The organism is Herpetosiphonaceae bacterium, assembly GCA_036374795.1.
GTDB lineage: Bacteria > Chloroflexota > Chloroflexia > Chloroflexales > Kallotenuaceae > LB3-1.
Window position 1 is genome coordinate 1 of the sequence record DASUTC010000070.1, and the last position, 47,866, is coordinate 47,866.

Annotated in this window: 41 protein-coding genes and 1 riboswitch; of the genes, 13 read left to right on the forward strand and 28 right to left on the reverse strand. The window is 63.7% G+C overall.

Annotation, left to right across the window (positions count from 1 at the left end; translation table 11 throughout):
* The coding region (locus VFZ66_04795; GenBank protein ID HEX6288484.1) for a hypothetical protein at positions 1-729 on the reverse strand (729 nt) is incomplete at its 3' end.
* Positions 730-972: 243 nt separating this feature from the next.
* Between VFZ66_04795 and VFZ66_04800 the strand changes: the two genes are divergently transcribed.
* The 4 genes from VFZ66_04800 (at position 973) to VFZ66_04815 (ending at position 5,846) form a co-directional block, all read left to right on the forward strand.
* On the forward strand, positions 973-2,730 hold the full coding sequence (locus VFZ66_04800; protein ID HEX6288485.1) for a S1C family serine protease: 1,758 nt from the start codon (positions 973-975) through the stop codon (positions 2,728-2,730).
* Positions 2,731-3,004: 274 nt separating this feature from the next.
* Complete coding sequence (locus tag VFZ66_04805) at positions 3,005-3,481, forward strand: hypothetical protein (GenBank protein ID HEX6288486.1); 477 nt, start codon at positions 3,005-3,007, stop codon at positions 3,479-3,481.
* 173 nt (positions 3,482-3,654) lie between these two features.
* The gene (locus VFZ66_04810) at positions 3,655-5,034 is read left to right on the forward strand and encodes an MATE family efflux transporter (protein ID HEX6288487.1); all 1,380 of its coding nucleotides are present in this window, start codon (positions 3,655-3,657) and stop codon (positions 5,032-5,034) included.
* Entirely contained in the window at positions 5,031-5,846 is an 816-nt protein-coding gene (locus VFZ66_04815) for a hypothetical protein (GenBank protein ID HEX6288488.1), read from the forward strand. The genes VFZ66_04810 and VFZ66_04815 overlap by 4 nt, the downstream gene beginning before the upstream one ends.
* On the opposite strand, the gene VFZ66_04820 is transcribed toward VFZ66_04815, so the two are convergent.
* The 10 genes from VFZ66_04820 to VFZ66_04865 all read right to left on the reverse strand — a co-directional run bounded on the left by VFZ66_04820 (position 5,810) and on the right by VFZ66_04865 (position 16,684).
* The gene (locus VFZ66_04820) at positions 5,810-8,020 is read right to left on the reverse strand and encodes a hypothetical protein (protein ID HEX6288489.1); all 2,211 of its coding nucleotides are present in this window, start codon (positions 8,018-8,020) and stop codon (positions 5,810-5,812) included. The genes VFZ66_04815 and VFZ66_04820 overlap by 37 nt on opposite strands.
* A gap of 85 nt (positions 8,021-8,105) precedes the next feature.
* On the reverse strand, positions 8,106-8,522 hold the full coding sequence (locus VFZ66_04825; GenBank protein HEX6288490.1) for a phage holin family protein: 417 nt from the start codon (positions 8,520-8,522) through the stop codon (positions 8,106-8,108).
* Between the two features lie 361 nt (positions 8,523-8,883).
* On the reverse strand, positions 8,884-9,219 hold the full coding sequence (locus VFZ66_04830) for a glutaredoxin family protein (GenBank protein HEX6288491.1): 336 nt from the start codon (positions 9,217-9,219) through the stop codon (positions 8,884-8,886).
* Between the two features lie 79 nt (positions 9,220-9,298).
* Positions 9,299-10,321, reverse strand: a complete 1,023-nt coding sequence (gene trpD, locus VFZ66_04835) for an anthranilate phosphoribosyltransferase (GenBank protein ID HEX6288492.1) — start codon at positions 10,319-10,321, stop codon at positions 9,299-9,301.
* A 57-nt stretch (positions 10,322-10,378) separates the two neighbouring features.
* Positions 10,379-10,984 carry an aminodeoxychorismate/anthranilate synthase component II gene (locus VFZ66_04840; GenBank protein HEX6288493.1) on the reverse strand — a complete coding sequence of 202 codons (606 nt, stop codon included), beginning with the start codon at positions 10,982-10,984 and terminating at the stop codon, positions 10,379-10,381.
* A gap of 25 nt (positions 10,985-11,009) precedes the next feature.
* Positions 11,010-12,467 carry an anthranilate synthase component I gene (gene trpE, locus VFZ66_04845; protein ID HEX6288494.1) on the reverse strand — a complete coding sequence of 486 codons (1,458 nt, stop codon included), beginning with the start codon at positions 12,465-12,467 and terminating at the stop codon, positions 11,010-11,012.
* Between the two features lie 81 nt (positions 12,468-12,548).
* Entirely contained in the window at positions 12,549-13,562 is a 1,014-nt protein-coding gene (gene trpS / locus VFZ66_04850) for a tryptophan--tRNA ligase (GenBank protein HEX6288495.1), read from the reverse strand.
* A 21-nt stretch (positions 13,563-13,583) separates the two neighbouring features.
* Positions 13,584-14,363, reverse strand: a complete 780-nt coding sequence (locus tag VFZ66_04855) for an SDR family NAD(P)-dependent oxidoreductase (protein HEX6288496.1) — start codon at positions 14,361-14,363, stop codon at positions 13,584-13,586.
* A complete protein-coding gene (locus VFZ66_04860) occupies positions 14,360-15,139 on the reverse strand; it encodes a sugar phosphate isomerase/epimerase family protein (protein ID HEX6288497.1) in 780 nt (259 codons plus the stop codon). The genes VFZ66_04855 and VFZ66_04860 overlap by 4 nt, the downstream gene beginning before the upstream one ends.
* 1,041 nt (positions 15,140-16,180) lie before the next feature.
* Positions 16,181-16,684 carry an acyl-CoA thioesterase gene (locus tag VFZ66_04865; GenBank protein ID HEX6288498.1) on the reverse strand — a complete coding sequence of 168 codons (504 nt, stop codon included), beginning with the start codon at positions 16,682-16,684 and terminating at the stop codon, positions 16,181-16,183.
* A gap of 475 nt (positions 16,685-17,159) precedes the next feature.
* On the opposite strand from VFZ66_04865, the gene VFZ66_04870 reads away from it, so the two are divergent.
* The gene (locus VFZ66_04870) at positions 17,160-20,573 is read left to right on the forward strand and encodes a PAS domain S-box protein (GenBank protein ID HEX6288499.1); all 3,414 of its coding nucleotides are present in this window, start codon (positions 17,160-17,162) and stop codon (positions 20,571-20,573) included.
* A 73-nt stretch (positions 20,574-20,646) separates the two neighbouring features.
* Here VFZ66_04870 and VFZ66_04875 read toward each other — a convergent pair whose 3' ends face one another.
* From VFZ66_04875 to VFZ66_04900, 6 genes are all read right to left on the reverse strand, one after another.
* Entirely contained in the window at positions 20,647-22,389 is a 1,743-nt protein-coding gene (locus VFZ66_04875) for an ATP-binding cassette domain-containing protein (GenBank protein HEX6288500.1), read from the reverse strand.
* Positions 22,386-22,955: an NUDIX hydrolase gene (locus tag VFZ66_04880; GenBank protein ID HEX6288501.1), complete on the reverse strand. Its 570-nt coding sequence runs from the start codon at positions 22,953-22,955 to the stop codon at positions 22,386-22,388. Before VFZ66_04880 ends, VFZ66_04875 begins: the two co-directional genes overlap by 4 nt.
* 69 nt (positions 22,956-23,024) lie before the next feature.
* Positions 23,025-24,119 carry an energy-coupling factor transporter transmembrane component T gene (locus VFZ66_04885; GenBank protein HEX6288502.1) on the reverse strand — a complete coding sequence of 365 codons (1,095 nt, stop codon included), beginning with the start codon at positions 24,117-24,119 and terminating at the stop codon, positions 23,025-23,027.
* Between the two features lie 107 nt (positions 24,120-24,226).
* The gene (locus tag VFZ66_04890; protein ID HEX6288503.1) at positions 24,227-24,865 is read right to left on the reverse strand and encodes a histidine phosphatase family protein; all 639 of its coding nucleotides are present in this window, start codon (positions 24,863-24,865) and stop codon (positions 24,227-24,229) included.
* Positions 24,862-25,767 (reverse strand): PT domain-containing protein, encoded by a 906-nt coding sequence (locus VFZ66_04895; protein ID HEX6288504.1) that lies wholly within the window; start codon positions 25,765-25,767, stop codon positions 24,862-24,864. The genes VFZ66_04890 and VFZ66_04895 overlap by 4 nt, the downstream gene beginning before the upstream one ends.
* A 114-nt stretch (positions 25,768-25,881) precedes the next feature.
* The gene (locus VFZ66_04900; GenBank protein ID HEX6288505.1) at positions 25,882-27,096 is read right to left on the reverse strand and encodes a prenyltransferase/squalene oxidase repeat-containing protein; all 1,215 of its coding nucleotides are present in this window, start codon (positions 27,094-27,096) and stop codon (positions 25,882-25,884) included.
* Positions 27,097-27,195: 99 nt separating this feature from the next.
* Positions 27,196-27,362, reverse strand: a riboswitch (cobalamin riboswitch).
* Positions 27,363-27,493: 131 nt separating this feature from the next.
* Here VFZ66_04900 and VFZ66_04905 point away from each other — a divergent pair.
* Entirely contained in the window at positions 27,494-27,781 is a 288-nt protein-coding gene (locus VFZ66_04905; protein HEX6288506.1) for a hypothetical protein, read from the forward strand.
* A 70-nt stretch (positions 27,782-27,851) separates the two neighbouring features.
* Here VFZ66_04905 and VFZ66_04910 read toward each other — a convergent pair whose 3' ends face one another.
* From VFZ66_04910 to VFZ66_04925, 4 genes are all read right to left on the reverse strand, one after another.
* Positions 27,852-30,170 carry a TPM domain-containing protein gene (locus VFZ66_04910; GenBank protein HEX6288507.1) on the reverse strand — a complete coding sequence of 773 codons (2,319 nt, stop codon included), beginning with the start codon at positions 30,168-30,170 and terminating at the stop codon, positions 27,852-27,854.
* A gap of 184 nt (positions 30,171-30,354) precedes the next feature.
* Positions 30,355-31,413, reverse strand: coding sequence for an endonuclease/exonuclease/phosphatase family protein (locus VFZ66_04915; protein HEX6288508.1), 1,059 nt, complete (start codon positions 31,411-31,413; stop codon positions 30,355-30,357).
* Positions 31,414-31,437: 24 nt separating this feature from the next.
* The gene (locus VFZ66_04920; GenBank protein ID HEX6288509.1) at positions 31,438-32,697 is read right to left on the reverse strand and encodes a DUF58 domain-containing protein; all 1,260 of its coding nucleotides are present in this window, start codon (positions 32,695-32,697) and stop codon (positions 31,438-31,440) included.
* Between the two features lie 45 nt (positions 32,698-32,742).
* Positions 32,743-33,723: a MoxR family ATPase gene (locus VFZ66_04925; protein ID HEX6288510.1), complete on the reverse strand. Its 981-nt coding sequence runs from the start codon at positions 33,721-33,723 to the stop codon at positions 32,743-32,745.
* 1,125 nt (positions 33,724-34,848) lie between these two features.
* Here VFZ66_04925 and VFZ66_04930 point away from each other — a divergent pair.
* From VFZ66_04930 to scpB, 4 genes are all read left to right on the forward strand, one after another.
* Positions 34,849-36,441, forward strand: a complete 1,593-nt coding sequence (locus VFZ66_04930) for a DUF512 domain-containing protein (GenBank protein HEX6288511.1) — start codon at positions 34,849-34,851, stop codon at positions 36,439-36,441.
* Positions 36,442-36,521: 80 nt separating this feature from the next.
* Positions 36,522-37,862 (forward strand): ribosome biogenesis GTPase Der, encoded by a 1,341-nt coding sequence (gene der / locus VFZ66_04935; GenBank protein HEX6288512.1) that lies wholly within the window; start codon positions 36,522-36,524, stop codon positions 37,860-37,862.
* Positions 37,863-37,963: 101 nt separating this feature from the next.
* On the forward strand, positions 37,964-38,584 hold the full coding sequence (locus VFZ66_04940) for a DUF3105 domain-containing protein (protein ID HEX6288513.1): 621 nt from the start codon (positions 37,964-37,966) through the stop codon (positions 38,582-38,584).
* 3 nt (positions 38,585-38,587) lie between these two features.
* Positions 38,588-39,205 (forward strand): SMC-Scp complex subunit ScpB, encoded by a 618-nt coding sequence (gene scpB, locus VFZ66_04945; GenBank protein ID HEX6288514.1) that lies wholly within the window; start codon positions 38,588-38,590, stop codon positions 39,203-39,205.
* A gap of 108 nt (positions 39,206-39,313) precedes the next feature.
* On the opposite strand, the gene VFZ66_04950 is transcribed toward scpB, so the two are convergent.
* The gene (locus VFZ66_04950) at positions 39,314-40,363 is read right to left on the reverse strand and encodes an ABC transporter ATP-binding protein (protein ID HEX6288515.1); all 1,050 of its coding nucleotides are present in this window, start codon (positions 40,361-40,363) and stop codon (positions 39,314-39,316) included.
* A 69-nt stretch (positions 40,364-40,432) separates the two neighbouring features.
* On the opposite strand from VFZ66_04950, the gene VFZ66_04955 reads away from it, so the two are divergent.
* Positions 40,433-41,341 (forward strand): GNAT family N-acetyltransferase, encoded by a 909-nt coding sequence (locus VFZ66_04955; protein HEX6288516.1) that lies wholly within the window; start codon positions 40,433-40,435, stop codon positions 41,339-41,341.
* Between the two features lie 52 nt (positions 41,342-41,393).
* On the opposite strand, the gene VFZ66_04960 is transcribed toward VFZ66_04955, so the two are convergent.
* Positions 41,394-41,774: a hypothetical protein gene (locus tag VFZ66_04960; protein HEX6288517.1), complete on the reverse strand. Its 381-nt coding sequence runs from the start codon at positions 41,772-41,774 to the stop codon at positions 41,394-41,396.
* Positions 41,775-42,377: 603 nt separating this feature from the next.
* A complete protein-coding gene (locus VFZ66_04965; protein ID HEX6288518.1) occupies positions 42,378-42,632 on the reverse strand; it encodes a hypothetical protein in 255 nt (84 codons plus the stop codon).
* A 314-nt stretch (positions 42,633-42,946) separates the two neighbouring features.
* On the opposite strand from VFZ66_04965, the gene VFZ66_04970 reads away from it, so the two are divergent.
* Both VFZ66_04970 and VFZ66_04975 read left to right on the forward strand, forming a co-directional pair.
* A complete protein-coding gene (locus VFZ66_04970; GenBank protein HEX6288519.1) occupies positions 42,947-43,636 on the forward strand; it encodes a hypothetical protein in 690 nt (229 codons plus the stop codon).
* Between the two features lie 143 nt (positions 43,637-43,779).
* A complete protein-coding gene (locus tag VFZ66_04975) occupies positions 43,780-44,532 on the forward strand; it encodes a hypothetical protein (GenBank protein ID HEX6288520.1) in 753 nt (250 codons plus the stop codon).
* Positions 44,533-44,559: 27 nt separating this feature from the next.
* Here the strand turns inward: VFZ66_04975 and VFZ66_04980 are convergent, their stop codons facing one another.
* From VFZ66_04980 to proS, 4 genes are all read right to left on the reverse strand, one after another.
* Positions 44,560-44,913 carry a hypothetical protein gene (locus VFZ66_04980; protein ID HEX6288521.1) on the reverse strand — a complete coding sequence of 118 codons (354 nt, stop codon included), beginning with the start codon at positions 44,911-44,913 and terminating at the stop codon, positions 44,560-44,562.
* Entirely contained in the window at positions 44,897-45,280 is a 384-nt protein-coding gene (locus VFZ66_04985; protein ID HEX6288522.1) for an OsmC family protein, read from the reverse strand. Before VFZ66_04985 ends, VFZ66_04980 begins: the two co-directional genes overlap by 17 nt.
* Positions 45,280-46,521, reverse strand: coding sequence for an AI-2E family transporter (locus VFZ66_04990; protein HEX6288523.1), 1,242 nt, complete (start codon positions 46,519-46,521; stop codon positions 45,280-45,282). Before VFZ66_04990 ends, VFZ66_04985 begins: the two co-directional genes overlap by 1 nt.
* A gap of 160 nt (positions 46,522-46,681) precedes the next feature.
* A partial coding sequence (gene proS, locus VFZ66_04995) for a proline--tRNA ligase (GenBank protein ID HEX6288524.1) occupies positions 46,682-47,866 on the reverse strand: 1,185 nt, incomplete at its 5' end.

The window sequence follows — 47,866 nt, forward strand, 5'->3', positions numbered from 1 at the left end:
GCCGACGCCCGTGAAATAGGCGTTGCCTTCGTTGCCCTGGCTGCTGGCGTCGATCACATAGACCTCGTCGATCGAAACACCCACGCGCTCGCCGAGCCGGAAGATCTGGTCGCGTAATGCCTGGTCTTCGAGCGGGCGCTGCGTGAAGAAGAGCGGCGTGATCACATACGGCGTCAGGTAGGTCAGCAGCAGCGAGAGCACGACGAAGCCACCCGACGCCAGCAGCCACCAGCGCTCCGGCGCGACGCGCAGCAGCCAGTACAAGCCCTCGGTTGTCACCAGCGCCATGAACAGCGCGATCAGCAGCTCTTTCGCCTGTCGCCACAGCCAGGCCAGCGTCGGCTCCTGAGACAGCCCATAGGCGCGGCGGAGGATGAGGCTGGCGTATCCCAGCGGCAGGCTCAGCACTACGGCTACGACAACGCCGACAATGGTAAAACCGGCGACAAGCAGCCACGGCTGCCGCAGGCCGTGAGTCTCAAGCCAGGAGCGGAGCGCCGCGCTCCAGCCCATGCGTACGGCGATCCATAGTCCCAGCGCGGGCAAGAGCAGGTTCGCGACGGCCAGCACGCGCCGGTAAGCGCTAAGCTGCTCGGCCTGCGCCAGCCAGGCGGGATCTGAGCCGAGTAGTTCACGCGGCAGGTCGGGCGCTGGCGCTTTTGGGCTGAGCAGCCAGCTCAATCCGATCGTCGCTACGATGATCCCACAGGCAAGCAAAAGCGGACGCATATGATTCCTTTCTTATCTTAAATTTTACATTAACGATCCGGTTGCGGTACAGGTGCAGTAGATAAGCGTCGGAAAGGCTACTCATTATTAGGACCCTTGTGGCCTTATCTTAAACAAATACGTGCTTATACTATTCGCGTATTCCTGCCAATGCTATTCCTGCTCGATCCTCTATCGCAACCATAGGGCTGTATTGTCAGCAGTTGATCTGAGGTCAGGTTGCGCCTCAAGAAGGAGTTTACCGTGCGGCTCTCCCCCCTGTTTCTGATCGTCGCGCTGCTGCTCAGCGCATGTGGCGGCGCGCCAAACACCCAACCGGCAGCCACTTCAGCCGCCGAGGCCTCTCCCTCAGCAGCACCCGCAGCCACACCCGAACCCAAAGAACCGACCACCGTGCCTACTGCGGCGACGATGAACAACGAAGAGATTGCCGAGAAACTGCGGCCTTCGACGGTGCGCGTCGTGGCGGAGTTCGGCGAAACCGCGATCGATCCCGAAGGCCTGGGCGCTGGTACCGGCATTGTCTATGATCTCGACAACGGCTACATTATTACAAATGCTCATGTCGTCGAAGGCGCGTCGGTGGTGAAGATCGCCGTCGCCGACAGCACCAAAACTCGCTCGGCGCGCGTCGTGGGGCGCTCGCAGTGCGACGATCTGGCGGTGCTCAAGGTTGAGAACAAGGAAGGCTTAGAGGCGGCCACGCTGGGCGAGAGCACCAGCATGAAGCCGGGCGCTGAGGTGGTAGCGCTGGGCTATCCGCTGTCGTTCGAGCTGGGCACCGATATTTCGGTCAATCCGGGCAGTATCTCGCAGCTCAAGGCGCAACTGGATAAGTTCGAGGATCTGATCAAGATCGATGCGGCGATCAATCCGGGCAACTCCGGCGGCCCGCTGGTCAATCGCAAGGGCGAGGTGATCGGGGTTAACTCGCTGGGCATCGACGGCGCACAAAATACCAACTATGCGATTGCGATGTCACAGGCCAGGCCGATCGTCGAGCAGCTTCAAGAGGGCAAGAACCGGCACTACATCGGCCTGAACCTCGTGCCGAACGAGTACGAAGACTACTTCGGCACGACTGAAGGCATGGCGATCATCGGCGTGGCGAGCGGCAGCCCGGCCTCGCAGGTCGGCATTCAGGCGGCGGATCTGCTGGTCAAGATGGAAGGCAAGTCGATCAGCGACGAGGCGGCGGTCTGTGACATTCTGCGCTCCCATGCCGACGGCGATCAGCTCAAGGTGACGGTCTTCCGTGCCAGCACGGGCGAGCTGCTCGAAGGCGAGCTGACGATGGGCAAGGTCGGCGCGGCTGACGATAAGACCGTCAAGCTGGCGGTGGTCGGTAATCTCAACAGCGAGCCAGCCGGCGACAACGGTCAGTCGGGCGACAGCGGCCAGAGCGGCGACAATGGTCAGAGCGGCGACAGCGGGCAGAGCGATGACGATGGCCTGCTCGTCGTCAATAACTCGTTCGACGACGGCGATGCCGGAACGTGGCCCACCGGGCAGGAGGACGGCTACTCGGCGCAGGTCGCCGACGGCGCGTACACGGTCAATCTCACCGTCGATAACATGTACCTCTTCCTGCATCCCGACGAGGCCGCCGATATTGCGAACGGCGCTGTCGCCGCGCAGATTCGGCCTGAGGGAACGGGTCTGGCCGGTGTGATGGCACGCTACAGCGAGGCCGACGGCAAGCGCAGCATGTACGTGTGCTGGATCAGCAATGAGCGTAAGTTCGCCTGCTCCAAAGATGTCAACAACGACTGGACCGTGATGGTCAAGCCGCAGACGCACGACGCGATCCAGCCCGATACCAACAACAAGGTCGTGCTGGCGGTCGTCGGCAACGAGTTTAGCTTCCAGATCAACGACCAGGAAGTTGCCAGCTTCACCGACGACTCGCTCACCACCGGCGGGTGGGGCGTGTACGCCGAGACGACGCCCGGCAACTTCAAGGCGCACTACGATCATATCGCGATCGGCAAGGTCGAGTAATTCTCGCATCGCTCCCAGGATAGATCGAAGACCGGCGGCTCCTGCAAAGGGGCCGCCAGGTGTTTAATGTGCAGCGCGGCCCAGGTGTAGGGGATGGCAGAATAAGGGAACAAGGGAACAAACGGAGAACCGAGAGCTACGATCTGCGGCGGGTATACCTGGGCGCGGTGCACTTGTTGCTGAAGTCCTCTGACGATGATACCTATCTTGGTGTTATACTTTTGACCATATGGCGATATAGTGAAGTCGTGTACACTACATCCTGTGGGAGAAGATGGAACAGCGCGCGCAAGAATACCGTTATCGACAGCCTACTCGCCAGCGGGCGGCTTTATGGCTGGTGCTCAGCACCGTGCTGGCCGTGGGCCTCCTGGCCGTTCTGATCGCGCAGTGGGCAGCCTTCGATCTGGCTACAAGGGGAGTAGCTGCTATCCTGCTGATCATCCTGCTGTACACCATACGCGCCCAGCTTGCGCGGCTGACGTACCGCTGCCGCATCCTGCCGGATCGGATCGAAGTGATCGCGGCGCTCAACAACCGTACGATCCCGTGGACCAACATCGTCGAAGTTCGTCGGCTGAACTTACCGCAGTTCGGGAGGAAGCCAGCCTGGGCATGCACCATCTTTACCCGCAGCAGACACGGCAATCCCGCTCCCACCTATCTCTTCGACCACCAGCTCGATCAAGCTGAAAGCGCGCTGCGGGAGATCGTAAGCGCTACGCCGCACGCCCAACACACAAACATATGATCGGTAAAAAAAGCTGATCGAAAGAGCAGCCTTGCTCGACCGAAATCGTGGACGATAACCCACAATAACCCACATTTTGCCACATATCCCACATAGATGGGGGATAACGAGGGATAATGTGGGATAAACGTGGGATAAACGTGGGATTTAGTTTAGAAAAGATGTTCTAAAATATGGCGACACGAACACTTCCGCTGCCTCAGACCGGCTCGCTACGCTCGCATGTGTTCAAGCTTGCTATGCCAGCCGTCGGCGAGCAGTTCCTCAACATGCTCGTCGGCCTGGCCGATACCTATCTGGTGGGGCATATTTCGGTGAGCGCGGCAGCGCAGCTTGGCTACGGGCCTGCCGAGGGCCTGGCCGGTGTTGGCCTTGCAAACTATGTGGTCTGGCTGGTGACGACACTGTTCATGGCCGGAGCGGTCGGGAGCACGGCGCTGATCGCGCGGGCAGTGGGTGCCGACGATCGTACCGAGGCGAACGCCGTGGCGCGTCAGTCGGTGCTGCTCGGCATCGTGATGGGCCTCGTGGGCATGGCGATGATGCTGCTGCTGGCCGAGCCTACACTGCGGCTGTTTGGCGCGCCGGAAGAGATCGTGCCGCTTGGGACGCGATTTTTGCACATTACCTCGATCTCGATGCCGCTGGCGGGCCTGATGTTTATGTTGAACGCGGCACTACGCGGCGCGGGCGATACCAAAACGCCGCTGCTGGTGATGCTGCTGGTCAACGGCCTGAACATCGGTATCTCCTGGCTGCTGGTCAACGGGGAGCTTGGCTTTCCGGCGCTTGGCGTCGAAGGCGCGGCCTGGGGCATGGGCATCGGTCGCGCGGTTGGCGGCATCGTGATCGTCGGGCTGCTGCTACGAGGCTGCGGCGTGCTCAAGCTGGATCGGCTGCCGTATCCCGATCGGGAGATCCTGCGCCGGGTGACACGGGTTGGGCTGCCGACGGCTGGCGAGATGCTGGCGTTTCAGAGCGCGCTGGTGCTCTTCGCGCGCTTCATCACCCATCTCGGCACGGTGCCCTACGCCGCGCACAACACCGTGGTCACGGTTGAAAGCATCTCGTTCTTGCCGGGCATGGGCTTTGCCGTCGCCGCGACGACGCTGGTGGGGCAAAGCCTGGGCGCGAAACATCCGCAGCGCGCGCGGGAGAGCGGCCACGAAGCCTACTTCCAGTCGGCGATCTTCATGGGCATCATGGGCGCGCTCTTTATCTTCGTGCCCGAATGGTTTTTAGCGCTGCTGGTGGACGATCCGGCGGTGGTGGCGGCGGGCGTGCTGCCGCTGCGGATGGTTGGGATTATTCAGCCGATCCTCGCGGCCAACTTCGTCTATGCGGGCGCGCTGCGTGGCGCGGGCGATACGCGCTGGCCGCTGCTGATCAAGCTGATCTCGCCCTGGCTGATTCGGCTGCCGCTAGCGTTCTGGCTGATTCCGATGTGGGGCCTGGAGGGAGCCTGGATCGCGATGTGCGTCGATCTCTCGCTGCAAGGCGTGCTGGCCTGGTGGCGGTTTCGCGGCAACGCCTGGGAGCGTATCCGCGTATGACGATCGATCTCGCCCCCCACAACCCCTACGGCCTCACGCTGCGCGCGCCGGTGATTGTCGCGCCGAACTGCGCCGCGGTGCTGCGTCAGCCCGATCCTGAGCTGATCGGCGCGATTACGACCAGCACCGCTACACTCCGTCCGTCGTATAGCGGCCAGACGCGCTGGGGCGCTGTGCCTGCCGGTGTCGTCTTCGAGCGCCTGCCGACGATCAGCTTTCGCGCGCTGGTTCAGGCCGAGGCGAAGCGCTGGGCGCGCTCAACGATCCCCATGCTGCTGAGCGTGTACGGCATGGCGGATGAGCTGGCCCATCTGGCGGCGCAGCTCGAAACGTTGGAGGGGATCGCCGGGGTGCTGGTTCAGACCGACGAGCCCGATCCGGGCCTGGCTGTCGCCGCCATGCGAGCACAGACCCAACTGCCGCTGCTGGCGGTCGTGCCGCACGAGGTTGGCGCGCAGGCGGATCTTGGATCAAGCACAGCCGCACTGGTGGCGGCGGGCGCGGACGCGCTGGTAGCGTGCGCGTATCCGCGAGGCAGCGCCGTCAGCGATGACGCTGTAGTCGATGGGGTGATTGTCGGGCCGACGCTGATCCCCTGGACCCTCCGGGCGCTCTCGGAGATCTCCCGCAGCACCCACGTGCCGCTGATCGCGCTTGGCGGCGTGGCCGATGCCCGGCTAGCGCGGCTCTGCCTTGGGGCAGGCGCGGCGGCGGTGATGATCGACGGCGCGCTGTATGGCGATCCGGCAGCGCCGCAGAGCATCGCGACAGGTCTTCAGCGCAGCATTGCCAGCGATGCGGCCAGCGCCTGAAGCGTTTTCTGAACGATGTTGCGCGGCCTGGGACGCCGTCCGACGGGCAGGTGGTAAGTGTTGACAAGGCGCTGGCCCTCACAGTCGAGCCGAATCCGCACCTCGTACTGGCCGCGCCGCTCGGCGACGAACTCCAGCCGCCCAAGCTCCTGAGCGGGGCAATCGGCCTCGAACTCTTCGACGATCGTCTGCTCGGCGACGCGCCGCAGCTCTGGGTCGGTGACGATCGCCTGGAGCCGGTAGCGCACCGCGCGCTGCGCGTCGTTGACGCCGTAGATCGGCAGCGACAGCCGATCGCCGAGCATGTAGCGCGACCGATCCAGCAGCGTGAAAGCATACTGCGGCCTGAACGCATCGCGCATCGCCCAGTACGATGCCTTGGGCACGCGCCAGTAATCGACGATCGACCACTGCACCGCCGGATTGCTATCCACGAACATAAACGGCACGATCCCGCCGGTCGGACGGTACTTGCGCAGCCGCAGCCGGTCGATATAAAACCGGTTCAGCTCGCTCTGGTAGCGCTGCGTCTGCTCGATCAGCGCGTCCAGCGTGCGGTTATCGCGCCAGTCGAACCAGTGGCGCATGACGTTGCCCTGGAACGAGTGCCGCCGCTGAAGATGCCGCCAGTCGATCCAGACCGTATTCTCCGGCATAAACTTCAGGCAGCTCTCTTTGTTCGGGAAGCTCTGCGCACCAAACTCAGTGACAAAGCGCAGGTTGCGCGGGAAGCGCTGCGGCAGCGTATCGAAGCCGTGTAGCCGCCCGTAGATGATGTACCAGCCGAAATAAAAATGCGTGTCGTTGCCGCGATGCCAGAGCGGGATCGCGTACTCGCCGGAGTTGCTGATCACGGGCCGCGTCCTGTCCAGCCTGCGCGCGATACGTGCCAGCCGCCGGTCGAGCACATCGCGGTTCCAGCTCCAGACAAACGTCGAGAAGTAGATCCGCAGGCCGGTGATAATCCGCTCGTCCGATGTGTCGGTGATGAAGATCGGCTCGTTGTGCATGCACCACACGGCGACCGATGGATGATGGCCCAGCAGCCGCAGCATCTCCGCCACCTGCCGCCGGGCGTGCGGCACCACCGCGCGGCGATAGGTCCACTGCATCGGGAAATCCTGCCACAGCAACAAGCCTAGCTCGTCCGCCGCGTCGTAGAGCGCGGGATGCCCGACGTGGGCGTGAACGCGCAGCAGGTTCATGTGGCAATCGCGCGCCATCTGTAGATCCTGTCGCGTCCGCTCGATCGTCGTCGCCGCGATGCGCGTATCGGTCGGCGGGTAGTTGTTGCCTTTAATCAAGAAGCGCGTGCCGTTGAGATAGGCGATAAAATCGCGGAACTCAAAGGTACGCACGCCGAAGCGGAACGAATACACATCGGAGCGCTCGCCCAGGCAGTGGATCTCAAGCGTCACCTCGTAGAGATTGGGATCGCCCAGGTCGTGCGTCCACCACAGGCGCGGATCGGGCAGGCTGAGCGCGCCGCTAAGCTGCTGCGCGCCGCCGATCAGCCGACGATTCTCGCTCACGGTGTGTGTCGTGCCAGTAAAGTTAGCGGGCGCGAAGCTCCAGCGCAGCTCGGCATCCAGCACCGCCAGCGAATCCAGATCGACGCGCCAATCGAGCGCTGCGGCGCTCTGTGCTATGCTCGTAGTCTGAAGCTGGACCTGCTGAATCCGAACCGGGCCGCTCTCCTCCAGCACCACGGGCAGCCAGATGCCGCCGGGGTTGGTCATCGGGTCGAGGGCGTCCCAGTGCGAGAAGACGCCGGTAAGCATGCGCTTGCCGCTTTTACGCCGCTCTTCGGGAGAATCGACCTCGACGATCAGCGTGTTTTCGTCTGACAGGATCGTCGTGACCTCGTGCTCCTGGGGCACGAAGTAGCCCTCGTGGCGGCCAAAATCGCGGCCATTCAGATAGATCTGCGACCAGTAGAAGATGCCCTCGGCACGTAGCCAGTAGCGCCGTCGTCCTGCCTGCTCGCCGGTGGGCCGTGGAAAGTGATGGCGGTAGACGACTTTGCCGGTGTGGAAGCGCAGCGCTTGCGCCTGCTGCCAGTGCGCAGGAAGCTGCTGCTCGGTCCAGCCGTCGTCGAGCGGGTACAATCCTTGGTTGAAGCGCTCAACAAGGCGCAGATGCCAGGTCGTCGCGGTCAGGGCAATCGGATTCATAGGCTGCTACTTCGCTAAACGGCTGTGATGCCTTTAGCAAGCGACGAGCCAGGATTGTACGGATGTGATGATCCACGAGGCGGGCTTAGTCGTCGTCGGGGCCGCGCACCACCTGGAACTGCACGCGGCTCTCGCCGCTGAGCACGCTGAGCACGGTGCTGACGATGCTGATCACCAGCGCGCCGAGCAGCGCGGAGAGGAAGCTGTCGATCTGAAGTCCGATGCCGAAGATCTCGGCCATGCCGCTGGTGAGATAGAGCATGCCCGCGTTGATCAGCAGCATAAAGATGCCCAGCGTCAGCACCACGAACGGCAGCGCCAGGAAGAGCAGCAGTGGACGGATCGCGGTGTTGACCAGCCCGAAGATCAGCGCGACGACGGCTAGGCCCCACCAGGGGCCGGTCAGGTTCAGCCCCGGCACGATCGAGACGGCGACCAGGATCGCGATGATGTTGATGGCAAGGCGTAGGATGAAGCGTTTGAGATTGAATTGATTATTCATCGGCTCACGTTACCGATTTCCAAAGGCGCTTGAGCGCCGAAATATTCCGTTTGTATATGATACCACCGCTAGGCCCTCACCCCGGAGGCCCTCACCCCGCTTCGCTGCGCTCAGCACCCCTCTCCCGTTGCGACAGGAGAGGGGAAGGATTGTAGCCCCGCGTGCGGTTGCTCCCCCGCTCCTATGCCGCAGGCCGCGCGGGAAAGGGAACCCGCGCGGGTGGGGAAGGCGGGTGCCCTCTGGGCGTGGGGGTGCGAGCTTACGTCTATTGCGCAACGATAGTCCCGGCTTGTATTCGAGCGCACACAAACAGGAGCACTGACACCAGTGCTCCTTATTGATTCAAACTGTTGCGAGGATGTTATGCTCGGTTCAGCAGGCCATGACGCTGCAAGAACGTGCTCAGCGCCTCGTCGCTCGGCTCGGTGATCAGCGTGCCACGATCGAACGAGCGGGCGGAGCGGCCCTGCGGCAGCGGCGCTGGCTCCTCGATCGGCAGGACCTCGCCTTTGCGGGCGACGACGATCGTTGGGACGCTGCGATGCCCGACCCACTGCTCGACCAGCGTGCCGGCCTCTTCGTCCTGATCGATATGGATCATGCGATAGGCGACTTGCTTGCTCCGCAAAAATCGCTCCGAACGCATCAGATCGGGGCAGGGAAAGGTGCGCCCGTAAACGATAAGCTCTTTGTCCACCGAAGTCCTCCTGGTATTGAGTTGCGTTATGTATAATACCAGGATGCCGCACCCTTCGCATGAGCCGAATCGCGCATGCCTAGGCAGTGGTTCGGCTGGCGCGTACCATCTGCTCCATGCTGCTGTGCGCGGCTCCCTCGTCCAGCGACCTGCGCGCCAGCGCGATGCCCTCGGCGAAATCGCCCGCGCGCTCGGCGGCAACCAGCGCCGCCGCCGCGTTCAGCAGCACGATGTCGCGCTGCGGGCCGTGCAGCGAGCCGTCCAGAATGCCCCGGATGATCTGCACGTTTTCTTCGACGGTGCCGCCCAGGATTGCGCCGCGCGGCGCGCGCGGAATGCCCAGCGTCTCCGGCGCGATCTCCTGCTGACGCGGCTCCTGGCCCGCGCGCACCTCCCAGACCAGACTCGGCGCGCTGAGGCTCATCTCGTCCACGCCGTCGGTGCCGTGGACCACCAGCGCGTGCAGCGTGCCCATGCGGCTGAGCGCCCGCGCGAGCTTCTCTGCCAGCGGCGCGGAGGCCACGCCGAGCACCTGATACTCGGCGTGCGCCGGATTGGTCAGCGGGCCGAGCACATTGAACGCGGTGCGAATGCCGATCTCGCGGCGGATCGGGCCGACGTAGCGCATCGCCGGGTGGAACTTCTGCGCGAACATGAATCCGATTCCGGCCAGATCGAGGCAGCGCGTCACGCCCACGGCATCCAGCTCGATGTCGACGCCCAGACCTTCAAGCACATCCGCTGAGCCGCATCTGCTGCTCATAGCCCGATTGCCATGCTTGGCGACAGTCGCGCCCGCGCCCGCCGCGACAAACGCCGCCGTGGTCGAGATATTGAACGTATTGGCGGAGTCGCCGCCGGTGCCGCAGGTATCGAGCACCGGCTCTTCGTGATAGACGCGCACCGATTTTTCGCGCATCACCTCGGCCATGCCCGCGATCTCGGCGTCGGTTTCGCCCTTGAGATGCAGCGCGGTCAGAAACGCGGCCACCTGCGCGGGCGTTGCCTCGCCGGTCATGATCTGCTGCATGACCGCCGCCGCGTCATCTTGCGCCAGATCGCGGCCCTGCACCACCGTCTTAATTGCATCTTGAATCTGCATGATCCCTCCACGCGAGATGTGTTCAACATTCGATCCCCTGCCGTCGCCGTGGCGGCGCTACACCTCGACGCTCTGCGCGTCCGTAGGCTGCCGCTGCTCGCTGGACAGGAAGTTGCGCAATAGCTCCTTGCCGTACTGCGTCGTGTACGACTCCGGGTGAAACTGGATGCCCTCGATCGGCAGGTCGCGATGGCGCAGGCCCATGATCAGCCCGTCGGCTGTCTCGGCGGTCACTTCCAAGGTCGACGGCAGGCTCGCGCGCTCGACGATCAGCGAGTGGTAGCGCGTGGCCTCGAATGGCGACGGCAGGCTTTGGAACACGCCCTGGCTGCGGTGGTGGATCGCCGAGAGCTTGCCGTGAACCGGCTCCGGCGCGCGAATGACACGCCCGCCAAAAGCCGCGCCGATCGCCTGATGGCCCAGGCAGACGCCCAGGATCGGGATCTCGACGCCCAGCTCGCGGATCAGCGGAATCGAGATGCCGGCCTCGGCGGGCGTACACGGCCCCGGCGAGATCACGATCTTGTCGGGCGCGCGCTGGCGGATCTCGTCGACTTCGATCTCGTCGTTGCGCACGACCTCGACGGTCGCGCCCAGCTCGCTCAGGTATTGGAACAGGTTGTAGGTGAACGAGTCGTAATTGTCGAGCAGTAGAATGTTCATAGATAGCTCCCAGTCTGGCGGCACACTACATCGCCTCGGCCAGCTCGATCGCCCGCAGCAGCGCGCGCGCTTTGTTTTGCGTCTCCTGCCATTCGAGCGCGGCCACACTATCGGCGACCACGCCGCCACCGGCCTGGACATGCGCGACGCCGTCTTTGAGATAGATCGTGCGGATCGTGATCGCGGTGTCGAGCGATCCGTCGAAGCCCAGATAGCCGACGCAGCCGGAGTACGGCCCGCGCTGGTCCGGCTCCAGCTCGGTGATGATCTCCATCGCGCGAATCTTGGGCGCGCCGCTGACCGTTCCCGCCGGGAAGCAGGCCCGCAGCGCGTCGAGCGGCGACAGATCCTCGCGCAGCTCGCCCGTCACCCGCGACACCAGATGCATCACGTGCGAGTAGCGCTCAAGCTGCATGAACTGCGGCACTTTGACCGTTCCGGGCTTTGCCACGCGCCCGACATCGTTGCGGCCAAGATCGACCAGCATCAGGTGCTCGGCGCGCTCCTTGGGATCGGCCAGCAATTCCTCGGTCAGGCGCTGATCGTCGGCTTCATCGCGGCCACGGCGGCGCGTCCCGGCGATCGGATGAGTCTCGACGATGCCATCCTCAACGCGCAGCAGCATCTCCGGCGACGCGCCGATCAGATCGAGGCCGAAGCCGCGCAGCAGATACATGTAGGGCGACGGATTGACCGCGCGCAGTGCCCGGTAGATCGTCAGCGCGTCGGCTTTGGTGGAGCGGGCGAAGCGCTGCGAGGGCACGACCTGGAAGATGTCTCCGGCGCGGGTATACTCCTTGGCGCGCTCGACGGCGGCCTCGTACGCATCTCTGCTAAAGTTCGACGCCTCAAAGATCGGCAGCGTCGCCGACTCGGCGGGCCGTGGCTGGACGCGGCTGGTGCCCATCGGCGCTTGCAGCCGCTCCTGAAGCTCGTTCAGCCGGGCCAGCGCGCGATCGTAGGCGTGGGCGAGATTCGCGCCATCCAGCCGCACATGCGTGATCAGCGTGAGCGTGTGCCGCAGGTGGTCGAAGGCCGCCAGCGTATCGAAGCGGGCAAAGACGCCATCCGGCAGACCGCCGTACGGTCGGCCTCTGGCGCGCGGCAGCCGCTCGAAGGCGGTGACAGCCTCGAAGCCCAGCCAGCCAACCGCCCCGCCGCTGAAGCGCGGCAGGCCCGGAAACGAGTGATACGGCCCGTTCGTCGCGGCCAGCCGCTCGATCGCGAGCAGCGGATCGCCCTCGTCGGCGTGGAGCGCCACGACCTCGCGGGGCTGCATCCCGATGAACGAGTAGCGGCCCATGTGCTCGCCGCCCTCGACCGACTCGAGCAGACAGGTCGGGCCGTCCTCGCCTGAGGTGAGCAGCACGTATGCGGAGACAGGCGTGAGCGTGTCGGCCAGCAGTTCGACGCTGATCGGCATCAGCCCGCGTCGATGCTCGTCTGCCAGCGCCCTGAGTGTTTCAAATGTTGGTGTAATCATAGTCGTGAGAGAACAAAGAACCGGCAAACAAAGAACAAAGGTTTTAAGCTTCGGTTCTTTGTTCTTTGTTCTTTGTTCTCGCTAGTCCCGATAATACGTCAGGCCCATCGCCTCTTCGACCATCTCGATCGTCTCGCTGGCAACGGCGCGCATCCGCGCATTGCCCGCGTGCAGCACCTCCTCGACGATGCCGGGCCGGGCCGCAAACTCGGCGCGTCGCTCGCGGATCGGGTCGAGAAAGTTATTGATCGCGGCGGCCAGCTTGCGCTTGACCTCGACATCGCCGACCTTGCCCTGGCGGTAGCGATCTTTCAGATCGTCGACCTCGGCGGTGTTGGGATTGAACGCATCGTGGTAGATGAAGACCGGGTTGCCCTCGACGCGACCGGGAATATCGGCGCGAACACGGTTCGGATCGGTGTACATGCCGCGCACCTTCTGCTCGACGGTCTTGGCATCATCGGAGAGCAGGATCGAGTTGTTGAGGCTCTTGCTCATCTTGGCCTGGCCGTCTGTGCCCACGAGCGTGCCGACCTCGCTCTCGACATACTCCGGCTCCGGGAAGACCTCGCCATAGACGTTGTTGAAGCGCCGCGCGATCTCGCGGGTCAGCTCGATATGCGCCGCCTGATCGCGGCCCACGGGCACGGCCTCGGCGCGCGGCAGCAGAATATCGCCGGACTGAAGCACGGGGTAGCCCAGCAGGCCGAACGGCAGTTGATCTTCTTCGATATGGGCATTGCGCGCCATGTCCTTGATCGACGGAATACGGCTCAGACGCGGCACCGTCACCAGCATCTCAAAGATCAGATTGAGCTGATAGATCTCTTTGACCGCCGACTGGACATAGATCGTGCTGCGCTGCGGATCGATGCCCAGCGCCAGCTCGTCCAGCACCATCTCGTGGATGTTGCCGCGAATCTCGGCGACATCGGCCTTGGACGATTTGGTCGTCAGCACGTGCAGATCGGCGATCAGGAAGAAGCATTCGTACTGATCTTGCAGGCGCAGACGGTTGGCGTAGGTGCCGACATAGTGCCCGATATGCAATTTGCCGGTCGGGCGCGTGCCCGTCAGGAGTCTTCGTTTCGTCATGGGTGCTACTCCTTTAGTCTTTCACGATGTAGATTTTCTGTCTCGGCGGTCGGGCTGTGGAACAGCCTGCCGCGCGACGATCCGGTCGAGCAGCCAGGGCGTAAGCTTGGCGATGTAGGCGAGCGGCGCGTAGTACCACGGAACGAAGATCTTGCGGCGTGGCCGACGGATCGCGGCGACGATCGCCCGCGCGACTACTTCCGGTCCCGGCATCGGCACGTTGATGCCCTCGGTCAGCGGCGTGCGGATATAGCCGGGCGCGATCAGCACCACCGCGATGTTGTACCGGCGCAGCTCACGCGCCAGCGAGTCGTTGAGGCCGCGCAGGCCGAACTTGGTGCCGGAGTAGAGGCCGCTCACGCCGATCTCGCCCGCGACCGAGCCAATGTTGATGATCGCGCCGCCGCCCTGCCGCCGCATATGCGGCACGACCGCCTGGATGCAGCGCGCGGGTGCCAGCAGGTTGATCGTGACGATCTTGACCAGATCCGCGTCGTCGCTGGCGACAACATCGGTGCCATCGCCGATGCCCGCGTTGTTGATCAGCACATCGACGCGGCCATAGGTGTCGATCGTCGTCTGGACCAGCCGGTCGATCTCGTCGCGGCGCGCCACGTCGGTTGGAACCGCCAACGCCCGACCACCAGCGCGCTCGATCTCGTCCGCGAGCGCTCGAAGCTGATCGGCGCGACGCGCAGCCAGCACAACGGTCGCGCCGTGCCGCGCGAGCTCGTGGGCGGTCACAGCGCCGATGCCGCTGGACGCGCCGGTGATGAGCACGATCCGATCGCGGATATTCATGGCTGCTCCTTCACGACCTGCCACAGACGGCGCAGCCGCGTCGCATTCTCCAAAATGTAGGATCGGTCGGGCGTGAAGATCTCCAGTGTGATCGTGCCGTCGTAGCCGTGGCGCTGCAATAGCTCGATCTGCTCCCGCCAGTCGATGTCGCCGACGCCGAGCGGCAGGTGATCGTCGTGGGTTCGTCGATTGTCTGAGATGTGGACATGCACCAGTTTGTCGGCGTGCGCCTTGAGAAAATCCTCGGTTTTCTCGCCCTTGACATTCGCGTGGGCAACGTCCAGATGAAAGCGCAGATCGGGATGCGCATCCAGCAGGACGCGAAACGCCTTAGGATGATTCATCGTGTTGACCACGTTTTCGATCATCACGGTGAGGCCATACTGCCGCGCTTCCTCCGCCAGCCGCGCAAACGACTCGGCGTTCCAGCGGAGCGTGTCGTCGTAGGTAAAGCCGTTGAGGCCGCGATCGACATGGACGTTGACGTAGTGCGCTCCCAGCCGCGCGAACGGCTCGAAGGTTACGCGCACCGCCTCGATCGCCCCGGCTCGCACCTGCGGTACCGGCGAGCCAAACGGCAGATACCACGCGGTGTGCCCGACGATGCCGAGTCCCGTATGTTCGAGCACGGCCTTGAGCGCGGCGACATCCACCTGCTCGGCGGCGGCGGCGGGGCCTTCCATCGTCAGATCGATAAATTCAAAGCCGTTCTTTGCGGCCCAGCGCGTCTCTGTCACTGGATCGACCGCCGGATCGTTCATCATCCCGACCTGCATTACAACTCCTTAGTCGAACAAAGGACCGAAGGAACCAAGAACAGGTGCCCTCTGGGGACACAGAGAGCTAAGAACAAGCGAACAAGGGACGAGAGAACAACATTGAACTCGGCACTTTGAGCTTTGAACTCGAAACTCAGATAATTTTGATTTCACGAGCCTCACCGGCGATCAAAAAAGCCTCCCGCCCCCGAAGGGACGAGAGGCGATGATCTCTCGCGGTACCACCCTTGTTCGTCGCGGCTTGCGCCGCCGACGCGCTCTACAGGTACGGCAGACAGATGTTGTCTGCGATACCTAGCGCCCTGATAACGGTGGCGTTTCCGGTGGCTGCTACTGACGATACCACAGCCAAGAACAACAAATTGCTCGCCGTTCTTTGGTTTGCTGTATCGCGTTCGTTCCACGACTCATGGGACCATTCACCGCGCTCGTACGTACTGGCCTCGCACCATCTGCCAGCTCGCTGCACGCCGTGGCACGGCTACTCTTCCCAATCGACGTCGTTTGCTCGTTGGATTGAGCCAAAGTATAGCATGCGCGATCTGCCGAGTCAACGAGTGCTCGCCGGTCGGATTGACACCGAGCGAAGAACCAAGAACCAAGAACAGCGGACGGGTTTGCTGCGGTCGGCGCATCGATCGAGCAGCAGCTTGATTTTGTGCGCGCGGCGCTGCCGTTGCTGGTCAAGGCGCTCTTCTCGCATACCACCGCCGTGCCCGCACCCGCGCCGCACCGACCGCTGCGAAAGTCGTCGCTTCAGTCCGCCTGACGATCGACGACCCGCGATGCCGATGGGCGAGGCACTCCGCCATCGCCCCATGAGTTGCCTCTTGATTGAAAAGCCAATTGCTATCGCTTGACAGATAACGGATAATAGAAACGGAACAGGCACGCCACTTGTCCCGATTTGCATCGGTGTGCTGCGCGTCTTGCGAAGGGCACATGATCACGGAACGGGGTCGGCTGCCGGGCGCATGAGCCGCTATCAGCCGAGAACATGCGTGGAGACTACCCCAACTACCACAGCCGGACGCCCGCCTAGCCTTCTCGATCGCGTTCTGCGGCTCGTCGTTGCTGAATATGCTGACGAATCTCCGCGCCACGCTCCCAGTCGCGGCGCTCTTCATCGGTGATGATCAAGAGCGGCGGCACAGGCTGCGGCCTGCCCTGCTCGTCGATCGAAACGAACGAGTAGTATCCGGTGGTGCAGCGCTCGCGCTCACCTGTCAGCGGACGCTCGGCATAGATGTCGATCCGCACGATCAGCGAGGTCCGGCCCGTATGGATCACGCGCGCGAACGCCTCGATAATGTCGCCAAGCCGAATCGGCGTGCGAAAATCGATCCGCTCGGTACTGGCGGTGACAACCGGCTGGCGGCTAAAACGGATCGCCGCGATCGCTGCCGTTTTGTCCATCATCGCCAGCACATCGCCGCCGAACATAGTACCGTGGGTATTCGTATTGCTCGGTAGAACAATCTCCGCCGTCGAAACACGCACCGTAGGACGCGGCTCGAAGGTAACTTTAGCGCTAGTACTCATTGAAGGTTCCTTCTAGGAGGATTGGCTTCCTACCCTGCATAGAACGCCAACCAGTTTTCTGTACAATGGCATTATCCACTATTGTACGCGCTAACCAAAGTCCTACACAGTAAAGCGAGCCCTGAAATTGATGCTGGTGAGTAATCACATCGATAATCCGCTCGGCGTAGTTGAGTCGTTACTCGCGAGCCTGCAGTGGGCAACACTCCTGGTCGACACAACAGGCCGAATCTGGGCAGCTAATTCTTCCGCGCATACCCTCCTATCAGAGCCGCCCGGTACCCTTATCCAAGAGCCGCTCTTCGACTACGTTACAGCGGAGTCGTCCGGCAAGCTGCGTGAGCTGCTGGACACCCCTTACGTTGGCGCGTACACATCGGTACCGCTATCGCTCAAGGACCGCTCACGGCAGACACTTGCATGCACGGCGTATAAGATAGCGCTACCGCTCACGAATCAGGCGTTATGTGCCGTCGTGCTGACCACACAGGACCAGCAGCCGCAGGAGCTTATTCAAGCGCTCACCATCGCATCGTCGGCGGGCCTTGAGGCACAGGATACGACCGACTTTTTTTCCTGCCTTCAGCAATCGTTCGCGCCGCTGCATCTCGATGTGCATATTGTGCTGCTGGATCCGCAACAGTACAATGTCAACTGGATCTATACCAGCATCGAGGCGGTCGTGCTGCAAAGCATCGAGCGTCATCTGGGGCTGCAACTCCGTGATCTCTTTGGGTCGTCGCTGCCGCCGCTCGATACGCTGACCGAGCCGGTCGTCGTCGCGGCGAATGTGCCAGGCTGGGGCGATGCCAACGAGCATGCCGCGCTGTGCCATACGGTCGCCAGCCTGCTGTGGTGTCATCGCTATGTCGCGATCCCGCTCTCAGCGCACAAGCACGTCTTTGGCGCGCTGATCATATCCGGGATCAGTCTTGAGATTAGCGATAGCACGCTGCTCAAGCCGTTTGGGCAGCTCTTTGGGCTGGCCCTGGACCGGCTGTGGCAGCAGGCGTATTTTGTTTCCGAGCGCGCCTCCACCAGCTTGCTGCTCAAGGCCGGTCGGGCGATCACCGAGGTGACGGCGCTGGATGAGGTGCTGCGGGTCATCTGCGATCAAGCGCTGATCCTGACGGGCGGTATAACCGCCGCGCTCTGGCAGCCCGATGTCGATGGCACGTCGATGCGCTGCATCATGGCGGTCGGCGCGTTTGCCGATCGACTCTTGGAGTATCGTACCGCGATGGATGCCGGGCTGGTTGGGCGCGTCTTTCGGGAGCAGCAATCGCTGATCGTCGATGATATGCTGCAAGAGCCGGTGGTCGATCCGATCATCAAAAGCATCAGCAAGGCGCATAGCGCGATCTTCCAGGCGCTTCAGATCCAGGGCCGCTCGGTGGGCGTGCTCGCGGTGGGCCATCGAGTGCCCGGCTACTTCGGGCGCGCGCAGCTTGAGGTGCTTGAGCAGTACAGCGTCAACGCGGCGGTAGCGATCGAAAACGCGCGGCTGCACGAATCGATTCGACGCTCGGAAGAGCGGTACCGCTCGCTGTTCCAGAATGCGCTGGATCTGGTGATCACGCTCGATCTTCAAGGCCGCATCATTTCCTGGAATCGCGCGGCGCTCTCGTTCCTGGGCCTGTCGCTTGCGGATGTGCATGAGGGCACCGTCAATTTCTATGATCTGCTGCTGCCGGGCACGGCGGACTGGCTGCGGTTCATGCAGGAGCGCACGCTGCAAGGCTACCAGCCGAATCCCACCGAGTTTGAAATTCGGCGCTCCGATGGCTCGCTGGCGGTGGTCGAAGTGACCATGCAGCTCTTCGTCGAGCGCGGACAACCGTCGGGCGTGTACATCATCGGGCGCGACATGACCGAGCGCCAGCGCCAGCAGCGCGCGCTGACCGATCAGGTCGCTCAGCTTACGGCGCTGCATAAGCTCAGCATCGCGCTCAGCTCCTCGCTCGATCGCAGCGTGATCCTGCAAGAGGCCGCCGAGGCCATCGCGCACGCGCGGCAGTTCGACTGTGTGATCATCCATCTGATCCATGCCAATAACCAGTTTCTCGATCTGGTCGCTGCGGTGGGGCTGGATGCCGCGAAGAGCGCCGCCATTCAGCGTGCCGAGGCCGGATCTGCGCTGTGGAACGTCTGGCAGAGCGGGCAGCCGCGAGTGGTGACGACGCAGGATCTCTCGCCTGAGGTTCGTCCGATCTTCGAGCAGATGGGCATCGTCTCGCATACCTACGTGCCGCTGATCAGCACCAGCGGCACCTATGGGGTGCTGGAGATCGGGCGGAGCGGCAGCACGCCGTTCGGCGAGGGCGAGTTTCAGGTGTTGCAGACGATGGCAACGCAGATCGCGCGCGCGCTCGAAAATATCGCCCTATACGCGGCGGTCGAGTCCAGCGCGGCGCGCTACCGCGATCTCTTCGAGAACGCCAACGATCTGGTCGGCACGATGACGATCCACGGCCAGATGCTCACGCTGAATCGAGCCGCGCTCCGTTTCTTCGGCTACGCTCCCGGCGATCTGGCGCATCTCTCGCTGCGCGATCTGCTGCCGTCCGCCTCCGTTCAATCCGTCGAGGAGGTGCTTGAGCTGATCTTGCAGAGCGCGAAGCCGTCGGACACGCATGAGCTGGAGGTGGTGCGGCGCGACGGCTCGTGCGCGATCCTCGAAATGCGCTCACGGCTGGTGTTCGAGGGCGAGACGCCGACGACGATCCATTTCATCGCGCGGGATATTACCGAGCGGCAGCAGCTTGAATCGCAGGTGCGGCAGGGCGAGAAACTGGCGGCGCTCGGCCAGCTGGTGGCGGGCGCGGCTCACGAGCTGAACAACCCGCTCGCGGTGGTGCTGGGCATGTCGCAGTTGCTGCTGCGCAATCCGCTGGCCGCCGATCTGATCGAGGATATTCGCGACATCGAGGCCGCCGCACAGCGCGCGAAGCATATCGTCAACCAGATGTTGACGTTCGCGCGGGCACAGCAAGATGTGCGCGGGCCGATCGATGTGGCGCTGCTGATCGATCGGGTGGTGCTGAATCTGCGCCGCAATCTCCAGATCAACGATATTCGTGTCGATGTGCATGTCCAGCCGCAGCTTCCGCCGATCTGGGCCGATGCCTACCAGATCGAGCAGGTGCTGGATAACCTGCTCAACAACGCGATCCATGCCCTGGCTGTGCATCCGCACCACCCGCGCTGCATTACGATCACCGCCACGGCGCGCGAGCCGCTGATCCGCCTGACTGTCGCCGATAACGGCCCCGGCATTCCCGTGAATAATCTTCCGCGCATCTTCGACCCGTTTTTTACGACCAAAGAGCTGGGCCACGGTACGGGCCTGGGCCTGTCGCTGGTCTACGGCATCATCAACAAGCATGGCGGTACGATCAAGGCAGAGAGCGTAGCCGGGCAGGGCGCGACCTTCCTGATCGATCTGCCGATGAGCCAGGCCAAGGCGCAGCAGCCTGTGGCGCCGGTGAAGAATACGCCCAAGCATAGCTCGATCCTGGTTGTGGAAGACGAGGTAGACGTGCGCATGATTCTGGAGCGCGCGCTGACCCAGCACGGCTATGATGTCGATGCCGTCGATAGCGCTGAGGCCGCTCTGAGCAGCACCGCCACCAAGCGCTACGATCTGGTGATCTCCGATCTACGCATGCCGGGCATGAACGGCAATGAGCTGTTCGAGCGCGTTCATGCCGCGCAGCCGCAGCTCAACTGGGTCTTCATCACCGGCGATACGATGACCGCCAGCAGCGAGGCGTTTCTGAAGCAGAGCGGCATGCCGTTTCTCGCCAAGCCGTTTACGCTTGAAGAGCTGTGGGATGCCGTGGCGTCGAGTATTTTGAACGAGCGTCAGCAGCCCTCGCAGGCGGCCTAGCGGGGGCGGAAGAACAGGCGAACAAACCAAGAACAGAGAGCAGAGAACAGAAAGCTCGAAGCCCGAAGCCAAACTAGCTCCCAGGATCCGATCTGGCGCGCGGTGCTGGCTGGCGTATCCCGCGCAGGGCCTCGTCGACGGTCAGCCAGGGCCGGTGGCGAAACAGCTTGCCGATCTGCGACGAAAAAATCAGCGAGTCGTTGAGCAAGACCTGCGGTGCTCCCGCCACGATCACCTCACCCTCTCCCAGCAGCACCACCCGATCCGCGCAGGCCGCGACCAGCTCCACGTCGTGTGTCACCAGCGCGATGCCGCGACCGTCCCGGCTCAGTTGTTCCAGCAGCGCGATCAGCAGCGCCTTGTTGCGATAGTCCAGGCCGCGCGTCGGCTCGTCCAGCAGCAGGATCGTCGGCTCGGCTACCAGGATCGTCGCCAGGGCAGCCCGCTGCTGCTCGCCGCCGCTGATCTCGCGCGGGTGCGCCGTCGCCAGGTGTTGCAGGTCGAGCAGCGCCAGCGTCCGCTCGATGCGCTCGGCGATAGCGCGATCGTCCAGACTCTTGCCGTGGCTGCGGCGCTGCCAGAGCGTCCAGCGCAGCTCGTCGCCGACCGTCTCCTGAAAGAGCAGCGCGCGCGGGTCTTGCGGCACGTAGCCGATCAGCTTTGCACGCTCCTCGGTGGGCAGCGCGGTGATCGGTCGTCCGCCGACCGCGATCGAGCCGCGTGAGGCCGCGACCAGCCCCATGATCGCGCGCAGCAGCGTCGTCTTGCCCGATCCGTTGCGGCCCATGATCGCCACAAGCTCGCCTCCGCCGATCTCCAGCGAAACCTGATGCAGCACATCGCGGCCTGCCAGCTCGACGCTCAGGTTGTCGATGCGCAGCGCGGCTGGCTCGGCTCGCTCTGGTACAGCCCGTCGTCGCGTGACGAAGCCGCCGCGCGGTCGCTGGTGCCCTGACGATTCGATCGCCGTGGCCTGTGGCGCGGTCGTCGCCGCTGCCTGGTCGAGATCCTGCGCCAGCACAAAGCGCCGCCCCTCTTTGATCGTCAGCGGCAGCGGCTCCCAGCCCAGCGCCCGGCTGAGCTGCACCAGTGGCGGCGCAAGCTCGCTGCGGGCCAGAATCGCGCGCGGCGTGTCCATGATCACAGTCGGCGGCTGCTCCGGCTGACGCTCGAAGACGAGCAGGCGGTCGGCGTACTGCACCACGCGCTCCAGACGATGCTCGCTCAAAACGATCGTCAGGCCCAGGTCGGCGTTCAGCTTTTGCAGCGCGGTCAGCACCTCCTCGGCGGTATGCGGATCAAGCTGTGATGTGGGCTCGTCCAGCACCAGCACATGCGGCTGCATCGCCAGCACCGAGGCAATCGCCACCCGCTGCCGCTCGCCGCCGGAGAGCGTCGTGATCCGCCTGCGGCGCAGATGCGCGATCTCAAGCTGATCGAGCACCTCCTCGACGCGCCGCCGCATCACCTGCGGCTCCAGCCCCAGGTTTTCCATGCCGAAGACCAGCTCATCCTCGACGACCTCGACGACCATCTGGGCTTCGGGATCTTGAAAGACGAAGCCGACGATGCCCGCCAGATCGCGCGGCTCGACTGAGCGGGTATCGTATCCGGCGACGCGCACGCGGCCACCGAAGCGACCGCCGTAGAAGTGCGGCACCAGGCCGTTGAGACAGCGCAGAAACGTCGATTTGCCCGTGCCCGACGCGCCGGCGACCAGCACGAAGTCGCCCTCGGCGATCGTCAGCGATACGTCGTGCAGCACCGGCTGAGCAGCGTTCGGGTAGCTGTAGGAAACGTGCTCGAACTGAATCATGCCTGCGTCGAGCGCTCCAGCAGATACCAGCAGAGCGGCAGGACCGAGTAGGTGTTGCGAATCTTGCCGCTCTTGAGCAGCTCCGGCAGCTCGTCGATCGGGACCAGATGCGGCTCAAGCTCCTCGTGCTCGTCCCAGGCGGTCGGATCGGTTTCGGTCGCGCCCTCGGCCAGCACCGCCGTGAAGTGGTTGGTCATAAAGGCCGGGTTGGAGTCGGTCTGGCCCAGGATACGAAACGATCGCGCCGTGTAGCCGGTTTCCTCGCGCAGCTCACGGGCCGCCGCTTCTTCGGGCGTTTCGCCAGGCTCGATCAGGCCGCCGGGCGTCTCAAGCGAGATCGTTCCGGTGCCGTGGCGGTACTGCGCCACCAGCAGCACCTTGCCGTCGGGCGTTACCGGTAGGATGTTGACCCAGTCGGGACTTTCGAGCACGTAGAAGTCCGCGCGCCGATCGCCGTCGGGAATGTGGCTGTAGTCGTGGCGGACCTTGAAGATTCGACAGTCGACGACGTGCTCGCTGCGGTCGATCTGCCAGGTGGGAATGTTATGCTCCGTGTTGTCGTTCATCAATTGCCTCGTGTTTGACTAGCGCAGAATCAACGAGCGTATTCGGAAAACGTCGCATGCGATTCTGGGTTAGAGAGGGGAATCTTTGGGGGACTCCCCCAAATCCCCGGCCTGATGGCGCACTAAATAGATGAGCGCTGGCGTGCTGAGTAGCAACAATAGCGCCCCGGTCGTCGGATCGAACGACGGCATCCTGGCGCGCGGCAGCGTGGTGTAGATCAGATCGCCGCGATCGAGCAGCCGCAGCGTGGTCATGCCAACGATCACGGCCAGACTTGCCAGCGCGACGAGCGTATCGCGCCGATGCCAGCGCTCGCGCAGGTAGCGTGTGCGACGTGTGCCGCCGCCGATCCAGCGGAGCGCGCCCAGCGCCAGCAGCCCCCCGATCGCCGCTGCGATCCAGCCCTGCCAGCTCCCGGTGAAGCCAATGTAGAGCCCCAGCGCCAGGATCGTCACGCCGACGACGATCGCGCCCTGCACCCAGGCCACGCCAGGTCGCCGCGCGGTCACCCGCCCGTAGCCCCGGCTGTCCATCGCCTCGGCAAGCTGGATCGAGCGCTCAAGGCCGCCCGATAGCAGCGGCACCAGCAGCGGCAGGCCGTCGCGCCAGGTGCGGAAGCGATGGCCGCGCACCCGCTGCGCGTCGCGGATCGCCTGCAACTGCAAGATGACCTGCGGCACGAACGTCAGCGCGATCGTCGTCATCAGGCCCGCGTGGAACAGGAAGCGCGGCGTGCGCCGCAGCAGGCCATAGTGATCGGCGACCGCGTTGAACGCGCCGAAGACCAGGATCAGCGCCCAGAGCCGGATGCCGGAGACGAGGCCGCCGAGCAGCATCTCAAGCGTGGCCGTGCCGCCCAGCCGCAGACCGCCCAGCCAGAGCGGCAGCTCGATCTCCGGCAGCGTCGCCAGCGGCGTCGCGCCATACGAGAAGCCGCCGACCGGGATCATGCTCAGCAGCGTGCGGACGACGACCAGCGCCAGGCCCAGCCGCAGAAAGAGGCCGAACGCACGCCCGACCGGACTTTCGGTGTGGCAGCTCTGCGCGATCAGCACCGCCTGTGCCATGATCAGCAGGTTGAGCAGCGGATTGGTCGAGATCGCGACGACGCCCGCGATCAGCCAGAGCAGCCAGACGAGGCTGTGAAGCTCTGCCGCTGGCACAGCCGCGCGCGTCGGTCTGCTCCGCGTTGTCTTGGTGCGCGCCATGGCTCAGCGCAGCCCGTGATCATTCGACGGCACGATCGTCGTGAGCGTTGCGTGGTGGATCTTCATCGTCGGCCCGCCAGCGGCGGGACTTCGTTGATCACGCGGGTGATCGTGCCCGACGGGTAGAGATCCAGGTTGGTGATGCCGCCCAGGTCGATCCGCCACTGCCAGGAGCGCTCGAACGGCAGCCTGAGCAGCGCGCACAGCAGCAGTTGGATCGGCGTGGCGTGCGTGACGATCAAGATCCGCTGGCCGTTATACTCGCGCAGTGCGGCGTCCCATGCGGCCTCGACGCGCGTCCACAGATCGGCGGTACACTCGCCGCCATGCGCGCGGCTGTGCCAGGGATCGGCGAAGCGCGCACGGCTCTGCGCCTGGTATCGCGCGAAAACCTCGGCGTAGGTCAGGCCCTCCCAATCGCCATGATCGGACTCGCGCCAGCGCTCATCGAGCACGATGCCCGGCGTGCGCGGCTGCCGCTCGGCGACAGCGCGCGCCAGATCGTCGGTGCGGGCCAATCCCGACGTGATGATCGCCCGGAACTGGATCCGGCGTAAGCGCCGGGCCACGGCCTCTGCCCGCGCCTGTCCGAACGCGGTCAGCGGTCGATCGCTGCGGCTCTGATAGCGCTGGGCCTTGTTCCAATCGGTCTGGGGGTGGCGCACCAGCCACACGTCGGTATGGCGCGTGACACCGATCACTGCTGGCGTCTCCAGCGCGCAACTCCGATCGCGCCCAGCAGCCCGGCCAGCATCGCGCCAAAGACGAGATAGCTGCCCAGATTCGCGGATGACGGCTCCGGCTGCGCCGCGCTCGTCGGCGTCGGTGTCGGCGTGCTGGTGCTCGTCGGCGTCGGCGCGGGCGTGCTGGTGCCGGTCGCGGTGCTTGTCGGCGTGTCGGTCGGCTGCGGCGTCGTGGTCGCGGTGCTGGTCACGGTTGGCGTCGGCGTATCAGTCGGCAGCACAGGCGTGACGGTTGGCGCAGCCGCGACCACAGGCGCGGTCGGTTTTGGGGTGGGCTTTGGTGTAGGCCGCGCGGTTGGTCTGGGCGTTGGTCGTGCCGTCGGGCGCGCGGTTGGCCTGGGCTGAGGCTTAGCGGTCGGCTCCGGCGCTGGTATGGCCGTCGGCTGGATCGCGGGACAGATCTGCTCGAAGGTGACGACCGGCGGCTGCGCTCCGCTCTGGACGTTGCCGCTGCCCCAGGCCCATCCATCGACATCGCCGCTGGCGACACGCCGCGCGCCCGCGCCCTGAGCGGCGTACTGCCAGGCTCCGCCGCTGAGCCGCCAGTAGGCCCAGTACTGGCCCTGCTGCCCGCCGCCGAACTTGCAGAAGCATGGCTCAGCAGGAAACGAGCAGCCATCCCCGCCGATCTTGCAGACCGCGGCATTCCCGCCCGACGTTTGCGCGATCACATCCAGGCCGCTGCGCTGCAACAGCTCGATGCCGCTGATACTCTCGCCTTGGAACGACACGCAGCTTGTGTGGACGCTGCCATCGCTGAATCTGACGACCACGCCCGCGCGGCTCGGACCCTGGCTCTGGATCGGGGCCGGGATGAGCAGGACGAGCAGCGGCAGCAAGAGTATCGGCAGGCGTTTCATACGTTCGATCGTTTCACAAAAAAGGTTGTTTGCAGGCCCTCACCCCCGTCCCCTCGCCCATCGCCATGGGCGAGGGGTGGCGCAGTAGCGACGGGGTGAGGGCCTGCTATCGGCCTAGCCCCGCCGCCGATTGGCAACGAAGCCGGTCAGCAGCGACAGCGCGCCAATCAGCGCCAGGACGGGTGTCAGATCGATCAGGCCGGTATTGGGCAGTTGCGCGGGAATACCGCCGACCGGAGGCGACGACGGCGCGGGCGAACCCGATGGCATCGGCGCGGGCGAACCCGACGGCACGGGCATCGGCGCGGGCGATCCCGACGGCAGCGGCGACGGTGTGCCCGAAGGGCCGGGCACGGGCGAGCCTGCGGGCTGCTCCGGCAGCGCGATGGCGATTCCCTCCAGCGGCAGCGTCCGGCCCACGAGCGCAGGGATCGCCTGGTAGGTCGCGAGCACGTTATCCTCCGGCTGCGCATCCTGGTAGCGGAACGCGCCGCTGGCGTTCTGGAAGGCCATCAATCGCTGCGCGGGCGTCTTGCCCTCCCTGGCCCAGTTGTTAAGATCCTCACCTGCGGCGATCAGCGCCTGGATGCTCAGCGCGGTCGAGTTGGCGTCGCTGGCGTTGCCGTACTGTGAGCTTTGCGAGTACGGAAAGCCGCCGTCCGCGTTCTGCTGCGCGCGATAGTAGGCCACCGCTTTGCCGATCGCGTCGCTGGTATCGCGGGCCGCTTTCAGCGCTTGCACGGCCAGCGCGGTCGTATTGGTATCGCTGCCGGTCGCGGGAGTGCCGTCGAAACTCCAGCCGCCATCCGGTAGTTGCAGCTTCTTCAGCGCCTCCACGGCTTCGGGCCTGGGCGTCTGCCCCGCCGCAACTAGGGCGATCAGCGCGTAGGCATGAGCGGTGACATCTTTGCCGTACTGGGCGGTCTGCTCATTGTAGCCCTTCTGCACATCGACCGTCAGATCCACGCCCTCGGCGGTCGGCGACTGGCCCGCCAGCAGCATCGCGATCACGAACTTCGCGGCCAGGCCAGTATCCTGACCGGCTGCTTTGGCCTGTGCCCGCAGAAAATCGACCGGCGATGCGTTGCCTTTTTTGATCTCGGCGATGTTGACGTTCGCAGCCGACAGCGCAAAGATCGCGTCGGCGGTCGAGCCGGGGCCGAATCCGGCGAACGAGCCGTCTGCCTGCTGCTGGCCGCGAATGTACTCGACAGCCTTATCGATCTCCGGCCTCGGCTGCTGAGCATAGGCCGGGGCATACGGCGCGATCAGCGCCAGCGCCGCCCAGAGATACATCAGCCAGCGTACGATCATCCTCGTGTGAGTCACAGTATCCTCTCCTTTTCTGGCAACAAAAAAACCTTTCCGGGTGGAAAGGCTACGGTACACAGAGCGTGTTGCCGACCACCACCCGTGCCAACGCGGGCGTAGTCGCTCAGCGGCAAGGGTAGGCATTCTGGCTTGCGAGCAGACGATCGGCAGCCTGGCTCAGCCGCTTCGTCTCGTCGTCTCGCTTACAGTAGCGTGGACTGCGCCGGCCTCGCACCGGCTTCCCCTACAAAGACCTGTCTCGGTCCCTTGCGCAAGCGATAAAGTTATGACGCGCATCTTACCATGAAATGAAACGTGTGCAAGCCGTGTGCCGCTGGCGGATGCGCTCGATCGTTCGGGGAATGTCTCTTGCTTGGCCTGGTAGCGTGATATATTCTCGGCGGAAGGAGCGGTTATGACTGATAAACAGGTCGATCCGGCCAACGAGTCGATCAAGCAGGGGCGGCACGAAACCCATACGTACGAGGGCCAGGAAGGCTACGGCGTGAAGTACGAGGATGGGCAGTACCGCGACGGCACCATGCAGGACACGCCGCAGCAGGGGCGCAGCGGCAGCTACGAAACCAATAACCTGGGCGGGTATGGCACCGGGCAGCCCGACGCCGAAGGCCAGACGCATAGCGCCGAGCGTCCGGTTCTGCCACCCGATCCCGAAGCGCAGCAGGGCCAGGGCGGCCAGTAGCACACGCGATGCGGGACGTACGCTTGTACGTCCCGCGCTCTTTCCCGCTCGATCGTCCGGCCTTACGGCGCTACCACTTGGTCGAGCCGCCGCCGCCTTTTTTGGACGATCCCCAGCTTGACCTGCCGCCGCTGGACGATCCCCAGCCCGACGCGCCGCCGCTGGACGATCCCCAGCTTGAGCCTCCGCCCGACGATCCACGCGACGATCCACGTGACGATCGATGCCGCGATGCCGCCAACGCTGCCGCCAGCGCTGCCTGCCGCATCCGTTCCGCCTCGGCGACCTCGCGCTGCGCCTGCTCATGGGCATGCTGAGCGCGCATCATCGCCCGCCGCGCATACTCGATCTGCGCTTCCAGCGCCGCCGCGCTTGCCGCCTGCGCCATGTATCGCTCAGCCTCGGCGAGCGCTGCTATGGTATCGTGACGCACCTCACGATGGCGGGTCATGTACTCGTAAGCCTGCGCGATCGTCCACTGAGCCTGGTTCTGCGCCTCGCGCGCCTGCTGTCGCAGCCGCTCCCGCGCTTCGTGCTCGGCCTGCGCCTGCCGGTGGAGTTCTTGGGTGGTCTGCATCACCTGCCGCACCTGCGCGATAGCCTGAAGATAGTCGGGCCGCGCGTTGCGCAGCTCATTGCGGGCCATGTCGAGCTGCTGCCCGACGCGCCGTAGCTCGTCCCAGATGCTATCGTGGATGTCGGCGTCGTACTGGCGCACATACGTCTCAGCCGCAGCCAGCGCCGCCTGCGCCTGCTCGATCAGCCCCGGCGCGTCGCGGATCGCGCCGTCGATATTGTGCTTGAGCGTGATGATCGCCGCGATGCGCTGCTCGGCCTCGTCGAGGCGCTGGTTGGCAACGGCAATCTGCTCTAGCGCCTGCTGCCACGCCTGCCGCTCCATCGTGATCAGGCCGCGTGCCGTCTCAAGCGTCTGCTGGCTCTGCGCCACACGCTGCTGCGCCTCGCTGGGGTAGTCGCGCACGGCCTGCCAGCTCTGCTGCGCGGCGATCCGGCTGATCTCGTCGAGCGTCTGCCTGCCTCTTGCGATTTGCGCCGTCGCTCGCTCGACGCGCTGCGCCAGCTCGCTCGTCGCCGCCTCGGATTGCCGCTTGAGCTGCGGCAGCGCCTGGGCCGCGTCAACGGCCTCCTGAGTCCGCCGGGCTGCCGTAGCGGTCAGCCTGGCTGCCACGATGAAGCGCCGATCCTCAAGCGCGCGCTCGGCCTCGTCCAGGCCCGTCTGCGCCTGCGCCAGGATGTGCTGCGCCGCCTCCGTCCTGAAGCCCTCATCGGCAACTGCTCCGATCGCCGCTGTCGCCTGCTCGATCGCCGCCCTGCTGTCGATCACCGCCTGCGGCGTTTGCCGCATCGCCGCTTCGAGCGTGGTCAGGCGCGTCTCAAGCTCGTCCGCTGCCTGCGCGACCTCCTGGGCCGTCGCGCAGATCTTTTGATACGCCGCCGTGATCGCATTGTACTGATCGACCTTCAGGCCGCGCCGCTCAGGATCGTGATCGTCGAGCTGCTCATAGTCGAGCAGCATCGTGTTGGCGATCTGCTGCGCTGTGCCGAGCGCTGCGTTCAGCGGTGCGGCATCCTCGGCTGCGACCTGCGGCACTGTGGTTGTGACGCGCGTCTCAAGATGTTTGATCCGCTGCGGCAGCGCGATGATCTGCTCCACGGCGCCCTGCTTCGCCAGCCGCGCCTGCTGCTGTGCCGCCTGCCTGCGCTTGCGCTCCCGCTGGTACGCGAAGAGGCCACCCGCCGCGCTGCCAAGCACGAGCACCAGCAGCAGCACGCCAAGCGCGCCGCCCGGCACGCCGATGCCCTCACCCGGTACGGCGGCGGGCACTGCCGGTTGTGCTGGCACGGCATTGTCGCCCGGCTTGGCTGCCCCGGCGATGCTCTGATTCATCGCATCCAGTCCGGCCACAAAGCCGCCCGCAAAATCACCATCGCGGAAGAGCGGATTCATCTGGTCGGTCTGGATCGCCTGCCATTCGCTATCCAGCGCGCCGGTCCACTGCGCGCCATAGTAGGCCCCGGTTTCGCGATCCTCGATCGCGACGATCAGCAGCAGCAAGTTCGATACTCGATCGCCGTTGGCGTCGTGCCACGTGGCACAGCCGCCGATCAACTGCTCGGCAAATGCGTCGAGGCTGCTGGACGGCGCATACGTCGCGATCGTCCGCACGCGCACCTCAGCGCCGGTTTCGGCCAGCCGCTCGGCAGCTTCGCCGACGCGCTGGATCTCGGAGCCAAAAACTCCCGCACTGTCCACCACCACCTGATCGCAGGTCGCCTGGGCGGAGGCGGCGGATATGTTCGTCAGCGCCAGGGCGATCAGGGTGGCAAGGACGAGCAGTTGTTTCACTAGGATAGGCGGTCGGTTCATGGTCAGACCTCCGCGCTCATATAGTCCTGGTTAAGGGTTGTGCGTAGCGCTGAGTAGATGGCAAGGGTACATACGTCTGCGTGTGGCGTTACGTTGCAGGGCGTTTCTAAGCTTACGATCTATGATACACGACGCGCGGGGAAATTGTGTTGCGATCCGGTGGTATCGCAGCATACAAATCGCATCAATGCGTCTCGAAGACGCCGCGCACCAGACAATGATCGCTGCCGACCGTCGCGCAGTTGACCGAGGTGCGCAGCGGCGTGACGCGCGGGCTGCTGAAGAGGTAGTCGATCCGCAGCAGACCCGCATCGATCCGGCGCAGCGGCGACAAAATCCAGGTGTTGCCGCTGCCGATACCCGCCGCCAGGTGCGCGTCGATCAGTCCCGCCGAGGCATCCCGGTAGTCGGGCTCGCGCTCCGTCAGGTTGAAATCGCCGAGCAGGAGCAGCCGCTCGTTGTCGTGCAGCAGCGGATCGATGAACGCGCGCAGAAAGGCGATGTCTGCGGCGCGGCCAGTGGCGTCGAATGTGCGCGGGAAAGGCATCGGCCTGCGAAAAGGCGTGTGCGGCGCGCGTGGATGAGCCGTCACCACGATCAGCGTCTTGCCGTCGCCCAGTTCGACGCGCGCCCACATGATCGGGAAAGCTTCGGGACGGTCGAGGTTGCGCAGGATGCCCTGCTCGACGATCGGGAAGCGGCTCAAAATGCCCATGCCGTCCGAATGCCCCGGTTCGAGGTAGTGCCAGGGATAGCGCCGCGCGATCTCCGGATCGTTCAGCAGCGCGCTCTGATGCGGCGGCGTTAGCTCTTGCACCGCCAGAATATCCGCCTCTGCCGCCGCGACGATGCCCGGCAGCTCGTCGAGATCGTGATTCGAGACGTACATGTTCCAGGTTGCCGCGCTCAAGCGCAGCGCGTCCGGCGTCTCAAGCGGCGGCAGCGAGATCCAGGTCGGCACGAAGCGCACTGCGGCGATTACGCCGCAGACGACGATAGCCGCCAGCAGCGACCGTGAGCGGCGCCGCAGCGCCGACGGCAGCGCCAGTAGCAGCGGAATGAAGAGATACGGCGCGAAGACCTGGGCCAGCGCCAGCGGCCCGTTTCGCTGCGGAAACAGCGCTTGCTGAGCAGATATGCCCAGCAAGCCCAGGATGTACAGCGCTCCAAGCGCCTGCACTGCCGACCCAAAGAGGCGCTGCACGGCTCCGCCCGCCGATCGGCTCTGATTGTGGGACGCCATAGATCGATGCATCGAACAGTCGAATTAGCGATAGGTGCCGACAGCACCAAGCGGCTGGCTCAGCGCCCGATCCAGCGATTGGCCCTGCTCCAGGCGATAGACCGGCACGCGCAGCTCGTTGAGCTTCGCCATAATCGTATCCGCGCCCGGCCAGCCGCCGAATGTCTGCGGATCGATGAAGATCACCACGGCCTGCATGCCCCGGTAGAGCAACTGCTGAAGGCTTGTCACCCAGCCCGGATCGACTGACGCGGTGAGTATGACCATCGTCGAGGAGCGGCTGAACTGCGTCGACTCGGCGATCAAGACCTCGGCCAGCGGATGCGTGCCGTGCGCGCGCAAAACTGCCAGCGATTCGAGGATCTTATAGAGCTGCCGCGCCTCGCGCTCCGGCGGGATGACCTCGCGGTGCTGGCCCCAGCCCAGCAGCCCGACGTTGCGGTTGCCGTTCAGCAGGTGCCGCGCCACAGAGGCCGCCGCCGTCACGATGTACTCTTCGGTCGCCTCAGGCACCTGGATCTCGCGCCCAAGCCGCCGATCGCGATAGAGCGTGCGCGCCTCCTCCGAGACAGCCTGCGAGCGCTCGTGCATGTCGATCACGATCCACACGTCGGCGGTCGGGTCGAGCTCGAACTCTTTGACCATCATCTTGCCGGTGCGGGCGGTCGAGCGCCAGTGGATGCGGTTGAAGCTATCGCCGGGCACGTACTCGCGGATCGTCGAGACGTTGGGCGTGACGTGAAACGTGCGCGTGCGCAGATCCGCGCCGCCGGGTAGCTCCGCGCTCGGCAGCCGAAACTCAGGCAGCGGCATCGTCGCCGGATAGACGATGATGTCGCTGGTGCTGGGAATCGCGCGCTCCAGCCGGAAGATGCCGAAGGGATCGCCGCTGTGCAGCGTCACCGGCCCGAGGGTCCACTTGCCACGCATCGTGCAGGGCGTGCGCAGCGTCCAGCGGCGGCGGGCGCTGGATGGCAGGTATGCCACGAAGCCGCCCTGGTGCATCGGCATGTCGGAGTGATCCTGCACCTCAACCCACAGCTTGGGCAGCGGCCAGTGATTATCGAGGATCAGCCGCTCGCGCGCCTCCTCGCCCACCTGCGCGCGTCGCGTCCCGATGTCGCGCGTCACCTCGACGCCCTGAAGGTTGCTCCAGGCCCAGAGGTATGCCAGCAGCAGCAGCGCCAGCAGCAGGTAGAACAGGTAAAAAAAGAGCGGTATGTTCGTGCCCTGCGCGGCCACGAAGCAGATAATGGCGAGCAGCAGAATGCCTAGTGCTTTCATCGCATACGGCGATCGGCACGACCACAGACGGATCGTGCCAATGGCCTATCTCGCTCCTATGATTTCACGTTCGGGCCGTCGTCCGGGCCGTCCGCCGGGCACCGGCACCGCGCTCAGCACATCGTCGATCACGTTGGCTGGCTGCACGTTGCGGATGCGCGCCGCCGGAGCGATGATCAGCCGATGGCCCAGCACGGCCTCCGCCAGCGCTTTCACATCGTCGGGCGTTGCGTAGTCGCGGCCCTGGATTGCGGCGTAGGCTTGCGACGTGCGGTACAGCGCCAGCGAGCCGCGCGGGCTGGCTCCCAGGTATACGTCGTCGTGGTGCCGCGTCGCCGTCACGACCGAGACGATATAGTCTTTGATCAGGTCGTCGACGTACACATCCTTGATCTGCTCCTGCATCGTCAGCAGGTTTTCGGCGGTGATCACCTGCGGCAAGGTGTCCAGCGGATGCTGCTTGCGCTGGCTCTCAAGGATCTGTAGCTCCTCGCTCTTCTGGGGATAGCCCAGATGAATCCGCAGCAGGAAGCGGTCGAGCTGCGCCTCCGGCAGCGGGAAGGTGCCCTCGTACTCGATCGGGTTTTGCGTCGCCAGCACGATGAACGGCTCCGGCAGCTTGTGCGTCACGCCGTCGACCGTAATCTGCCGCTCTTCCATCGATTCCAGCAGCGACGATTGGGTCTTGGGCGTCGCGCGGTTGATCTCGTCGGCCAGCACGATTTGCGCGATCACCGGGCCGGGCCGGAACTCGAACTGGCTGTTCTGCTGGTTGAAGATCGACACGCCGGTGACATCCGACGGCAAGAGATCGGGCGTGAACTGAATGCGCTTGAAGGTGCAGCCGATCGAGCGGGCGATCGACTTCGCCAGCACGGTCTTGCCCACGCCGGGCACGTCTTCCAGCAGCACGTGTCCACGGCACAGCAGCGCGACCAGCAGCAGGTCGACCGCGCGGCGCTTGCCGATGATTACATGCTCAACGTTATCCGCCACTCGCTCGGCGACCTGTTGAATATCGTTCAAACGATCCTCCTGATATGGATCATGATCGGGATCTTTATTGCTCGGATGGCTTGGTGAAGCGCTAAAACAATCGTTACGTCATCCTACCTGGATTATACCAGAAACGTTATGTTGTTTCGCCGGGCGCGTCCGGGCCATACCTTATACAACACCAGCAAAGCCCGCGAGCCGTTCAATCTCCGGCGCGCCGCGCCTCCCAATTTTGGATATTGACAATTTTTGATTATTAGCCTACGATCGGCTCAAGAGCTAGATATACCCTTGCACTGCATCCAGACGCGGCTGTTCTTGCTGTCAGACGCCACTCCTTGCGCTGCGCGAAGTGGTCATAAACGATCTTTCCCTGGTCATCTGTGGTAGGCTGCACGCTCCACTGTGCGCCGAATCCGCTTCCGGCTGTGCTGCCTCGGGCAGACGGAAGCACCATCTCCTGTGCCGGGGCTGTTTCGCGGAGGTTGTCACATGCGGTATCACCTGCCCAGAACACTCACCAAAGCCGCCTTCCTCGTTGCTAGCCTGGCACTGTTGCTCGGCATCTCGGCCATGCCGACCCATGCCAGCACTGCTCGTGTCCCCGAAGACGTTGGAACCACGGAGGCAACGCTGTCGCTCAGTGGTCCAGCTTCGATCACGACGTCGGGTAATTACACCTACCGCGCTAGCTTGTATGCGCCCTATGCGAGTTTCACGTGGTACAGCCGGACATGCGCGACCAGCACGGTTGCTTCTTGCACCGCCACCTGGAATCTCACGTCTGGTACCTCTACGTCGGAGTACACATCTCAGTACACCAGATACCTTAGCCCGGATTGTTCGGGCGGTGGTACGCGCAGCTTCCAGGTCAGAGTTGATGCAAGGGCGTTTGGGCAGCCAACCCAAACGAAATATGTGGTAACGAAGCTTTGCGGAACCGTGCAGCCCTAGCTCGTCTCCAAGTGATCAATTTCCTCAACAGACAGCGGCGCGCCGGATACGTTCTGCGGGCCGCTGTTTTGTGTTGTTATGATTGCCTGGTTTCACCTGGCGCAAAGCGAATGATTATGTCCAATGTTCTGGTATAATACAGACCAGAGTACGGCGCGTCCGTACCTTTTTTGATGCATTAGATTTATATAGGCGTAGCGCATGCAGGGCGCTGACGCGGGCAGGCGCATGGAATATCAGCCGAATCTCCAAAATATTAAAGGCTCCGGCGGCGTGGTGGTCAATGTCGAGCCGGGCAGTACCGCCCAGGAACTCGATCTGCGCGTCGGCGACATCGTGGTCGCGGTCAATGGGCAGCGTATGCGCGATGTGATCGATTACCGCTTTGCGATGGCCGAAGAGCTTGTCACCGTCGAGGTGCTGCGCGGCGATGAGCGGCTGCTCTTTGAGATCGAGAAGGATGCCGATGACGATCTGGGCCTGGAGTTTTCGGAGCCGCTGTGGGATCGCCTGCGCACCTGCAATAATAAGTGCCCGTTTTGCTTCCTGACGCAGATGCCCAAGGGCTTTCGTAAGACGCTCTATCTCAAAGACGACGATTATCGTCTGTCGTTTTTGTACGGCAACTTCGTCACGCTCACCAATCTGAAAGAAGATGACTGGCGGCGGATCGAGGAGCAGCGTCTCACGCCGATGTATGTCTCGGTCCACGCCACCGATCCGTATATGCGCGGCGTGCTGCTGGGCAAGGCCGACGCGGGCGATGTGCTCGCCGACATTAAGCGGCTCGGCGCGATGGGCGTCGAGGTGCATACGCAGTTCGTGGTCTGTCCCGGCCTTAACGACGGCGAGGTGCTCCGTGAAAGCATCCAGGCGCTCGCGGCGCTGCATCCGGTCGTCCAGTCGATCGCGGCGGTGCCCGTTGGCCTGACCAAGTACCGCTTCAACGGCAAAGCGCCTCAGTCGGTCAAGGCGGCGATCCAGGTTCACGAAACTGCCGAGTGGATCGATACCAACTGGGAGCGCCAGCCGCTCTGGGATCAAACGATCTCTCAGGGCGGCGTGGCCGGTCAGTCCGCGACGGCGGATCTGGGCTTCTGCGCGCGCTCAGCCGATAATCTGGTCGCCGAGATTCCGCTGCGCACGTTCCGCCCCGAAGAAGCCGCCCGCGTGATCGATCTGCTTGAGCCGTACCAGGAGCGCTTCCGCGCCGAGCTGGGCTATGGCCTGGTCTATCCCTCGGATGAGTTCTATCTGCTGGCGAATCGTCCGGTGCCTCCGGCGCATGTCTACGAGGGCGCGGATCAGATCGAGAACGGCGTCGGGATGGTACGCGAGTTTCTGGATGAGTGGGAGCTGGCGCGGCATAAGCTGCCGCCGCGCTCACGGCAGCCTCGGCGCGTGATCGTCGTCACCGGCACGCTGGCCGAGCCTGTGCTGCGGCCCGTGGTCGAGCGCATCGGGCGAGTACCGGGCGTGCAGGCCGAGCTTAAGGTCGTGCGCAACGATTTCTTCGGCGAGACTGTCACCGTCGCCGGGCTGCTGACCGCTGGCGATGTGATCGCACAGGTCGCGCCGCTGGGAGCCGCCGATCTGGTGATCCTGCCGCGTGTGATGTTCGATTTCAAGGGCGAGCGCACCATCGACGACGTAGCGCCGGAGCAGATCGCCGCCGATCTGGGCAGCCCGATCGCGATGGCTCGTCATCCGCTGGAGCTGGTTCGCGCGATTCGCACGCTGGCGAAAACACCGCAGCCGAGTCCATCGGCGATGACAGCGGCGGTCGCGGCATAGCGCGGCGCGCGTGCGGCGTGTGGTGTGGGGCACGGCACGCCGTGCCTTTGTTGTTTAGAAGAGAATTGGAGTAGAGAATCATGCCACAACCAATCGTTGCGATCGTCGGACGGCCCAACGTCGGCAAGTCGACGCTCTTCAATAAGCTGGTCGGCGAGCGACGCGCGATCGTCGAGGACGAGCCCGGCACCACGCGCGACCGACTCTACGGTGAGTCGGAATGGCACGGGCGCGAGTTTACGATCGTCGATACCGCCGGTATTCTGCCAGGCGAGGAAGACGAGGCGACCGCCTCGATAGCGGAGATCGTGCGGGCCACACGCGCCCAGGCGCAGCTTGCGATCGACGAGGCCGACGCGATCCTGTTTCTGGTCGACGTTAAGCAGGGCATCACCGCCGCCGACGAAGAGGTCGCCGAGATGCTGCGCCAGACGAGCAAGCCCGTGATCCTGGGCGTCAACAAAGCCGACTCGCTGGAGCGGGTGCAGAATGCGGTCGAGTTTTGGAACCTGGGCCTGGGCGAGCCGATCCCGCTGAGCGCCTACCACGGCACCGGCACGGGCGAGCTGCTGGATGCGCTCTACGAGGCGCTGCCGCCGTTCGAGGAAGATCCCGATGAGGAGTACGCGCTCAAGATCGCGATCGTCGGGCGGCCCAACGTCGGCAAGTCGAGCCTGCTCAACCGCCTGCTGGGCACCGAGCGCGTCGTGGTCAGCGATGTGCCGGGCACCACCCGCGATACGATCGACACGGTGCTTGAGTACAACGGCGAGAAGATCCTGCTGATCGATACCGCCGGTATCCGGCGACGGGGCCGCATCGACCAGGGCATCGAGAAGTATAGCGTGCTGCGGGCGCTGCGGGCGATCGAGCGCGCCGACATCGCGCTGCTGATGATCGATGCGACCGAGGGCGTGACCGCTCAGGACGCGCATATCGCCGGGATGGTGCTGGATGCGTATAAGGGCATCGCGGTGCTGGTCAACAAGTGGGACGCGATCGAAAAAGATAACGAGACGTTTGAAGCCTGGAACAACCATGTCCGCGCCGCGCTACACTTCATTCCGTACGCGCCGCTGCTGTTCATCTCGGCCAAGACCGGCCAGCGCGTCGAGAAGCTTCTAGAGCTGGCGCTCCTGATCAACGGCGAGCGCAACACGCGCATCTCGACCGGCAAGCTGAATACGATCTTGCGCGAGGCCGTTCGGGCGCATCCGCCCTCGTCGATCCACAAGGGCGCGCATCTGCGGATCTTTTACGCCACGCAGGCGCAGGTCGCGCCGCCGGTCTTTTTGTTTTTCTCGAACGCGCCGCAGGAGATTCACTTCGGCTACAAGCGCTATCTGGAAAATCGTATTCGTGAGCAGTACCCATTCGTGGGCACGCCCATTATCCTGGTCTTCAAGAGTCGCGAGGAGTAACCACTCTCCTCGCGCTTACTGGAGATGGCTGGTGGCGGTTGACGCTCCGCTATCCGTTCGTTACACTACCTGACACCTTTCATCGAGGAGCAATCACTGATATGGCGACACGTCCAGGGGGCGCACCGCGCCCTAATCCCGCAGTTCGCGGTCGGGAAGTTCCCCAGAAGCGCTCTTTTCCCCTCGTTCCGGTCCTGATTGGCGTTGGTCTTTTGATTGTGCTTGCGGCTGGTGCCTGGCTGATCTTCGGCGGCAGCGGCGGCGTTCCGGCTGCCGAGAAGTCGCCGGGCAGCCCCGTCGATGTGCTGCCGTCGCGCGAGCACGTGCCCGACGGCACCGCCGTGGAGTACAGCACCAATCCGCCGACCTCCGGCGATCACTGGGGGCAAGCCGCGACCTGGGGCATCTATCCCACGCGCGCACCGGCGGATGAGCGGCTGGTGCATAATCTGGAGCATGGCGGTGTGATCATTAGCTACAATCCCGCCAAGGTGGACGAGGCGACTGTCGAAAAGCTGAGAGAGCTGGCCCGCGATCTGCGCAAGCAGCGCCCCTGCCTGGTGCTGACGCCGCGCGACAGCATTCAGGACGATAAGCCGATCGCGCTCACGGCCTGGGGTGTAATGGCGCTGCTCGACAGCTACGACGAGGCCGGAATCCGCGCGTTCTGGCGCGATCATGTGGCGAATGGGCCTGAGTTCCCTAAGGGACAGTGCGGCTAGTCCATGACCGAAGCGCTGGAAGCTGAGCCGTTCGCGCCCGGCGTCGAAGCCGAATTTGGCCCCAAGCAACTGGTCGAAAGCCTGCTCTTCGTTGCAGCGGAGCCGGTGCCGGTGCGCGATCTGGCGCGGGCCATCGGGCTGCCGCTGGCGGCGATCGAGGCCGTGCTGGAGCAGTTGATGCGCGAGTACCGCTGCCGGGGTATCCGCCTCATGCGCCACAACGATCATGTCCAGCTCGTCTCCGCGCCGGAGGCCGCCACGGTGGTCGAGCGTTTCCTGGGCGTGCATACCAGCGCGCCCCGGCTATCGAATGCGGCGCTGGAAACCCTGGCGATCGTGGCCTACAAACAGCCGATCACGCGCTCCGGCATCGAGGCGGTGCGTGGCGTTGATTCGTCGGGCGCGGTGCGGACTCTGCTCCAGCGTGGGTTGATCGTCGAGGTGGGGCGGCTTCAGGCTGTTGGCCGTCCCATGCTCTACGGCACGACCGAGGAGTTTCTCAAGCAGTTTGGCCTGCCTAGCGTGGCGCATCTCCCACCTATGGAATTTCCCGACACCGAGCGCGAGCCGCCGCACGCCGCGTCGAACGGCGCGGCTGCCGCTGTTGAGCAGACGGGTTGATCTTGTCCTGGTCTGATGATCGTTGAATCATGATGCCGGATACGTCGGGGCGTATTGCATGCGCCCCGGCAGTTCGTAATTTGGCAAGGTTCGGCATCACGCCGAGGGTCAGGCTTCCTCCGCGATCGTCGTCAAAGCATCGGGGCGCAGCGACAGCCGCACGCTCTGGCCCACCGCGAACGTCCCGGCCTCGACATCCAGCTCTAGCTCCGTGCCGCTCCCATGCCGCAGCAGTAGGCGCTGCGTGCCGCCGCGAAACGTGCTGCGCGTCACGCGCCCCTCGATCACATTTACCGCATCCTCGGTCGGCGGCGCGGCTGCCTCAGGCCGAATCAAGACCGTCTGCCTCTCAGCGCCCTGCTCTTGCGTCTCTACCACCAGCCGACCAAGCGCGGTCTGCATCAGGGTGCGGCCCCGCTCCACCGCGATACGCTCTCCGACGATCAGGTTGTTCAGGCCCAGGAATCGAGCCGCGAACATGCTGGCCGGGCGGCAGTAGACCTCCATCGGCGTGCCGCTTTGCACAATCTGTCCACGATTCATCAACACAATCCGATCCGCGACCGCAAACGCCTCGACCTGATCGTGCGTTACGTAGATGCTGGTCAGGCCCAACGCTTTAATGATCGCGCGCAGGTCTTCGGTCAGCCGCTCGCGCAGCGTGCGGTCGAGCGCGCCAAGCGGCTCGTCCAGCATCAGCAGCCGGGGATGCGGCGCGAGTGAGCGAGCCAGCGCTACCCGCTGACGCTCGCCGCCCGATAGCTCGAAAATCGTGCGCCGCGCATAGCCCGGCAGCCCCACCAGATCGAGCATCTCGTCCACGCAGCGCGCGATCTCGGCGCGCGGTAGCCGCTGCATCCGCAGGCCAAACGCGATATTCTGGCCTACGCTGCGGTGCGGCAGCAGCGCAAAATCCTGAAACATAAAGCCAAACTGCCGCTCGTGAACCGGCACGCGATCGATCGCGCGGCCTTCAAGGCGGACGCTGCCAGCGTAGTCCGTCTCCAGCCCGGCGATCACCCGCAGCAGCGTAGACTTGCCGCAGCCGCTCGGCCCCAGCAGGCAGACGATCTCACCCTCCGCCGCACCAAACGTCACGCCGCGCAGCACAGGCTCGGCACCATAACTTTTGACAATCTGCTCTGCCTCAAGCAGCATCGACGACCCCTTCCGCGCTTTGAGCACATGGTATCATACATAGCACGAGAGGAAAGATTCTTGCGCGGTATGCCATTATTTCGTCGTCCATTCGATCGACGCCACGCATTGGCGCGACCCGCTGCTCCCCACGATGCGTCCGTGATCGGATCGCTGGGCTACCATGCTTTCCGCCGCTACCTGACCAGCTCGGTCGATGATGTCGTCGAGTTGCTGCCACACGAGCCGACCGCAGTGCTTGAGTACGAGGGTAAGATCGTTGCGGTGGCGCAGGCGGGCTGGCGCATGTCGCCGAACGCCTGGCTGCGTTCCGTGCTGATCGATGGGCGCGTCGAGGCGGTGTCGGTGCTTCCACTGTTGATCGACCAGTTGCACCGCTTGCTGCCCGCCCGCGCGATCTCGTCGTTGTATATCACCCTGGACGAATGGAGCATGCCCTGGCTGCGCACGCCGCTGGAAAAGCTTGGCTACAAGCGGATTATGGATGTGCTGACCTACGAAAAGGTGGGCATGGATGTGCCTGCTTCGGGGAATCAGGCGGTGGTGGTTCGCCGGGCACGTCCAGAGGATCTTCAGGCCGTACTGCGGCTGGATGCGATCTGTTTTGCTACGCCCTGGGGTAAAGGAGAGGAAATTTTAGGCCCTGCGCTGATCAGCGCGCCCTATTTTGCCGTGGCAGAGTTTAGCGGCGAGGTGATCGGCTATACCTACGTCACAGTCCATCAGGCGGGGGTCCACGCGCATCTCGTGCGCATCGCAGTATCGCCCGCTTTCCAGGGCCGCGCCGTCGGCGTGCGCTTGCTGGCCGATGTCGTACGCTTCTGCCATCATCGGCGGATTGACCTGATGACGCTTAATACGCAAGATTACAATGTACAGGCGCAACGGCTGTACGAGTGGTTTGGATTTCGTCGCACCGGCGAAGTCCAGGCTGTGCTGGGGGTCGAAGGACTCGGCCAGCAGCGGCTCGGCAGTTGATTGCCAGCGCTTGACCACCCCCGCGCCCCTACCGGCAGTGCTGTCGCTACGCTCAGATCTCGTGGTGACGAGCTACATCGCTTACCAGGAGTTGGAGATCGATCGCCGCCTGGAGATAGACCCGCCGCTCTTCGGGCGACCACGCGGCCCGGCTTAGACCAAACCACGCCCCAATCAGGTACGGATCGTAGTGCAGCGCCGCGCGGAAGTAGTCTTGCGCCTGCTTGAGGTACCCATTATGGAGCGCGTGCCATCCGAGCGTTGACAGATAGCCGCTGTCGTGGGTGTCGTGCATCGCTCCTGCGATCTGAAATTCCGCCTGCGTCCGTGCCGCCTGTATGGCATCCCAGATACGTTGCCGCCAAAGAGCGACCCGCTGCGCGTGGAAGGGTGAGAAAGGATCGCGCTGCACCCGAATTCCCTCTACTTGCATAGTCCGTCCTTCCCTTGGATGCATGGATCTGCTGCATGCCCAGATGCAAAAATCCTTAACTGGATAAATGCGGCTTTGACATGTTTATCACAGTCTCGCAGGAAAAGAACAAAGGAACCCGGTGCAAGGCCCGGAGGGTACTTGGCGCGCAAGGGAACAAAAAGCTCTACCTGCTGCCCCTCGCCTGACGCCGCGAAGTTGGAGGCCCGCCTGAGCGTGGGGCAGGGCGGGTGCCATGCCGGGGTACCCTTTGGGTCTGGCGCCCGGCGCGGTGAGGGCCTTGAACTCGAAACCTGGCACGTTGAACTCGAAACTCGGACCACGCAGGACACAGCGGTAGCATCGTAGATCGGGCTGATGATCTACCTCTCGTTGCAGGAGGCTCCCTCACGATCTTGGAGTGCTGGCACGTGCCCGGTAATCCGGCGGCAGGCGTTTGGATCAAGAATATACTGTATACAGCGCTGTATACTGTCAGGCTCACATCGTCGTGAAGGCGTGAGCGTGCGACGGCTGGTTGTGCTGGTCTTGGAGATGCGCTACAAGGTGTCGGGTGGGTATCAACAATCGTTGGGTGCAGGGATGATGCGGCGACGCGGTGAGCTAGGCTGTGTAGCTGAAGTGATGATCGTTGATCGGACGTAGCTGGCTGACGAACGCATCGACCCGGGTGATCAGCGCATTTCTGAACTTGATCGGCTTCGGATATTCCAGTGTGACAAGACAATCGCCCGATTGGAAGCGCGGCCACACTTGAATGACTTTACCCGGAATACCGGCTAGCGATTGCGATGCACTCTCTACAAAGGCATAGGTCATGCCAATGGTTGGGTGTGCCAAAGGTGCTCGTTCCGTCATGGGGGTGTCCTTTTTGCTGTTATCTGAGGAGTACTGTCTGTGGCGTGTATTGTACCACGTGCCTTTTTGTTGTACATGTTACTCGGATTAATACCAGATGACATGTATTTATCAAGGCATGAGCCAAAGCCTGCGAGATGATGGAAAGACGTGGATTGGTGCGAATTACCACGTGATACAATAGGCGTGCCTGTGGAACGATCAGGCAACGATTCTGCGGGGTTGGGGTATCCAAGCCAGCAGCATACGATAGGCCGGATTTGACGAGGCGTAGTACACTATGCGTAGACAACCTCCGCTAAGGGAGCGCTGATATGGCCTTTCTCTCAAGCATGTCGAACGACGACCTCGCCCAGCGCTGCGCTGAGGAGACCGAAAAATTCAACAGCCGCCAGGAGAACGATCCGACCTACTGTTTCGAGCTGATGCGGCGGGCGCTCGCAGACGAGTCCGACGAAGCCTTCACGCGGATCTATCAGATCTACGAGCGGCAGGTGTTGAATTGGGTATATAGCCATAATCGCTTCACGCAGACGGGCGAGAGCGCCGATTTTTTTGCTACGTCGGCAATGCGGACGTTTTACTTCGCGCTGCGCGGCGAGAAGTTCAGTAAGTTTCCTTCGCTGCCTCAAACCCTCTCCTATTTAAAGATGTGCGTTCACACAGCGATTGCGCAGTATCTCCGCGATCAGCAGCCAAACGCATCGATGCCGCTGGGCGAGATGAGCGATGTGCCGCACACGCCGGATCTGGGTGGCCGCATCGACGCCGCCGAGCTCTGGACGCATATCTGTCGGCTACTGCCCGACGATCGCGATCAGTTGCTGGCGCGCTGCGTGTTCCTGCTAGATTTGAAGCCGCGCCAGATTGTGACGGAGCATCCAACGCAGTGGCGCAACGAGCGCGAGGTATCGGTCGCGCTCTACCGGATTCGTCGGGTGCTGCGCAACGATGCGATGCTTCAACGCATGTCGGGAATGGCGCTGAATGGACAGGCCGAGTAGCAGCATCCTGCCCGATCGCAGGTTGGATCATTCAATTATGATGTTATCGTGATATTAACCGCATTTTTGCATTTAGCAGATCAAACGACACACCAGCATACGCACGATCGATATCAAACTTTTTGACAGAGGAGAGGTGAGATATGGAGTGCCGTCTCCCACCACCAATAACAGAAGATCAAATCAGCGCCGCGATCGAGGGCTTCGTCGATCCGGTGGTCCAAAGCCATATCGGGCAATGCCCAAGCTGCAACGTCCGTCTGCAACACGCACAGCAGATGGAAGGTGCGCTAAAGGCAAAGCTCTATCGCTGGGATTGTCCCTCGCCGCAGCGGCTGGGTGAGTACGTCCTGGCAATGATCAGTAGCCAGAGCGAGGAGCGCTCGATCGTTCGGCACCTTGAGCAGTGCGCGGCTTGTAAGAGCGAGGTAGAGGAATTAGGTGGCTTCCTGGTCCCCAACACAGCACCCGACACGGCCACAGTCTCCAAGCCGGAGCCTGCGCGAGAAAAAGAGCGAGGCTGGGCGCATACGTGGCCTCAAGCATTCGGCCAGATCTTCGCGCGTGTTGTACCGCGCACGTCTGCGCTGGCGATGCGTGGCGCGGCAAGCGGCCCAATTATGGCCGAGGCCGACGGAACAACCATCGTTCTGGATGTGCAGCCTGCTTCCGAAGGGCAGGTGACGATCCTGGGCCAGGTTGTGGACGCCGATCAGGATCGCTGGACCGGCGCGCTGGTCGTGCTGCGTCAGGCGGGCAACGTCCAGGCGACAGCGACGGCTAATGACCTTGGCAGCTTTAGCTGCGGACCGCTCGCCGCCGCGCCGGTCGAGCTAATGATCGCCTCGCCGGTTGGTCAGACCGTCGTGCTGCCGGAAATCGACGTATCCGCGTAAGAAGAATCCGCGAACGCGCAGTGCTGCCTACTCGGTCCTGCGCCTGCTCGCACCCCCCTCATCGAGCGGTACGATCTCCCCAGCCGTGAATTGTGTGGTCTTGCCGTCGACTACCGTCGGGTCCAGACCGAACCGATGGGCGCACACAATCCCGCTTCCCTTCGCTCCCCGGTTATACTGACAATCGAGACAAAGCCCAAACTCGGCGGGCGCGTCGAAGTATGTGCAGCGATCGGCTGGGCGGCGCGGCGAGCCGAAGCTGATCAGCTTTAGCTCAGCGCTCAGATCCGGCGCGATGCCGAGCGAACGTCCCTCCTGCGGCTCCGGTAGCTCCGGCAGATCTTCAAGGATCGCGCGGCGGCGGCTACGCTTGTTCGGCACCTGGCACCTCCAGCGTCATCTCAATCCGCGCGCCATGAGTCAGCGTATTATGCACCGTGCATTGCTGCGCGGCGCGCAGCAGCGCTTTCTGGCGGCTGGGCGGCACATCCGGCCCCACCTGCAGCGTCATCTGCATGTGTCCGACACGGTAGGGCTGCTCGGTGTAATCCCAGACGACGACGACGGCAAAGTGATGCAGATGAAAATGCGCGGTCGCGGCATAGTCTTGCATGACCGAGGCGGTACACAGCGCCAGCGAGGCTGCCATCATCTGCAACGGGCCGAAAGGATCGCCGATCACCTCCAGCCCATGCTCCCCATCGATCTCCAGCCGAATATGCTTGTCGTCCACAACATGAAGCTGCATCAGGAAACCTCCTTGACCGATGACTCTCGCGGATCGGGTGGCGCTGGCGAGACAGACTCCGTGTGCCAGGTGCTCGGCGGATACGCCACGACGGTATGCTCTTCGCCGTGCTCTGCGCGGTGATGCCGGATCAATCCTTTGCGCCAGTTGCTCTGCTGCACTACCGTCACCTGCTCGTTCCACCAGCCGCCCGTCTCGTAGAGCGGCAGCAGATAGCGCTTGACAGCCTTGGCGATGATCGTGGCGATGATCGCGGCGGCAGGGATCGAGAACAAGATGCCCGCCACGCCGTAGATCCGCGCGCCCAGCAGCACGGCAAACAGCACCAGCAGCGGGTTAATCCCCAGCTCGCGGCTCATCACGCGCGGCATCAAGACGTTGGTCAGCAGCGTCTGGCCGACCAACAGCAGGCCGATCGCGACGATCGTGCTGGCGATGGGCAGCGTAAAGACGATCACGGCGATCAGCAGGATATTCGCCAGTGCGCCGCCGATAAACGGCAGCAGCCGCAGCAGCAGCACGGCCATGACCCACAGCGCCGCATTCGGGATGCGAAAGCCGAAGATCAGCGCGGCGCTGGCAAGCGTGCCGATCGCGACGACGTAGAAGTAGCCGCGAATATACGACGAGTAGGTGGTTGTTACATCGCGGACAAAGCCATCGTACTCGTCGCGCCAGCGCGGGGGAATGACCGGACGGAGCATATCGATCATCCGTCCGGATGTCAGGCTCATGTAGACGCTCACGGTGATCACCAGCGCGATCCGCCCAAGCACGCCCGCGAAGCTCTGCGCCACGTCGAAGGCGCGCTGGGCGAAAAGGCTGGCAACCGAGGTGCTCGCGCCGACAACTTGCGCGGTGATCGCGTTGGGATCGATCTCCACGCCGCGCTGTTGGAGCCAGAGCGCAGTGTTTTCCGCGCTCCGCGCGATCTGGTTGGCAAGGACCGGTATCTCCTGCGCCAGGAGTGTAAGCTGCGGCACCAGCCAGACGAAGCCGCTCACCAGACCGCCGATCACGAGGATGTAGGCGATGGTGATCGCGCCGCCACGCGGCATGCGCCAGCGCTCCAGGCGGCGGATCAGCGGATCGAGAAGCAGCTTGAGCAGCCATGCCAGACCAAAGACCAGCAAAATGTCGGCGATCCGGTAGATCAGTTGAAACACTTGCTGGATCAGCCACAGAGCGGCAATCGCCGAGATCAGGATGATCAAGTAGCGCGGAACCGTAATGCGACCCATGATAGTGTTCCTAGGGTGGGGAGCCGACGCGGCACGTGCGCGACTCCCCAACGTGTAGCTCCTGCTCCAGGCCAGAATCAAAGTTCAAAGTTCCAAGTTCGAGGCCCTCACCCCGGTCTGGCACCCGGTCCTTTGTTCTCCCGTGGCCGGCCTATCGGCGCTAGTATGAGCGGGCGAAGATCGCCTGCCGCCTGGTCTTGCGACCGGTGAAGAAGCAGGTGCCCTCCGCTTCCGGCTGGTCGAACGGTATCACCCGGATCGTCGCCTTGGTTTCGGCTTTGATCCGATCCTCGTCCGCGCCGTCGCCGTCGAAGTAGGCGCGCACAAAGCCCTGCTCGACCTGCTGCTTGAACTCGTCGTAGGTGCTGACCTCGAAGGTGTGCTCGCGCTGGAAGCGGAGCGCACGCTCGAACAGCGCCGCCTGGATCTCGTCCAGCAGATGCGTGACATACTGCGTCAGCCCGGCCTGCTCCACAAACGCCTTCCCCTCGCGGCCCGGTCGATCGCGGCGAGAGATTGCGACAGTGCCTTTCTGCACGTCTTTCGGCCCGACCTCGATTCGCACCGGCACGCCTTTGACCTCCCACTCGTTGAACTTAAAGCCTGGCGAGAGGTTATCGCGATCGTCGATCTTGAAGCGGAAGCGGCCCTTCCAGTCGGCGGTGATGCGATCGACCGCCTCCATCACGGCGCTGCGCTCGTCGTCGTTCTTGAAGATCGGCACGACTACAACCTGGACCGGCGCGACTTTCGGCGGCAGCACCAGGCCATCGTCGTCGCTGTGGGCCATGATCAGCGCACCGACCAGCCGAGTCGACGAGCCCCAGGATGTCGTCCAGCAATACTCCTCGCGGTTGTCGGGCGTGGTGTATTTGATGTCGAAGGAGCGCGCGAAGTTCTGGCCCAGGTTGTGGCTTGTGCCCGCCTGGAGCGCCTTGCCGTCCTGCATCATCGCCTCGATCGCGTAGGTGCGAAGCGCGCCCGCGAACTTCTCGCGATCGGTCTTGAGGCCGCGCAGCACCGGAATCGCCATGACGCGCTCGACCACATCGGCGTACACATCGTGCAAGATCACCAGCGTCTCGCGCTCGGCCTCTTCCTCCGTGGCGTGGGCGGTGTGGCCCTCCTGCCACAGGAACTCCGCCGTGCGCAGGAACGGCCGGGTGCGCAGCTCCCAGCGCATCACATTAGCCCACTGATTGATCAGCACCGGCAGGTCGCGCCACGAGCGAATCCACTTGGCATAGGTCGCGCCGATGATCGTCTCCGATGTCGGACGAATCACATACGGCTCGGCCAGCTCCTCACCACCGGCGCGCGTCACCTCGGCGACTTCGGGCGCGAA

Bases quoted from the DNA above. Each gene is read 5' to 3' on its own strand.
- VFZ66_04875 (HEX6288500.1), bottom strand. From the start codon at position 22,389: ATGATTCAGTTCGAGCACGTTTCCTACAGCTACCCGAACGCTGCTCAG.
- VFZ66_04930 (HEX6288511.1), top strand. From the start codon at position 34,849: ATGCAGGGCGCTGACGCGGGCAGGCGCATGGAATATCAGCCGAATCTC.
- VFZ66_04825 (HEX6288490.1), bottom strand. From the start codon at position 8,522: ATGAATAATCAATTCAATCTCAAACGCTTCATCCTACGCCTTGCCATC.
- VFZ66_04810 (HEX6288487.1), top strand. From the start codon at position 3,655: ATGGCGACACGAACACTTCCGCTGCCTCAGACCGGCTCGCTACGCTCG.
- VFZ66_04920 (HEX6288509.1), bottom strand. From the start codon at position 32,697: ATGAAAGCACTAGGCATTCTGCTGCTCGCCATTATCTGCTTCGTGGCC.
- VFZ66_04985 (HEX6288522.1), bottom strand. From the start codon at position 45,280: ATGCAGCTTCATGTTGTGGACGACAAGCATATTCGGCTGGAGATCGAT.
- VFZ66_04970 (HEX6288519.1), top strand. From the start codon at position 42,947: ATGGCCTTTCTCTCAAGCATGTCGAACGACGACCTCGCCCAGCGCTGC.
- VFZ66_04950 (HEX6288515.1), bottom strand. From the start codon at position 40,363: ATGCTGCTTGAGGCAGAGCAGATTGTCAAAAGTTATGGTGCCGAGCCT.
- VFZ66_04915 (HEX6288508.1), bottom strand. From the start codon at position 31,413: ATGGCGTCCCACAATCAGAGCCGATCGGCGGGCGGAGCCGTGCAGCGC.
- trpE (HEX6288494.1), bottom strand. From the start codon at position 12,467: ATGATTACACCAACATTTGAAACACTCAGGGCGCTGGCAGACGAGCAT.
- VFZ66_04910 (HEX6288507.1), bottom strand. From the start codon at position 30,170: ATGAACCGACCGCCTATCCTAGTGAAACAACTGCTCGTCCTTGCCACC.
- VFZ66_04940 (HEX6288513.1), top strand. From the start codon at position 37,964: ATGGCGACACGTCCAGGGGGCGCACCGCGCCCTAATCCCGCAGTTCGC.
- der (HEX6288512.1), top strand. From the start codon at position 36,522: ATGCCACAACCAATCGTTGCGATCGTCGGACGGCCCAACGTCGGCAAG.
- VFZ66_04895 (HEX6288504.1), bottom strand. From the start codon at position 25,767: ATGAAACGCCTGCCGATACTCTTGCTGCCGCTGCTCGTCCTGCTCATC.
- VFZ66_04905 (HEX6288506.1), top strand. From the start codon at position 27,494: ATGACTGATAAACAGGTCGATCCGGCCAACGAGTCGATCAAGCAGGGG.
- VFZ66_04975 (HEX6288520.1), top strand. From the start codon at position 43,780: ATGGAGTGCCGTCTCCCACCACCAATAACAGAAGATCAAATCAGCGCC.
- VFZ66_04855 (HEX6288496.1), bottom strand. From the start codon at position 14,363: ATGAATATCCGCGATCGGATCGTGCTCATCACCGGCGCGTCCAGCGGC.
- VFZ66_04990 (HEX6288523.1), bottom strand. From the start codon at position 46,521: ATGGGTCGCATTACGGTTCCGCGCTACTTGATCATCCTGATCTCGGCG.
- VFZ66_04960 (HEX6288517.1), bottom strand. From the start codon at position 41,774: ATGCAAGTAGAGGGAATTCGGGTGCAGCGCGATCCTTTCTCACCCTTC.
- trpD (HEX6288492.1), bottom strand. From the start codon at position 10,321: ATGCAGATTCAAGATGCAATTAAGACGGTGGTGCAGGGCCGCGATCTG.
- VFZ66_04955 (HEX6288516.1), top strand. From the start codon at position 40,433: ATGCCATTATTTCGTCGTCCATTCGATCGACGCCACGCATTGGCGCGA.
- VFZ66_04805 (HEX6288486.1), top strand. From the start codon at position 3,005: ATGGAACAGCGCGCGCAAGAATACCGTTATCGACAGCCTACTCGCCAG.
- VFZ66_04815 (HEX6288488.1), top strand. From the start codon at position 5,031: ATGACGATCGATCTCGCCCCCCACAACCCCTACGGCCTCACGCTGCGC.
- VFZ66_04965 (HEX6288518.1), bottom strand. From the start codon at position 42,632: ATGACGGAACGAGCACCTTTGGCACACCCAACCATTGGCATGACCTAT.
- scpB (HEX6288514.1), top strand. From the start codon at position 38,588: ATGACCGAAGCGCTGGAAGCTGAGCCGTTCGCGCCCGGCGTCGAAGCC.
- trpS (HEX6288495.1), bottom strand. From the start codon at position 13,562: ATGACGAAACGAAGACTCCTGACGGGCACGCGCCCGACCGGCAAATTG.
- VFZ66_04820 (HEX6288489.1), bottom strand. From the start codon at position 8,020: ATGAATCCGATTGCCCTGACCGCGACGACCTGGCATCTGCGCCTTGTT.
- VFZ66_04840 (HEX6288493.1), bottom strand. From the start codon at position 10,984: ATGAACATTCTACTGCTCGACAATTACGACTCGTTCACCTACAACCTG.
- VFZ66_04865 (HEX6288498.1), bottom strand. From the start codon at position 16,684: ATGAGTACTAGCGCTAAAGTTACCTTCGAGCCGCGTCCTACGGTGCGT.
- VFZ66_04860 (HEX6288497.1), bottom strand. From the start codon at position 15,139: ATGCAGGTCGGGATGATGAACGATCCGGCGGTCGATCCAGTGACAGAG.
- VFZ66_04880 (HEX6288501.1), bottom strand. From the start codon at position 22,955: ATGAACGACAACACGGAGCATAACATTCCCACCTGGCAGATCGACCGC.